This window comes from Streptomyces sp. NPDC088812 (assembly GCF_044750285.1).
Taxonomy (GTDB): domain Bacteria; phylum Actinomycetota; class Actinomycetes; order Streptomycetales; family Streptomycetaceae; genus Streptomyces.
This window is the reverse complement of sequence record NZ_JBIVJP010000011.1, coordinates 229,468-285,365: the sequence shown is the minus strand read 5'-3', so window position 1 is coordinate 285,365 and position 55,898 is coordinate 229,468. Positions and strand designations below refer to the sequence as shown.

Sequence of the window (55,898 nt, the reverse complement as noted above, 5' to 3'; positions counted from 1 at the left end):
ATCGGCGTCGCGCGGGCCATCGCCCTCCAGCCCCAGCTGATCGTCGCCGACGAGCCGGTCTCGGCCCTCGACGTGTCGATCCAGGCCCAGGTCGTGAACCTGCTCCAGGAAGTGCAGCGGGAGATGGGCATCGCGTTCGTCTTCATCGCCCACGACCTGGCGATCGTGCGGCACTTCTCGCAGCGCGTCGCGGTGATGTACCTCGGGAAGATCGTCGAGATCGCGGACCGCGCCTCGATCTACACCCGGCCCCGCCACCCCTACACGCATGCGCTGCTGTCCGCCGTGCCGGACGCCGACATCGACGCGGAGAAGCGGGAGCGCATCCGGCTGGAGGGCGACGTCCCCTCGCCGATCTCCCCGCCGTCCGGCTGCCGCTTCCGCACCCGCTGCTGGAAGGCGCAGGACAAGTGCGCGACCGAGGAGCCCCCGCTGGTCCGGCTCGACGGGAACAAGGCGGGCCACCTGACGGCCTGCCACTTCCCCGAGGCGCCCAGCACCAAGGCGCGCGCCGAGGACGTGGTGATGGACCCGGGCCTGAAGGCCCTGGAGGAGCACGGCACCGCGGGCGTCGAGAAGAGCTGATCCGGCGGACCGGCCCGTACGGGCCGCGCACCACGCCGAGCCACCCGGGACCGGGGGCGGGAGCGAGCGCTCCCGCCCCCGGTCCCGTTGTGTGCCGGGCGTTCCCCCGTACGCTCCTGTGGAGCAACCCCGTACCCATACGGACCGGACGAACGTGCGCCGCCCGGCACCACCTCGGAAGCTGACCCAGCAAGGGATCGGCGGACGAGGAGGCACTCCATGCGCGGAGCGACGCACGCCAGATGGGCCGCGGGCGCGGCGGCGGCAGCCCTCGTGGCGGCGGGCTGCGGGGGCGGGGCGGACAGCGGCGGCGACACCGCCGCGGTGCTCAGCTCCTCCTGGGGGGACCCGCAGAACCCGCTGGAGCCCGCCAACACCAACGAGGTGCAGGGCGGCAAGGTCCTCGACATGATCTTCCGCAACCTGAAGCGGTACGACCCGGGGACCGGCGAGGCCGAGGACATGCTCGCCGAGAAGATCGAGACCTCCGACTCGCGGAACTTCACGATCACCGTCAAGGACGGCTGGACGTTCAGCAACGGGGAGAAGGTGACCGCGCGGTCCTTCGTGGACGCCTGGAACTACGGCGCGAGCCTGAAGAACAAGCAGCGGAACGCGTACTTCTTCGAGTACGTCGAGGGCTACGACCGGGTCCACCCGAACGACGGCGGCGAGCAGAGCGCCGACACCCTCTCCGGTCTGGAGGTCGTCGACGACCGTACGTTCACGGTGCGGCTGACGCAGAAGTTCTCGACCTTCCCCGACACCCTCGGCTATCCCGCCTTCGCGCCGCTGCCGCGGGCCTTCTTCACCGACCACGAGGCCTGGCTGGCCAAGCCCGTCGGCAACGGCCCGTACGCGATCCAGTCCTACACCAAGGGCTCCCAGATGGAACTGCGCACGTGGGAGGGGTACCCGGGGCCGGACAAGGCGCGTAACGGCGGGGTGACCCTGAAGGTGTACACCGACAACAACACCGCCTACACCGACCTGATGGCCGGCAACCTCGACCTCGTCGACGACGTGCCCGCCGCCCAGCTCAAGAACGTGAGGAACGATCTGGGCGCCCGCTACCTCAACACCCCCGCCGGCATCATCCAGACGCTCGCCTTCCCCTACTACGACCCCGACTGGAACAAGCCCGGCTCCGCCAAGGTCCGCACCGGCCTGTCCCGGGCGATCGACCGCGAGCAGATCACCCGGACGATCTTCCAGAACACCCGCACCCCCGCCACCGACTGGACCTCCCCGGTGCTCGGCGAGGACGGCGGCTACCAGAAGGGCCTGTGCGGGGACGCCTGCGCCTACGACCCCGAGGCGGCCAAGAAGCTCATCAAGGAGGGCGGCGGCCTCCCCGGCGGCCAGGTGAAGATCACGTACAACGCGGACAGCGGCTCCCACAAGCAGTGGGTCGACGCGGTCTGCAACTCCATCAACAACGCTCTGGACAACGACCGGGCCTGTGTCGCCGACCCGGTCGGCACCTTCGCCGACTACCGCGGCCGGATCACCGGGAAGAAGCTGGCGGGCCCCTTCCGGGCCGGCTGGCAGATGGACTACCCCCTCATCCAGAACTTCCTCCAGCCGCTCTACTACACCAACGCCTCCTCCAACGACGGCAAGTGGTCCGACGAGGAGTTCGACCGGCTCGTCGACCAGGCCAACGCCGAGACCGACACCGCCGCGGCCGTGGCGAAGTTCCAGCAGGCCGAGGAGGTGGTCCGGGACAGCATGGCCGCCATCCCGCTCTGGTACCAGAACGGCAGCGCCGGCTACTCGCAGCGGCTGTCCGGCGTACGGCTCAACCCGTTCTCCGTCCCCGTCTACGACGAGATCAAGGTCAGCTGACCCGCCATGGGGCGGTATGTGATCCGGCGCCTGCTCCAGATGGTCCCGGTGTTCGTCGGCGCCACCCTGCTGATCTTCCTGATGGTGCACGTGATGGGCGACCCCATCGCGGGACTCTGCGGCGAGCGCGAGTGCGACCCGGCCACCGCCGCCCAGCTCAGGAAGGAGTTCGGCCTCGACCAGCCGGTGTGGCGGCAGTACCTGACCTACATGGGGAACGTCTTCACCGGCGACTTCGGTACGGCGTTCAACGGCCAGCCGGTCACCGAGCTGATGGCGACGGCGTTCCCGGTCACCGTCCGGCTGACGATCGTCGCGATCCTCTTCGAGATCGTCGTCGGCATCACCCTGGGCGTCGTCACGGGCCTGCGCCGGGGCAGGCCCGTGGACACCGGCGTCCTCCTCGGCACCCTCGTCGTCATCTCCGTCCCCACCTTCGTCACCGGCCTGCTGCTGCAACTGCTGCTCGGCGTGGAGTGGGGGTGGATCGCACCGTCGGTGTCCCCGGCGGCGACCTTCGACGAGCTGATCGTCCCGGGCCTGGTGCTGGCCTCGGTCTCCCTGGCCTACGTCACCCGCCTGACCCGCACCTCCATCGCGGAGAACAGACGCTCCGACTACGTCCGTACCGCCGTCGCCAAGGGGCTGCCCCGGCACCGGGTCGTCACCCGGCACCTGCTGCGCAACTCCCTGATCCCCGTGGTCACCTTCATCGGCACCGACATCGGCGCCCTGATGGGCGGCGCCATCGTCACCGAGCGCATCTTCAACATCCACGGCGTCGGCTTCCAGCTCTACCAGGGCATCCTCCGCCAGAGCACCCAGACCGTGGTCGGCTTCGTGACCGTCCTGGTGCTGGTCTTCCTGGTGGCCAACCTGCTGGTCGACCTCCTGTACGCCGTACTCGACCCGAGGATCCGCTATGTCTGAGCAGCCGTACGCCATGTCCGAGCAGCCGTACGCGATGCCGGAGGAGCCGTACGCGCCCGGGGGCGCCGTCGCCGGGACCGGCATGGGCGGCACGATGGACCTCGCGACGAGCGAGGGCGCGTCGCTGGAGGCGGCGCCGCGGGGCCCGGACGACGCCGGACCCGCCGCCAAGCCGCGCTCCCTGTGGTCCGACGCCTGGCGGGACCTGCGCCGCAACCCGGTCTTCCTCCTCTCCTCCCTGGTCATCCTCTTCCTGGTCTTCATCTCCCTGTGGCCCGCGGCGATCGCCTCCGGCTCCCCCCTGACGTGCGACCTCGCCAAGGCCCAGGAGGGCTCCCAGCCGGGCGCTCCCTTCGGCTACGACGGACAGGGCTGCAACGTCTACACCAGGACCGTCTACGGCGCCCGTACGTCCGTCACGGTCGGTGTCCTGGCCACGCTGGGCGTCGCCGTCCTCGGCAGCGTGCTCGGCGGGCTCGCCGGGTTCTTCGGCGGGGCGGGGGACGCGGTCCTGTCCCGGATCACCGACGTCTTCTTCGCGATCCCGGTCGTCCTCGGCGGTCTGGTCCTGCTGTCCGTGGTGACCGGCAACACGGTCTGGCCGGTCATCGGGTTCATGGTGCTGCTCGGCTGGCCGCAGATCTCCCGGATCGCCCGCGGCTCGGTCATCACCGCCCGGCAGCACGACTACGTCCAGGCCGCCCGCGCCCTGGGCGCCTCCCCCGCCCGGACGCTGCTGCGGCACATCGCGCCCAACGCCGTCGCCCCGGTGATCGTCGTGGCGACCATCGCGCTCGGCACGTACATCGCGCTGGAGGCGACCCTGTCCTACCTCGGCGTCGGCCTGAAGCCGCCGACCGTCTCCTGGGGCATCGACATCTCCGCCGCCTCCCCCTACATCCGCAACGCCCCGCACGCCCTGCTGTGGCCCTCCGGCGCGCTGGCGGTCACCGTCCTCGCGTTCATCATGCTCGGCGACGCGGTGCGCGACGCCCTCGACCCGAAGTTGAGGTGACGGCGTCATGCTGCTCGACGTACGCGACCTGCACATCGAGTTCCGCACCCGCGACGGCGTCGCGAAGGCCGTCAACGGCGTCTCCTACGGCGTCGACGCGGGCGAAACCCTCGCCGTGCTCGGCGAGTCCGGCTCCGGCAAGTCCGTCACCGCCCAGGCGGTCATGGGCATCCTCGACACCCCGCCCGGACGGATCACCGGCGGCGAGGTCCTCTTCCGGGGCCGGGACCTGCTGAAGCTGAAGGAGGAGGAGCGCCGCGCGGTGCGCGGCGCGCAACTGGCGATGATCTTCCAGGACGCACTGTCGTCCCTCAACCCCGTGCTCACGGTGGGCGACCAGCTCGGCGAGATGTTCGTCGTCCACCGGGGCCTGTCGCGCAAGGACGCGCGGGCCCGCGCCGTGGAGCTGATGGACCGGGTGCGCATCCCGGCGGCGAAGGAGCGGGTCAGGGACTACCCGCACCAGTTCTCCGGCGGTATGCGCCAGCGCATCATGATCGCGATGGCGATGGCCCTGGAACCGGCGCTCATCATCGCCGACGAGCCGACCACCGCCCTCGACGTCACCGTGCAGGCCCAGGTCATGGACCTGCTCGCCGAGTTGCGGCGCGAGTACCGCATGGGCCTGATCCTCATCACCCACGACCTGGGCGTGGTCGCCGACGTCGCCGACCGCATCGCCGTGATGTACGCGGGCCGGATCGTGGAGTCGGCCCCGGTGCACGACCTCTACAAGGCACCGGCCCACCCGTACACCCGGGGGCTGCTGGACTCCGTCCCGCGCCTGGACCGGAAGGGCCGGGAACTGTACGCCGTCAAGGGCCTGCCGCCGAACCTCATGGACATCCCGCCCGGCTGCCCCTTCCACCCGCGCTGCCCGCTGGCCCGGGACGTGTGCCGGACCGACGTGCCGCCGCTGTACGGGGTGGACGAGGACCGGGGCAGCGCCTGCCACTTCTGGAGGGAGTGCCTGCATGGCACCGACGGCTGAGCCGATCCTGGAGGTGAGCGGGCTCGTCAAGCACTACCCGCTCACCCGGGGCGTCCTCTTCAAGAAGCAGGTCGGCGCCGTGAAGGCGGTCGACGGCGTCGACTTCGCGCTCGGCCGGGGCGAGACCCTGGGCATCGTGGGGGAGTCGGGCTGCGGCAAGTCCACGGTCGCCAAGATGCTGGTCCACCTGGAGAGACCGACGGCGGGCCGCATCCGGTACCGGGGCGAGGACATCACCCGGCTGTCGGGCCGGGCCCTCAAGGCCGTCCGCCGCAACATCCAGATGGTCTTCCAGGACCCCTACACCTCCCTCAACCCGAGGATGACGGTCGGGGACATCGTCGGGGAGCCGTACGAGATCCACCCCGAGGCGGCCCCCAAGGGCGACCGGCGGCGGCGGGTGCGGGAGCTGCTGGACGTCGTGGGCCTCAACCCCGAGTACGTCAACCGCTATCCGCACCAGTTCTCCGGCGGCCAGCGCCAGCGCATCGGCATCGCGCGCGGGCTCGCCCTGCGCCCCGAGGTGATCGTCGCCGACGAGCCGGTCTCCGCGCTGGACGTGTCGGTCCAGGCCCAGGTGGTCAACCTCCTCGACCGGCTCCAGAGCGAGTTCGCGCTGTCGTACCTCTTCATCGCGCACGACCTGTCCGTGGTGCGGCACATCTCGGACCGGGTCGCGGTGATGTACCTCGGGCGGATCGTGGAGACCGGCAGCGACACCGCGATCTACGACCACCCCACCCACCCCTACACCCAGGCCCTGCTGTCGGCGGTGCCGGTGCCCGACCCCGACGCGCGGGAACGCCGGGAGCGCATCATCCTCTCGGGTGACGTGCCGTCCCCGACGAACATCCCCTCCGGCTGCCGCTTCCGCACCCGCTGCTGGAAGGCGCGGGAGCGGTGCGCGGTGGAGGTGCCGGCGCTCGCGGTCCCGGCGTGGTTCCGCGCCGTGGGCGGCCCCGCGGCCCACGACTCCGCCTGCCACTTCGCGGAGGAGAAGAAGGTCGTCCCACCGGAGCGGTCGCGCGAAGATCATGCCCAGGGAGACGCATAACAGCACATTTGTGCGGTAACCGCGTTAACACGCAGGCAACTTGGCCGACCCGGTTCCGATATACGGACGCGTCAGGCTGAACAGCGTACGGCCGTGCGGGTGCCGTGAACGGGCCGGGAGCGCCATGCCTCCCGGCCCGTTGCCGTGTCTCAGCCGCCGGGGCGCCCGCCGGCGCCGCCCGTGAGGCCCAGGGACCGCTTGAGGAAGTCCACCTGGAGCAGCAGCAGGTTCTCCGCGACCTGTTCCTGCGGGGTGATGTGCGTGACCCCGGACAGCGGCAGCACCTCGTGCGGGCGGCCGGCGGCCAGCAGGGCGGAGGACAGGCGCAGGGCGTGGGCGACGACCACGTTGTCGTCGGCGAGACCGTGCACGATCATCAGCGGTCGGTGCGGGCCGGCCGGCGCGGAGAGCCCCTCGTCGGTGACGAGCGAGTTGTGCGCGTACGTCCCGGCGGCCGTGGCCGGGTCGCCGAGGTACCGCTCGGTGTAGTGGGTGTCGTAGAGCCGCCAGTCGGTCACCGGGGCGCCCGCGACGGCCGCGTGGAAGACGTCCGGGCGGCGCAGCACCGCCAGGGCCGCCAGCCAGCCGCCGAAGGACCAGCCGCGGATCGCCACCCGGGACAGGTCCAGGGGGTGGCTCCGGGCCAGGTCCTGGAGCGCCTCGATCTGGTCGTCGAGGGCGACCGTGAAGTCCTGGTGGATCGCCTTCTCCCAGCCGGGGGAGCGGCCGGGCGTGCCCCGGCCGTCCGCGACGACCACCGCGAAGCCCTGGTCGGCGAACCACTGGGAGGTCAGGTGCGCGTTGTGCGCGGCGAGCACCCGTGGCCCGTGCGGCCCGCCGTAGGGGTCGAGGAGCACCGGCAGTGAGGTGTCACCGGGGTAGTCCGTAGGCATAAGCACGGCGCACGGGATTCTCCGTGCGCCCCCCTCGGTGAAGCGCACGCGGGGGGACAGACCAGGATCTTCCGCATACGACCGGACAGTCGCCACGGTCTTCCCGTCCCGCTGGACCAGCGCCCTGCTCCCCGGCCGGCCGGGCACCGCCGACACCAGCACGGTCACGTCCCCCGAGCGCACCGCCGAGTGCACGCCCGGCTCCCGCGAGAGGCGCTCGACGCCGAGTCCGCCGACGCGGTAGACGTGCACCTCGCCGGTCTCCCGCGCCGCCGCGTCCTCCCCGGCCGACGCCGAGACCAGCACGTCGTCGGCCGTCACGTCCAGCACCGCCCGCACGTGCAGCTGGGCTCCCGTCAGCGGCCGTTCGCCGACCGTGAGGACCCGCGCACCGCCCTCGTCAGTGATGCGGACGAGTTGTCCCGACGGGCTCCAGCACGGCACTCCAGGGAAAAGATCAAGCCAATCTCGATCTTCGTCGGCGTGCACCATCCGGGTCGCCCCGGAGTCGGCGTCCACTGTCAGGAACAGCTGAGCGCGCTGGTCACGCGCCTGCACGAGCAGTAGCGGCGCACCCCCCGCTGACCAGTGCACTCGCGCCAGATACGGGTAGCGCGCACGGTCCCAGACGACCTCCGTGCGCACCCCGTCGAGGCCGAACACGAACAGCCGGACCTCCGCGTTGGCCGTCCCGGCAGCTGGATACGGCACGTGTTTTGGGTCACGTTTCGGATGCGCCGGATCGGAAATCCACCACCGCTCCACCGGCGTGTCGTCCACGCGCGCCACGAGCAGCCGGTCGGACTCCGGGGACCACCAGAACCCCCGCGAACGCCCCATCTCCTCCGCCGCGATGAACTCGGCCAATCCATAGGAAACCGGCTCCGACTCCGGCTCGGCGACCACCCGGTCGCCCTCCCCTTCGGCCCCCACCACCCGCAGCGCACCTCCGGCGACGTACGCCACCAGCCGCCCGTCGGGGGAGGGACGGGGGTCGACCACCGGCCCCGCGACGGGGAGTTCGCGCGCCGTGCCGGCCCGCAGCTCCGCCGTGAAAAGCCGCCCTGACAAGGCAAAAGACGCCAACTCGACGGTCTCGTCGGTGGCGTAGCCGACGATGCCGGCGCCGCCCTCACGGCTACGCTCACGGCGTGCCCGCTCCTCGGGCGGGAGGTCCTCCGCGGCGCCACCCAGGAGGGCGCGCGGGTCGGCCGCCACGCGCTCCCGGCCGTCCGCCGGATCGAGCACCCACAGTGCGTTCGCCCGGTCCGTGCCGGAGGGCGAGCGGAGGAACGCGACACGGGAGCCGTCGGGGGCCACCGTGAACGAACGCGGCGCGCCGAGCGTGAAACGCTGGGTGCGGGCGAGCCGCCGGGGGAAGGAGTCCGACTCGGTCGTCATCCCCCGACCATATTGGCCATGCGCCCCCTTGTGCGGCTGTGCGCCACTCGATGCGCACGCACTCATAGTTATGATCACTAGCGCTGTGTGGGTATGAACCTGCTGGCAGTTGTACGGTTTTACGCGTTCCCCCGCTCTGTACTTTCCCCCACGTTCCCGGGTTCTTGGAGGTGAGCCGCCGTGGCACTCTCGATTTCGGCGGTGGTGCTGCTGGCGATCATCGTCTTCTTGCTGATCAAGAAGTCAGGGCTGAAGGGCGGTCACGCAGCCGTCTGCATGCTGCTGGGCTTCTACCTCGCCTCCTCGACCATGGCGGGGACGATCAGTGATCTGACGACGAGCGTGGCAAGCATGATCGGCAGCATCAAGTTCTGACGCGCGTCGGCCCGTGGCTCCGGTGAGCGGTCGACCGGAGCCCGGCTCCGGTCGCCCTGTTCTGCGCCTTCCCCGGATCGGGGTCCGTAAGCCACCCGGCTCCGGGCGTTCTCCCCGGGGCCCGGGGCGAGCGGACCGTCAGCCCTCGGACGCGTACGGCACGAAGGCGGCCCAGGCCCCCGGCGAGAGCTGGAGGCGTGGTCCTTCGGTGTGCTTGGAGTCGCGGACGTGGATGGTGTCGGGGGTGGTGGCGATCTCGACGCAGGACTCGCCGTTGGTGCCACCGCTGTAACTGCTCTTGAACCACGCCGGTCCGGAGGCGCCCCCGGCGGAGGTGTTGCGGATCATGTTTCTCCCAGCAGTTGCTCGATGAAGGCCAGTGACTCCCGTGGCGGCAGTGCTTGAGCCCGGACGGTGCTGAACCACAGGTCGAGGACTCGGAGTTGCTTCGCATCCGACACCGGCCTCCCGCTGAACACCCCGTCGGCGCGCCCCACAGCCGTACCGTCCGCGAACTTCAGCACCTCGATCCTGCCGTCCAGCCCGGGATGGGGATCGCTCTTCGTCCGCATCACCTGCAGCGTGACGTGACGCAATCGTCCCACCTCCAGCAGGCGTTCGAGCTGCCGCCTCCACGCCATTGTGCCTCCGACCTCCCGATGCAGAGGTGCCTCTTCCACCACGAAGTTGATCGACGGTGACGGATCGCGGTCGAAGACCGTCTGCCGGGCAAGGCGAGCGGCCACCATGCGTTCCACGTCGTCCGGCGAATACGGCGGCTGCGCGGCCTCGATCAGTGCTCGGGCGTGTACCGGCGTCTGCAAGAGCCCGGGGACGATGGTGCACTCGTACACACCGATCTCGATCGCCCTTTGTTCCATCGCCGCCAGGTCCCGGACCTTCTTCGGGTAACTGACCTTCTTCACGTCCTCCTTCATCGCCGCCAGCAGTCCACCCGCCCCCAGCAGTTCGTCCGCCCTGTCCAGGAACTCCGGCCGGGAATCCGCTTCCCGCCCTCGATCTTGTAGATCAGATCCTCGCCGTACCCGAGGGCCTCCGCGAACTGGCCGGCGCGCATCCCCGCCGCCTCGCGCCGCAGCCTGATCTGCCGCCCCACCGTGGTGACGACCGCGATGCCCCACTCGTCGTCGGGCTCCACCTCCCAGCCCGGCTCGTCCGCCTCGGCCGTGGGCCGGTCCAAGACCCGGCCGTCCACCTGCTGCATCCCGCACCCCTCCGTCGTCCGAACGTGGCGCGACGCCCCTACCCGCACGGCGGCCCTCGACGGCCTCGACACGACCGGACAACCTCCGGACGGTCACCTTCCGCAACGGCGTCGTCACTCGTCACGGTAAGGGGGTGAGGCCGCTCCGGGTGACGTGATGGGGGGGACCGCCCCCTCCGCATCCACGTTCCCGCCGGAACCCGCGCCCTCGCGTTCCGGTGCCACGGGCGATCTTTTCCAAGGACCACCATGGAGAAATCACCCCACCAAGCCCCACCCCTCCCGCCCACGGCGCACCTTCACTCGCGGGAGTGAATATCACTAATTGGGTTGAATTTGCGGGGTGTTGCCTGCCCTACTCTCGGCGCAACGCAACACCACACCGCAGACATGAGACGGCCCCCGCTGGGACCTGCAATCCCAAGGCGAGGGCCTGACCACCGAGAAGGAAAGCCCCTTCCTGATGGATACGCAGAACCCTAGCGTGCGCCCACACGCCCAGTCCCGTCCTACCGCCGACAAACCCCCGAAACGGCGGCACTTCGGCGGTCTCGTTCACGACAACGCCCGCCACACCACCCGCTTCGCGGTGATCGGCAACCATCTCGCCCAGCACAAGGAGCTGTCCCTCCTGGCCATCGGGCTCGCCGTGTACATCCAGTCGCTGCCCAAGGGCGCCCGCGTCGACATCAAGTCCCTGACGGCCCGTTTCCCCGAAGGCGCGACCCGTATCGCCGCCGCCCTGCGCGAACTGGAGACCCACGGGTACCTCCGCCGCGAGCGCGAGCGCATTGCCGACGGCCGCATCGTCACCCGTACGGTCTCCTGCAACCAGCCCGGCCACCACCGCCGTACGGCTGCGGTCGCCACCGAGCGCACCCCGAGGACGGTCCCCGCCGGGCCGACGTCGTCCGCGCCCCGCAAGGCCCTCCCCGCCGTCCCGCGCCCCTCGCACCCCTACCCCAAGCTCCTCGAAGCGGCGACCGACCTCCTCGCCGGTCTCCGCCGCCACGACTCCCGCCTCCTCCTCTCCGCCTGCGACACGGCCCACCTGGCCCCCGGCGTCGCCGCCTGGCTGGAGCGGGACGTCAGCCCCACCGCCGTACGCCAGGCCCTGGCCGCCGACTTGCCGCCCGAGGGCCTCCGCCGCCCCGCCGCCTTCCTGGCCCACCGGCTCACGGCCCTGATGCCGCCCCCGCCCCCGCTCGGGGCCCCCGCCACCCGGCCACCGGCCGTCCTGCACCCCCTGCGGAACTGCGACGGCTGCGACCGAGGCTTCCGCGGGCCCGAGCCAGGCCTCTGCCGCGACTGCCGAGCGCGGTCGGCAGCGGCCCACTGAATACCCACCCAAGAGAAGGAAACCGCATGGTCAACTCGTCCCACGAGGCGATGCACCGCATCTTCCAGGAGTATCCCGGCCTGTTCACGGGCGTCTCGAAGGTGCTGGGGCTTCCCGTCGTGCAGCCCACGTCCGTGACAGTCCTGCCCACCGATGTCACCGAGACTCAGCCCGTCGAACGTCGTGTCGACACACTGCTGCGTCTCGAGGGCGACGCACCGCTTCTGCTGGCTGTCGAAGCTCAGAGGGCGAAGGATCCGGACAAGCCCGCCAGCTGGGCCTACTACCTGTCCTTCCTCTACACCAAGTACAAGACCCCGCCCCTGCTGCTGGTGGTCTGCCAGGATCGGGCCACGGCGGAGTGGGCCGCCCGACCCGTGTCCATCGGACCCGAATGGTGGGCCGCGCTGACATTGCGCCCGCTCGTGGCCGGTCCGCACAACATGCCCTTCATCACCGACCCGGAGGAGGCCGGCGCCGACCTCGCACTGGCCACCCTGTGCGCCATCACGCACGCGAAGGATCGCGACGTGAATGGGATACTGAAGGCCCTGTCCACCGCTCTGCAGGACGTGCCCGAGACCGTCGCCGACCCCATTATCGAACTCACCACACGAGGCCTGGACAGCGTGCGCCGGGCCGCGGAAATCTGGAGGACCCTGGTGGCCGTGGACCTTTCCTTCTACAAGTCGTCCATCTCCGAAGAGATCCGCGACGAGGGGCGCGCCCAGGGGCGTGCGGAGGACATCCTGCTCGTCCTGGAGGCGCGGGGCCTGAACGTCCCCGAGGAGACCCGCGAGCGCGTCACCGGCTGCGACGACCCCGACCTCCTGCGCCAGTGGCTCACCCGCGCCGTCACCGTCTCGTCCGCCGAGGACATCTTCAGGGAGCCGGACGGCGCCGCCTGATCCTCCCGGGAGCCGTCGTTCCCGCACCGGCGGGGCGCGACGGCTCCCGAGGCAGCCGTGAGCCACGCCATCGACCGGATCGGGCGTAACGCGCTCGCCGTCGCCCACGTATGCGACGGCTGGGCGTGAGCCGGCCGGGTGGGCGGCCGGGAGCGGGCGGGAGCCTCGTAGGGTTGGCCCCATGACGGAACTGCCCGCTCGACGTCTGCTGCTGGTGCACGCGCACCCGGACGACGAGTCGATCAACAACGGCGCGACCATGGCCGGGTACGCGGCCGAGGGCGCGCACGTGGCCCTGGTCACCTGCACCCTCGGTGAGCGCGGCGAGGTCATCCCGCCGGAGCTGCGGCACCTGACGGGCGCCGCCCTCGGTGAGTACCGCCTGCGCGAGCTGCGGGCCGCCACGGCGGAGCTCGGCGTGCGCGACGTCCGGCTGCTCGGCGGCGCCGGCCGCTTCGCCGACTCCGGGATGATGGGCATCCCCGACAACGACGACCCCGGCTGCTTCTGGCAGGCCGACGTCGACGGCGCCGCCGCCCTGCTCGCCGAGGTGATCCTGGAGCTGCGCCCCCAGGTGCTCGTCGCCTACGACGACGACGGCGGCTACGGCCACCCCGACCACATCCAGGCCCACCGCGTCGCCATGCGCGCCGTGGAGCGGGCCGCCGACGCCGGCTGGAGCGTCCCCAAGGTCTACTGGAACCGCGTCCCGCGCTCCGTCGCCGAGGCCGCCTTCGACCGGCTCCGGGACGAGCTGCCCGGCCTGCCCTTCACCGAGAGCGCGACGGTCGCGGACGTCCCCGGCGTCGTCGACGACGAGCGGATCACCACCGAGATCGACGGCACCGCCCACGCCGCCGCCAAGGCCGCCGCGATGCGCGCGCACGCCACCCAGATCGAGGTCGCCCCCGACGGGCGCTCCTTCGCGCTCTCCAACGACCTCGCGCAACCCCTGTTCACCACCGAGTACTACGAACTGGTGCGCGGCGGTCCGGTGGCGGGCCCCGGCCGGGAGACCGACCTGTTCGCCGGAGTCGGGGAGGAGGCCTGATGTCCGGTCACGGCTCCCCGCTCGCCCAGCCGCTGCGTCCGCCCTCCGCCGGACGGGCCGCCGCCTACCTGGGCCTGCTGCTGCTCGGCGCGGTCACCGGCGCCGCCGGGGCGCTCGTGCAGTCCGGCTGGTTCCCGGGCGGACTGCTGCTCGCGCTGGCGGGCGCCGCCGGCCTCTTCCTCGGCGGGGCGCGCGCCCTCCGCGGCCGGGGCGGGGCCGTCGCTCCCGCCGCGGGCTGGATGATCGCCGTCGTCCTGCTCACCACGGCCCGCCCCGAAGGCGACTTCATGTTCGGCGCGGGAGGCGGCTCCTACCTCTTCCTGCTCGGCGGGATGGCACTGGCTGTGATCTGCGCCACCCTCGCTCCGGGACGGCAACCCGTCGGCGACGACGTCCGACTTGAGAAGTGACGTACCGCTTCGCCGTACCGGGACCGTGCGGGTCCGGTGCGGGTTTCGGCGGCGGTCGTGGGATAAGCGCCAGAAGTGGCCAGTATGGTGGTGCGCGCCGCCGGGCCGCCTCTGAGGTCGTGGCGGGCGGCGGAGCCAACCTGGAGAACCTGCCTTGAGTCGTGAAACTGACAGTCCGTCCTCCGGGCCCCACGGGCGCGGCGGAGCCGCATACCCCTCGGGCACCCCGCCCTACGGCACACCGATGGTGGCCGACGGCGGTGCGGACGCGGGCCGTTCGGCCGCGCAGCCGGAGGAACGCAAGACCGAGACCACGCTGACGACCCGGATCCGGATCAACATCCCCGGGTCGCGGCCCATTCCGCCGGTCGTCGTGCGCAAGCCCGTGGCGGACGCCGAGGGCGCGGGCGACGGCGGTGCCGACGCCCCGACGCAGGGCTCCCCCGCGGAAGCGGGCGCCCCGGCGGCGTCCGCGGCCGCCGGGAGCGGCAGTTCCGCGTCCGCCGCGAGCACCCCCGAACCGCCCGCCGCGCAGGCGCCGACGGCCGGGGAGAAGACCAGCGACTGGTTCGCGCCGCGCAAGTCCGCGCCGGCCAAGGCCGGTCAGGGCGGCGGCCCGGCCAACGGGGCCGCGGCCGCGGGCGGTTCCCCCACGGGTGCCAACGGCGCCGCGGGCGGTGCCCCGCGTCCGGCCGGACCCGGTGCCGGCGCGCCCGGCGGCGGTGCCCCCGGCGGCACGCGTCCGGGCTCCGGGCGGCCCGGTGGCGTCGGCGGCCCGATGAGCGCGCCGGGCGCCCCCCGCTCCGGCGGTGCGAACGGCGCCGGGCTGCCCGGCGGCGCCACCGGCGGTCCGGTGGCTCCGGGGCACGGCGGCGGCACCGGCTCCTTCGACGTGACCGAGGCGCTCGCCGCGGGCCCGCTGGCGGGCGGTGCGCGTCCGGGGCAGGGCGGCGGCACCGAGCCGCGCCGCGACGACCTGCCGTACGTCCCGGACGACGGCGGCGGCCGGAACGGCTACGCCCCGGCGAACGGCCGGGGCGGCGTCCCCGGCCTTCCGGGCGCTTCCGGTGCTCCGGGTGTCCCCGGCGCGCCGGGCGTTCCGGGTGCGCCCGGCGGGCCGAACGGCTTCACCGGCGCGGACGCCCCCGGCGGGCCGAGGGACTTCACCGGTCCGGACGGCGCCGGCCGCGGCGGCAGGAGCCGCCCGCAGGGTCCCGCCGGCCCGACCGGCGGCCCGGTCACCGGCGACGGCCCGATGGTCCCGCCGATGAACGGCACGGCGCCCGGCGCCGCCACCGGCACGGTGGGCGCCCCCCGCGCTCCCCAGGCACCCGGCGGCCCCGGCGCGCACGCCGGTCCGGGCGCTCCGGGCGGTCCGGGCGCTCCGGGCGGTCCGGGTGCGCAGGGCGGTCCCGGCACCGGGCAGCACCTCCCCGGTGGCGGACTCAGCGACGACACCGCGATCCTCACCCCGCAGAAGCCGGCCCCCGAGCCGGGCCCGGGCGGCGGCTACGGCCGTCACGACAACGTCTCCGGCCAGACCGTCACCAGCGGCATCCCGGTCGTGCCCCCGGGCGGCCAGGGCGCCGGTCCCGGCGGGCCGTTCGCGCCCGGCGCGCACCCCGACGGACCGCTGCCGCACACCCCGCCGCAGCAGACCGAGCCGGCCGGGCAGAGCACGCCCGCCGCCGACTCGAAGAAGAAAAAGAAGAAGAGCCGCAGCAAGCTGGTCCTGCTCGGTGGCCTGGTCGTGGTCGGCGCCGCCGGCGCCTACGGGGCCGGCCTGCTGATGAACCACTCCGACGTGCCCAAGGGCACCACCGTGCTCGGTGTGGACATCGGCGGCGGCACCCGTGACGACGCCGTCAAGAAGCTGGACAGCGCCTTCGACAGCCGGGTGAACCAGGCGCTGAAGCTGTCCGTGGACGGCGGCACCGTCACCCTGAAGCCGGACCAGGCGGGCCTCCAGTTCGACATGCAGTCCACGGTCGACGAGGCGGCCCACAGCGACTACAACCCGGTCTCGGTCATCGGCTCGCTGTTCGGGCAGCAGCGCGTGGTCGAGCCGGTCATGCCGGTCGACGAGGAGAAGCTCCGGGCCGCCCTGGAGAGCGCCGCGGGCGGCTCCGGCTCGGCCACCGACGGCTCGATCACGTTCAAGGCGGGCAAGGCCGTCGCCGTCTACGGCAAGGCCGGCAAGGGCATCGACGCGACACAGGCCGAGACGGCCGTCGTGGCCGCCTACCGGGCCCTGGTGGAGAACGGCACCACCACGGCGGTGAAGGTCCCGACGACCACCAAGCAGCCGACGGTCACCGACGCCGAGGTCGACCGGATGATGAAGGAGTTCGCCGAACCGGCGATGTCCGGCACCGTCACGGTGCAGACCGACGCCGCGCACAGCGTCGCCTTCAGCCCCGAGAACTCCCTCTGGAAGTTCCTCAAGGTCAAGGCCGTCGACGGCAAGCTCGTCGACAGCTACGACGAGGCGGCCCTGAAGGAGCTGTACGGCGGCACCTTCGACGGCGTCAAGATCACCCGCGCCACCGGCCAGAAGACCGACGTCACCGTCCAGGACGTCATCGGAGCCCTGCGCCCGGCGCTGAAGAGCACCACCGACCGGACCGGGGTCATCGAGACCGACCCGAGCTGACGCACCACATCCGCGAAGGGCACCCGGCACCACCACCGCGCCGGGTGCCCCTCGCGCGTCCCGGCCCGCAACGGCCCCCTCCGAGCCCGCCGGGAACCCCCGGCCAGGGCTGCGGCACGAGACCTGCGTGAAGTCCCGCATGACATCTGTCATACGGCACTCCGGACGGCCGACACTGCCGCCCGCCCGGCCCCCGGCGCGACGATCGACCCATGACGACGACAACACCGGTGGTCGAGTTCGACCAGGTCGGCAAGGACTTCGGGGACGTACGGGCGGTGGACGGCCTCAGCCTCACCCTGCACCCGGGGCAGACCGTGGCCCTGCTCGGGCCCAACGGGGCCGGCAAGTCCACCACCCTGGACCTCCTCCTCGGCCTGAAGAACGCCGACCGCGGCACCGTCCGCGTCCTCGGCAGCAGCCCGCGCGAGGCGATCGTCGCCGGACGCGTCGGCGCGATGCTCCAGAGCGGCGGCCTGATGGACGGGGTCACCGTCGCCGAACTGGTCGCCCTCGCCTGCCGGCTGCACCCCCGGCCGTACCGGCCCGCCGACGTGATGGCCCGCGCGGGCCTGACCCGGATCGCCGACCGCAAGGCCGACAAGCTCTCCGGCGGCCAGGCCCAGCGCGTCCGCTTCGCCCTCGCCACCGCAGGGGACAGCGACCTGACCGTCCTGGACGAGCCCACCACCGGCATGGACGTCACCGCCCGGCGCGCGTTCTGGGCCACCATGCGGGAACAGGCCGAGCAGGGACGCACTGTCCTCTTCGCCACCCACTACCTCGAAGAGGCCGACGCGATCGCCGACCGCGTCCTGGTCCTGCACCGCGGCCGCCTGCTCGCCGACGGCACGGCCGCCGAGATCAAGGCGAAGGCCGGCGGCCGGCGGATCTCCTTCGACCTCCCCGACGGCCCGGTCGACGAGTCCGCCCTGCGCGCCCTGCCCCGCCTCACCGCCCTCACCGTCTCCGGCCGGACCGTCCGCATCGTGTCCGCCGACGCCGACACCACCGTCCACGCCCTCTACGGCCTCGGCCTGCACCCCCGCAACCTGGAGGTCACCGGGCTCGGCCTGGAACAGGCCTTCGTCACCCTCACCGCCGCCGAGGAGGCACGCACCGCATGAACGGCCTGATCACGCTGGAGCTCACCCGCGCCCTGCGCAACCGCAAGTTCCTGTTCTTCTCGGTGATCTACCCGTCGGTCCTGTTCCTGCTCGTCGCGGGCAACGCCGACAGCACCACCGAGGTCGACGGCACCGGCCTGACCCTGCCGACCTACATGATGGTCTCCATGGCCTCCTTCGGCGCCCTGACGGCCGTCCTGATGGGCAACAGCGAACGCATCGCCAAAGAGCGCGAGAGCGGCTGGGTACGGCAGCTGCGGCTGACGCCGCTGCCCGGCCGCGGCTACGTCCTCGCCAAGACCGCGAGCGCCGCCGTCGTCAGCCTGCCGTCCATCGTCGTCGTCCTCGCCGTCGCCGCCGCCGTGAAGGACGTCCGCCTGGACGCCTGGCAGTGGTGCGCGCTCACCGGCGCCATCTGGGCCGGCAGCCTCGTCTTCGCGGCCCTCGGCGTCGCCCTCGGCTACCTCGCCACCGGCGACTCGGTCCGCCCGATCACGATGATCACCTACTTCGGCCTCTCCCTCCTCGGCGGCCTGTGGATGCCGACGACCAGCTTCCCGGCCTGGCTGCAGGAGATCGCGAAGTGGGTGCCCACCCACGCGTACGCCGCCCTGGGGCAGGCCATCGAGCAGAGCCGGGCCCCTCGTGCCCAGGACATCGCGATCCTCGCCGTGTCCTTCGTCCTGTTCACCGGCGGAGCGGCCTGGCTGTACCGGAAGGACACGCTGAAGGCGTGAGCGGCATCGGTATCGGACCGGGCGGCGTCCTGGAGACGGGCGGCACCAGGCACGGCTTCCGCCTGGTCGCCCGCGTCCCGGCGGACTCCCCGCCGAGCGTAGGATCCGGCGCATGAGCCGCACGATCAAGGTCCTCCTGGCGGAGGACCAGTCGATGGTCCGCGAGGCGCTCGCCGCCCTGCTCGGCCTCGAGGACGACATCGAGGTGGTCGTCCAGGTGGCACGCGGCGACGAGGTCGTCGAGGCCGCCCGCCGGCACGACGTCGACGTGGCCCTCCTCGGCATCGAGATGCCGGGGGCGACCGGCATCGATGCGGCGGCCCGGCTGCACGCGGAGTTCCCCGGGATGAAGCTGGTCGTCCTCACCACCTTCGGCCGCCCCGGCTACCTGCGCAGCGCCATGGAGTCCGGCGCCGACGCCTTCCTCGTCAAGGACGCCCCCGCCGCCCGGCTCGCCGACGCCATCCGCACGGTCCTGACCGGCGAACGCGTCATCGACCCCACCCTCGCGGCGGCGGCCCTCGCCGACGGCGCGAACCCGCTGACGGACCGCGAGCGGGAGGTCCTGCGCGCGGCGGCCGACGGCTCGACCAACGCCGAACTGGCGGCGGCCCTGCACCAGTCCCAGGGCACGGTCCGCAACTACCTGTCGACGGCCATCCAGAAGCTGGCGGTCCGCAACCGCGCGGAGGCGGTACGGACGGCACGGGAGAAGGGCCGGCCGTGACGGGGGTCGCCCGGCAGAGGGGCTGGCTGTGACGGGGGCTCGGCCGGGGTCGGGGCCGGCTGTGACGGGGGGCGCCCGGCAAAGGGTCTGGCTGTGATGGCGGCTCGGCCGGGTCGGGGCTGGCCGCGACGGGGGGCGTCCGGGGTCGGGGCTGGCTGTGACGGGGGTCGCCCGGCAGAGGGGCCGGCCCCGACGGCGGACCGGCCGGGAGAGGGGCCGGCCGTGACGGGGGACGGCCCGGGAGAGGGGCCGGCCGTGACGGCGGACCGGCCGGGGCGGGCGGGCCCGGCGGCGCCGGGTCAGTTCATCGCGGCCCGCGCGGCCTGGGCCTCCTGCCGCACGCGCGCGGCGGTGGCCTCGTCCACCACCTCCACCAGCCCCGCGTACTCCTCCAGCTCCGCCGCCCCGCCGAGGAAGTCCCCGCGCCGCACCAGCACCTGCCCCCGCTCGTAGCGCAACCGCGCCGGATGGGACGGCACCAGCAGCGACAGCTCCACCGCCCACAGCGACACGTCGGACCGCTCGGGCCGGGCCGCCGCCCACGACCGGATGTTGTTCAGGATGCGCATCACCACCTCCAGCGGCTCGGCCGGCGTCAGCATCGACGGCTCCAGCCGGGCCCCCGTCGCCCCGCTCACCAGCCGGTCCGCGTCACCGGCCGTGAGTACCCGGCCCCCGTCGAAGGGATCGACGAGCACCTGCCGCTCCAGGTCGCCGGGCGGCCCGAACCCCACCGCGAAGTGCCCGGGCAGGGCCACCCCGTACACCGGGGCCCCCGCCCTGCGCGCCACCTCCAGCCACACCACGGACAGCAGGATCGGCAGCCCGCGCCGGCGCCGCAGCACCTTGTGCAGCAGCGAGGACTCCAGCCGCTGGTAGTCCGCCGGGGAACCGCGGAACCCGTACCGCGCACCCAGCAGCTCCCGCAGCGCCTCCGCCCACGCCCGCGGACCGCCCGGCCGGAACGGCACCTGCCCGGCCAGGGTGTCCAGCTCGACCTGGGCGGCGTCCAGACCGGCTTCGTCCAGCGCGGGGTCCGCCTCCGCCCCCATCAGCAGGCACAGCACGGACAGGTCGGGCCGCTCGGCCCGCGCCTCCTCGCCGAACCGCCGCCGCGGTTCCCCGGGCTCCCACGCGTTCACGGCGCACCAGCCCCCGGCTCCCGGTAGTGGTGGTACGCGTGATGCGGCGCGAAGCCCAGCGCCTCGTACAGGGCGCGCGCCCCCGCGTTGTCGGTCTCCACCTGGAGCCAGGCGGCCGAGGCCCCCTCCTGGAGCGCCCGCCCGGCCAGCGCGGCCATCACCACGGTGGCCAGCCCCCGCCGACGCTGCCCCGGGTCCACCTCGACGGCGGCGAAGCCGGCCCACCGCCCGTCCACGACACACCGTCCGATGGCGGCCGGAGCCGCCCCCTCGTCGCCCGGCACGGACGCGAACCACACCGACGGCCCCCCGCCCAGCACCTTCAGGGCCACCTCGCTCACCCCCTTGCGCTGGTACCGGGCGAGCCAGGCCTCGTCGGCCTCCCGGGAGAGCGCCACGCCCGCCACGTCCTCGGCCGCCACCCGGTCGGCGACCGGCGCCAGGGCCCCGATCCACAGCTCGGCGGTCACCTCACGCACCCAGCCGCGCCGCTCCAGCTCCGCGCCCAGCAGTTCCTGGGTTCCCTCGGCGCCGGTCGCGGTCTGTACGTAGGCGGGCAGGCCCCGCTCGCCGTACCAGCGGCGCACGGCGTCCAGCGCCGCGTCGAGCGGCAGGCCCGGGTCGCCGAGCGGCAGCACCGAGTTGGCGCGGCGGGTGAACCCGGAGGCGGCCCGCAGCTCCCACTGCCCGAGCCGCTCGCTCTCCACCGGCCGCCAGGCCCGGGAGGAGACCCGGGCGAGCTCCTCGTACGAGGCGGCCGGCCCCCGGCGCCGCGCCGGAGCGGCCGGCACGACCTTCCCGGCGACCAGGGAGGTCTCGTCAATGCGGACGCTCTCCCCGCTCTTCCGTGTGATCACCAGCACACCGGCGTCCCATGATGTGAGAACACCCAGCGTGTCAGTGAATTTCCCCTCCGTCACACCGGGCTCGCTCAAACGCCGCACGGAGACGCGTTTTCCCACGTCAGCGGCGGTGATGCGGACCTCGAGGCGTCCGGCGGCCGAGAATTCCACAGGTCGGTCCACCCCTCCTGTTCGGATCATGCCCAAGAACGGAGATACTAGGGGCGGGCATCGACGACGCCGCGCTCCCGCGCGCCAGGCGGCGGAGCCTGTGGGAGGCCCGCCAGCGCCCTATCGAGGAGGAACGACAGCGTGACCTACGTCATCGCGCAGCCTTGTGTCGACGTCAAGGACAAGGCGTGCATCGAGGAGTGCCCGGTCGACTGCATCTACGAGGGCTCCCGGTCCTTGTACATCCACCCGGACGAATGCGTCGACTGTGGTGCCTGTGAGCCGGTCTGCCCGGTCGAGGCGATCTTCTACGAGGACGACGTCCCGGACGAGTGGAAGGACTACTACAAGGCGAACGTCGAGTTCTTCGACGAGCTCGGTTCGCCCGGCGGCGCCAGCAAGCTGGGTCTGATCGAACGCGACCACCCCTTCGTCGCCGCGCTGCCGCCGCAGGCCGAGTAATACGCGAGCGGCCCGCACACCGTGCCGCCTCGGTCCCCGTACGGCCCGATCGTCCGCGATCGCCGTACGGGGCCGAGGCGTTTGCCGTGACCGTGCCGTGCGGGTCGCACCGAGGAAAGTGAGCCAGTAACCGTGTCCGCAGTATCCGACCGCCTTCCGGTCTTCCCCTGGGACAAGCTGGAGCCGTACAAGAAGACGGCCGCCGCCCATCCGGACGGCATCGTCGACCTCTCCGTCGGCACCCCGGTCGACCCGGTTCCCGAGCTGATCCAGAAAGCACTGATCGACGCGGCGGACTCCCCGGGCTACCCGACGGTCTGGGGCACCCCGGCCCTGCGCGACGCGATCACCGGCTGGCTGGAGCGCCGGCTGGGCGCCCGCGACGTCACCCACCGCCACGTCCTGCCGATCGTCGGCTCCAAGGAACTGGTCGCCTGGCTCCCCACCCAGCTGGGCCTCGGCCCCGGCGACCGGGTCGCGTACCCGCGTCTGGCCTACCCCACGTACGAGGTGGGCGCCCGTCTCGCCCGCGCGGAGTACGAGGTCTACGACGACCCGACGGAGCTCGACCCGGCCGGCCTGAAGCTGCTCTGGCTGAACTCACCGTCCAACCCCACGGGCAAGGTCCTGCCGAAGGACGAGCTGACCCGGATCGTGTCCTGGGCCCGTGACCACGGCGTCCTGGTCGTCTCCGACGAGTGCTACCTGGAGCTGGGCTGGGAGGCCGACCCGGTCTCGGTCCTCCACCCGGACGTCAACGGCGGCTCGTACGAGGGCGTCGTCGCGGTCCACTCCCTGTCGAAGCGGTCGAACCTGGCCGGCTACCGCGCGGCTTTCCTGGCGGGCGACCCGGCCGTCCTCGGCCCCCTGCTGGAGATCCGCAAGCACGGCGGCATGATGACGTCGGCGCCCACCCAGGCGGCGGTGGTGGCGGCCCTGGGCGACGACGAGCACGTCCGCGTCCAGCGCGAGCGCTACGCGTCCCGCCGCGCCCTCCTGCGCGACGCCCTCCTCGGCCACGGCTTCCGCATCGAGCACAGTGAGGCCAGCCTCTACCTGTGGGCCACCCGGGGCGAGTCCTGCTGGGCCACGGTCGCCCACCTGGCCGACCTGGGCATCCTGGTGGCACCGGGCGACTTCTACGGCCCCGCGGGCGGCACGTTCGTACGGGTGGCGCTGACGGCGACGGACGAGCGGGTGCGGGCCGCGGTGGACCGCCTGGCGTGACCCGGCGGCACACATCGCACACCACACCGTGAAGGGGTCCGGGGAAACTCCCCGGACCCCTTCACGTCATCGGTCGATCCGAGGGCGGCCTCAGCCGACGGGCAGGTCCTTCACCGGCAGCGTCTCCGCGCCCGGAAGACCGCCCTGGGTCAGGGACTCCGTCGGCAGGCCGCCCTTGGTGGCCGTCGACGCGGTGTCCCCGAGGATGCCCCCGGCCGAGCCGGCCGCCTCGCCGGCCGCCTTCTGGGCCGCCGGCGTCGCCTTCTTCACGGCCTTGCCGCCGGTCTTGCCCGCGGCCGGAACCGCCTGCTTGACCGCCTTGCCGCCGGTGTCGCCCGCGGACTTGGTGACCTTCTGCGCCGCGCTGTCGACCGTGTTGCCGACGTTCGCCCCGTCCAGGGCGGTCAGGCCGCCGAGGTTCGGGGTGGCGGGCAGCTCGGGGGCCGCACTGGCGGAGCCGGCCGCACCGACCCCGGCAGCCGCTCCGGCAGCGACGAGCAGCGCGGCACGGGCGATCCTGCGGGTCAGGGGGAGGGACATGATGCTCCTTCGACGGAGGAAACGAGAAACGGTGATGACGGCTGAAGGTCCGCCCCGGCCCGGCGGCCGACCGACTGGCTGACGGCCGCCGCCCGGGTTCGGACGCAGTGACTACCGCTCGAGGCCCGCGAAGGTTGCGGACGGCCGACGTAAAGAGTTGGCAATGCGTCGCATTATCGGCTGCGGATGAAAACGGGCAAAAAGCCCCCGGTGTGAAAGTCCGCCGAACCCCTGGAGCCCTTTGCCCTCAAGGGCTTTCGGGGACGGGGGAGTGAGGGGCCGAAAACCTGGCCACCCGGCGTCCGTGACCGCCGCACACAACCCGTGCGGGTGAGGGGCCGTACTACTGCGCGGTGACGATCCGTACGGCGCCGGTGCCGGCCCCGGCCGCCGAGCCCGCGGCCCCGGCCGCCTCCGTCCCGCCGTTCCTGGTGGCCCGCCACCGGGTGTCGGTGGTCCCGGCGGTCCACTCCCGGCCGGCGTACGTGACGCGCTCGATGTGCAGGGCCGAGGCGTTGGCCACCGCCCAGTGCGCGAGCTGCCAGCCGCGCTCGGAGACCCCGCGGCCCGCGGCGGCGCCGTCGGTGACGGGCAGCGTGACGGTCCGCCCGCTGGTCCGGGCCGCGGGCACGTCCGCCGTCTCCACGGCGGCGGACGCCTCCTCCGTGCCGCCCTCGACGTCGTCCTGCGCGTCGTCCTGCGCGTCCGCCTCCTGCAGCGCGTCCGCCCCGAAGTCCCGCAGCAGCGCCGCGCGCACCGCCTCCGGACCCGTGGCCGTCGCGGTCTGCGGGCGGCCCTCGCAGGTCAGCGTGGCCGCGGAGGTGCCGGTGAGCGCGGCGGCCAGCGCGGTGGCGTCCGCCTCGTGCTTGGCGTACGCCTCCGGGTAGCCGCTGCGCTGCACGCGCTGCGCGGCGACGGTCAGCGCCAGCTCGGTGTAGTCGGGCACCTCGGCGAGGTGCTCGTAGAAGACGGCGGCCGCGTACGAGGGGTCGGTGACCTCCGCCGCGGTCCCCCAGCCCTGCGAGGGCCGCTGCTGGAACAGGCCGAGCGAGTCCCGGTCCCCGTGGGCGAGGTTGAGCAGCGCCGACTCCTGGAGCGCGGTCGCGAGCGCGATGGCCACGGCCCGCTCCGGCATGCCCCGGTTGGTCCCGACGGCCGCGATCGTGGCCGCGTTCACCGCCTGCTCCGGCGTGAACTCGTACGTCGTCCCGGGGTCCTCCGCGGAAACGACTCTGCACCCCGGGTCCCCCGCGCCACCGGTGACGTACTGGACCACGACGTAGCCCGCGACGGCGGACAGGACCACACAGGCCGCCCCGAACCGGAGGAGGCGGCCGCGGCGCTTGGGGGAAGGCGACGGCTCTGGCACGCGTACAAGGTACTGGAGAGTACTGAGACGGGGGAGACCTGCGGGACGGCCGGGGTCGGCGGGACGCGCACCCGGCGGGTTAGGGTCGACGCCATGGCCGAGACCCCGCTTGACCTCACCCTGGACGCCGCACTGCTCACCGCGCAGCTCGTCGACTTCCCGTCGGAGAGCGGCACCGAGAAGCCGCTCGCGGACGCGATCGAGACCGCCCTGCGCGCGCTGCCCCACCTGACCGTGGACCGCTACGGCAACAACGTGGTCGCCCGCACCGACCTGGGCCGACCGGAACGGGTGATCCTCGCCGGCCACATCGACACGGTCCCGATCGCCGGCAACGTCCCGTCCCGGCTGGACGCGGACGGTGTGCTCTGGGGCTGCGGGACCTGCGACATGAAGGCGGGCGTCGCGGTCCAGCTGCGCATCGCGGCGACGGTCCCGTCCCCCAACCGCGACCTGACCTTCGTCTTCTACGACAACGAGGAGGTCGCCGCCGAGCTGAACGGCCTGGGGCACGTCGCCGAGGCCCGGCCGGAGTGGCTGCGGGGCGACTTCGCGGTGCTGCTGGAGCCGTCCGACGGCCAGGTCGAGGGCGGCTGCCAGGGCACCCTGCGGGTCCTGCTCAGGACCAAGGGTGAGCGGGCCCACTCGGCACGCGGCTGGATGGGCTCGAACGCGATCCACGCGGCGGCCCCGATCCTCGCCCGCCTGGCCGCGTACGAGCCGCGCCGGCCGGTGATCGACGGCCTGGAGTACCGCGAGGGCCTCAACGCGGTCGGCATCGTCGGCGGGGTGGCCGGCAACGTCATCCCCGACGAGTGCGTCGTCACCGTCAACTTCCGCTACGCGCCCGACCGCACGCCGGAGGAGGCCGTCGCCCACGTCCGCGAGGTGTTCGCCGACTGCGGGGTGGAGGAGTTCGTCGTCGACGACCACAGCGGCGCCGCCCTGCCCGGCCTCTCCCACCCGGCCGCCGCGGCCTTCATCGAGGCGGTGGGCGGCACCCCCCAGCCCAAGTTCGGCTGGACGGACGTCTCCCGCTTCTCGGCGCTGGGCGTCCCCGCGGTCAACTACGGCCCCGGCAACCCGCACCTGGCGCACAAGCGGGACGAGCGCGTGGAGACGGCGAAGGTCCTGGCGGGCGAGGAACGGCTGCGCGCCTGGCTCACCAGCTGACCCACGGGACACCCGTGTGGCCCCGGCCGTGGTTTGCGGCGCTTCACGGCGGACATGCTGAGGTCCCCCGTACGTAACCCGCGTAGATCTACGCTGAGGTGGAACCACTGCAAGCGGAGGGAGCTCTTATGGCCACTGGCAACCCGGAGGGCAAGAAGCAGCCACCGGAGGAACAGCGCCTGGGACCGGTCCTCCGGAGGCGGGACCAGGTCCAGGCGAGCACCACGGACCAGCGGCTGCTGGACGAGCGCGCCCCCTCCGACTGGGTGCACACCGACCCCTGGCGGGTCCTGCGCATCCAGTCGGAGTTCATCGAGGGCTTCGGCACCCTCGCCGAACTGCCGCCCGCGATCAGCGTCTTCGGCTCCGCCCGGACCCCGGTGGACTCGCCCGAGTACGAGTCGGGTGTACGGCTGGGACGCGCCCTGGTCAACGCCGGCTGGGCGGTCATCACCGGCGGCGGACCCGGCGCCATGGAGGCGGCCAACAAGGGCGCCTGCGAGGGGGGCGGCACCTCGGTCGGCCTCGGCATCGAACTGCCCTTCGAGCAGGGCCTGAACCCCTACGTCGACATCGGCCTCAACTTCCGGTACTTCTTCGTCCGCAAGATGATGTTCGTGAAGTACGCACAGGGCTTCGTCGTCCTGCCCGGCGGCCTCGGCACCCTCGACGAACTCTTCGAGGCCCTCACCCTGGTCCAGACCCAGAAGGTCACCCGCTTCCCCATCGTCCTCTTCGGCACGGAGTACTGGGGCGGCCTGGTCGACTGGCTGGAGAACACCCTGGTCGCCCAGGGCAAGGCCTCCGCGAAGGACCTGCTGCTCTTCCACGTCACGGACGACGTGGAGGAAGCGGTGGCGCTGGTGTCGAAGGAGGCGGGCCGGTAGTACTTTCCAGCCCGTCTGGGGGTACCCCCTCTGGGGGAGTTCGAGGACGAGGCCCGCTCAGGGCCGAACGGGGGTCCGGGGGCGGAGCCCCCGGGGACGGGACGGGAAGGGGCGGCGGGGGCGAAAACACCCCGCCGGCCCCGGCCTCGTCGGGAAAGCCACCGCCGGAGACCTACGCCAGCCCCCTCCGCGCCACCGCCGGCGCCCGATGCCCCGCGATGGACGCCACCATGTCCAGCACCTGCCGCGTCTCGCCGACCTCGTGCACCCGGTACACCTGCGCGCCGAGCCACGCCGACACCGCCGTCGTCGCCAGCGTGCCCAGCACCCGCTCCTTCACCGGCCGGTCCAGGCTCTCCCCGACGAAGTCCTTGTTGGACAGGGAGACCAGCACCGGCCACCCCGTCTCCACCATCTCGCCGAGCCGCCGCGTCGCCTCCAGGCTGTGCCGCGTGTTCTTGCCGAAGTCGTGCCCCGGATCGATCATGATCGACTCCCTCGGCACGCCCAGCCCGGCCGCCCGCTCCGCCAGCCCCACGGTCACCCGCAGGATGTCGGCCATGACGTCGTCGTACGTCACCCGGTGCGGGCGGGTCCGGGGTTCCGCGCCCCCGGCGTGCGTGCACACCAGCCCCACCCCGTACCGCGCCGCGACCTCCGCCAGCCGGGGGTCGACGCCGCCCCACGCGTCGTTCAGCAGGTCCGCGCCCGCCTCGCAGACGGCCTCGCCGACCTCGGCCCGCCAGGTGTCGACGCTGATGACGACGTCCGGGAAACGCCGCCGCACCTCGGCCACGAAGCCGACCGTGCGCCGCGCCTCCTCCTCGGCGGTCACCTCCTCGCCGGGCCCGGCCTTCACCCCGCCGATGTCGATGATCGCGGCGCCCTCCGCGACCGCCTGCTCGACCCGGGCCAGCGCCGGCTCGTCGCGGAACGTCGCCCCCTGGTCGTAGAAGGAGTCCGGGGTCCGGTTCACGATCGCCATGATCACCGGCTCGTGCGTGCCGAACTCATGCCTGCCCAGCCTGAGCATCCCCTGTGACCTCTCCCAGTACCTCGTGGACATCCGCCGCCTGCGACCCTAACCGTCCCGCCCGCATGGCACGATCGGAGCCTGACACATCCGACACCGAGCACTGCGAGCATGGGGACCCACCGATGGTTATGTTCTTCTTCCTGGTCGTCGCGCTCGCCGTCGTGGTCGCCGCGGTGACACTCGCCGTGGTGGGCGGCGGCGAGGGCACGGGCCCCCTGCCGGAGGCCGTTCCGCAGCGGCTGCACGACCCGCTGCCCCCGGACCGCCCGCTCGACCGGTCCGACGTCGACCGCGTCCGCTTCCCGCTCGCCGCCCGCGGCTACCGCATGGCCGACGTCGACGACGCGCTCAACCGCCTCGGCGCCGAACTCGCCGAACGGGACGAACGCATCGCCGAACTGGAGTCCGCCCTGGCCGGTGCCCGGCGGCCCGAGCCGCACGTCTCCATGGAGAAGCCCGAGCAGCAGGAGGAGCAGCGGTGAGCGACGGCACCGCCCTCGTCGGCCCGGACGGCGCCCCGCGCTGCCCCTGGGCCCTGTCCACGCCGGACTACGTGACCTACCACGACGAGGAGTGGGGCCGCCCGGTCCACGGCGACGACGCCCTCTACGAACGCCTCAGCCTGGAGGCCTTCCAGTCCGGCCTGTCCTGGATCACGATCCTGCGCCGCCGGGCCGGCTTCCGTACCGCCTTCGCCGGCTTCAAGATCGCCTCGGTGGCGGCCTTCACCGACGAGGACCGCGCGCGCCTCCTCGCCGACCCCGGCATCATCCGCAACCGTGCCAAGATCGACGCCACACTCGCCAACGCGCGCGTGCTCGCCGACTGGGCACCGGGTGACCTGGACGAACTGATCTGGTCCCACGCCCCCGACCCGGCCGCCCGCCAGGTCCCCAAGACCCTCGCCGACGTCCCCGCGGTCACCACGGAGTCGACGGCCCTGTCCAAGGCGCTGAAGAAGCGGGGCCTGCGGTTCGTCGGACCGACGACGGCGTACGCGCTGATGCAGGCGTGCGGGCTGGTCGACGACCACCTGGAGACGTGCGTGGCGAGGCGGGGCTGAGCCCCGCCCGCCGGCTCACCGCCCCAGATACTTCGGCCTCTCCTTGTTGACGAACGCCTGCACCGCGATCGCGTGGTCCTCCGACCGCCCCGCCCGCGTCTGGAGCTCGTCCTCCTTCTCCAGGGTCTGCGCCAGCGAGTGGGCGGACCCGTACGCCACCGCCTCCTTCAGTGCCGCGTACGCCACCGTCGGCCCCTCGGCGAGCGCCCGCGCCACGCCCTCGGCCTCCGCGCGCAGCGCGTCCGCCGGCACGACCCGGTTGGCGATGCCCAGCTCGTACGCCTCCTGGGCCTTGATGCTGCGCGGGAAGAGCAGCAGGTCCGTGGCCCGGCCCGGGCCCACCACCCGCGGCAGCGTCCAGGAGACGCCGGAGTCGGCGGTCAGCGCCACCCCGGCGAACGAGGTGTTGAAGGCCGCCGTGTCCGCCACGATCCGGTAGTCCGCCGCGAGCGCGAAGCCGAAGCCCGCCCCGGCCGCCACCCCGTTCACGGCGGCGACCACCGGCTTCGGTGCCTCCGTCAGCGCCCGCACGATCGGGTTGTAGTGCTCCTTGACCGTGCTCATGGTCCGGGTCGAGCCGGTCTCCCGGTCCTCCACCAGCAGCCCGATGTGCTCCTTGAGGTCCTGGCCGACGCAGAAGGCCCGGTCACCGGCGGCGGTCAGCAGCACCGCGCGGACGGCCGAGTCCTCCGCGGCCGTGCGCACGGCCTCCCGCAGGGCGACCTTGGTCGCGGTGTTCAGCGCGTTCATCGCCTCCGGGCGGTTCAGTGTGATCGTCGCGAGCCCGTCGCTCACCTCGTACAGCACGGTGTCGGCCATGGCGTGTCCCCTCCGGTGTCACGGCTGCGGCGTACCCACCGGTACGCCCCTCTCGAAGGACAGCATGCGGGAAGGGCTCCGCGCAGTACGTGTGACCTGCGTCAAAGAAAACGGCGCGATATCCGGCCGGGGGACGTCCGTGCGGATGCGAAGTATCGCAGGCACATCGCCGAATTGAGTGGTTTTGCTCGCGCGCGTTGCCCAAGCGATGCCGACCGATGTTGGTCATCGGGTCCTGAGATGCGGGATAATGGCTTGGAAGCAATGTGTTCGATGCCGGTGTCGCGTGTCCCACGCTGGATTGCGCGTGCCCTTCACGGGCCGTCGGCTTTGACGGTGAGCTGGTTTGAGGAAGGGGAACGAGCATGGCGGCCATGAAGCCGCGGACGGGCGATGGCCCGCTCGAGGTGACCAAGGAGGGGCGGGGCATCGTCATGCGCGTTCCGCTCGAAGGCGGCGGTCGGCTCGTCGTCGAGCTGACCCCTGACGAGGCCGACGCGCTCGGCGACGCCCTCAAGAAGGTCGTCGGCTGACGCGGAAGCGACCATACCCTTTCAGCTGCCCCGGCATCCTCATGGGTGCCGGGGCGGCTCGTTTCCCGGGATGTCCTCGGTACTGTTTCCCCGAGTGAGCGCTCAGGGTTCCGTCCACGGCGGTGTTCTCGACGGCGGCAGCCCTGCGGACCGCGCCGGCCTTCCTGGCCGCGTCAGCGTTTGACGGCGCACAGCAGCCCGTCCCCGACGGGCAGCAGCGACGGCACCAGCTCCTGGCTCTCGCGTACGGTGCGCAGCAGCTCGCGGATCTTTATGACCTCCGTGGGCTGTGGACCGGAGTCGATCGTGCGTCCGTTGGCGAAGCAGCCCTCGAACACCACCAGGCCCCCGGGGCGCAGCAGACGCAACGATTCGGCGAGGTAGTCCATGACCTCCAGGCGGTCGCCGTCGCAGAAGACGAGGTCGTAGCCGGAGTCCGCGAGGCGGGGCAGCACGTCGAGCGCGCGGCCGGGGATGAAGCGGGCCCGGTTGCTGGCGAAGCCGCAGGCACGGAAGGCCGCCCGGGCGAACTGCTGGTGCTCCGGCTCCGGGTCGACGGTGGTCAGCACGCCGTCCGGGCGCATCCCGTGCAGCAGGTGGATCCCGGAGACGCCGGTGCCGGTACCGATCTCCGCGACCGCCTTGGCGTCCACGGTGGCGGCGAGCAACCGCAGCGCGGCGCCCGCGCTGGGCGACACCGAGCGCAGCCCTGCCTCACGGGCCCGGTCGCGGGCCCAGAGCAGCGCTTCGTCCTCGGCGACATAGGCCTCGGCGAACGCCCAGCTCGTCTGCCGGTTGCCGGTAATGACCCTCTCCCTACCCCATGGTTGCCTCGGCGTGACTGTATCCGCTGCCGCCGGGAACCCGCAGATGGGACCGGGCGTTTGAAGGGGTGGGAAGAACGACGGGGGGACACAGTTGGATCACGACGAGGGACGAGACGCAGAGCAAGTGCTGACGCAGCCGTATGAGCCGTATCAGCCCAGATCAAATTCTCGTAAAACCGCTTATCCGGAGCTAACGGGCGAGGTGGCTATGGTAGGGGCTCCGCTGGACACCACCAGAGCCGACAGGGGAGGTGCGGCTGCGCCTGTGGATCGGGGAGGAGTGCTGCGGCGCTTCCTCGGATCGGCGGGCAGGCCGAAATCCGTGAACGACACCGCTGCTGACCACAGCCACGCCGCCGGCCTCGCCGTCGGCCCCGCCCAGACCGCGACCTTCTCCACCGACGCGGACGGGCAGGCGTGGACTCCGCCCACGTGGGAGGAGATCGTCAGCATGCACAGCGGCCGGGTCTACCGGCTCGCCTACCGCCTCACCGGCAACCAGCACGACGCCGAGGACCTCACCCAGGAGGTCTTCGTCCGCGTCTTCCGCTCGCTGTCGACGTACACGCCGGGCACCTTCGAGGGCTGGCTGCACCGCATCACCACCAACCTCTTCCTGGACATGGTCCGCCGCAAGCAGCGCATCCGCTTCGACGCGCTCGGCGAGGACGCCGCCGAGCGGCTGGCCAGCAAGGAGCCCACCCCGCAGCAGGTCTTCAACGACGCCCACTTCGACGCGGACGTCCAGCAGGCCCTCGACACCCTCGCCCCGGAGTTCCGGGCCGCGGTCGTCCTGTGCGACATCGAAGGACTGTCGTACGAGGAGATCGCCGCGACCCTCGGCGTCAAGCTCGGCACGGTCCGTTCGCGGATCCACCGCGGCCGTTCCCAGCTGCGCAAGGCGCTCGCGCACCGCTCGCCCCAGGCGCGCGCGGAGCGACGCTCCTTCATGGCCCGCGTGCCCGCTCTGGGAGGAGGGGGCGCGACCGCGTGAGTGGCACCCGTCCTACCCCTGCCGAGCAGCATCTCGGTGACCGGCTCTCCGCCCTCGTGGACGGCGAGCTCGGACATGACACCCGGGAGCGTGTCCTGGCGCACCTCGCCACCTGCCCCAAGTGCAAGGCGGAGGTCGACGCGCAGCGCCGGCTGAAGAACGTCTTCGCGGAAGTGGCCCCACCCGCCCCCTCCGAGAGCTTCCTGGCCCGTCTCCAGGGGCTCCCCGGGGGAGGTGACACGGACGGCGGCGGTATGCCGCTCGGGGGAGGATTCGAAGACCGCTTCGGCTCCCGTCCCGCGGCGTCCGGCATCTTCGGAGTGACGGCGGCGGACGAGCCGTTCGGCTTCGGCTACGTGCCCGCCCGTGAGCACGGCGCCGTGCTCGCGCCCCCCTCGGAGCGCGGCTTCCGGATCCATCCGGTCGGCCGTGGCGACACCGAGCGCTCCCGCAGCATGCGGTTCGCCTTCGTCGCCGCCGGAGCGGTGTCGCTGGCCGCGATCGCCCTGGGCGGCGTGAACACCGGCGTCCCGCCGACCGACACGGAGGCCCGGGGCGGTTCCGGCAGCAACGTCACCCCGGCCCGCACCCCCGGCACCGGCTCCCCGACGGCCCCCGACGGCCAGCGCCGCCGCGGCACCGGACCGCTGCTCGCGCAGGGCGGCCAGTTGCTCGCCGGGAACCCGGTCGCTCCCACCCAGATCTCGGCTCCGCTGCTGCCCGGAGCGCCGGCCCCGGCCCCGCCCCCTGCCGACCAGGCCTTCCGGCACGGGCTCACCACGCCCGTGGTGGCCGGCGCCGCCGCCATGTCCCCACTGATACGTCCGCTCGGCGCCACCCCGCCGATCGCCCTGACCGCGTGGACCACCGCGCCCGAGGTCTCGGCGCCCGGCCTGCTCTCCGCGCCCGTCCCCGACACCACCGTCACCCCCAGCACCTCCCCCTCCGCGCAGAACACCCGCTGACCCGGCTCCGGCGCCGGTGCACCGCGAACCTGGTTGAATCCTCGGAGGACCGCGCACGTGCCCGGCGGCGGGCACGCAGGCGGCGTTCGACATGCGGGGAGAGCATGGACGAGGGGAAGTCCCCGAAGGGGAAATGGTGGAGCCGGCCCCGACCGCAGAACCCTGCCGGGCAGGAGAGCGGCCGTGAGAACACCGAGGACGACTTCGAACTGGCGCGACCCGCGGGGGTGGCGGACGCGCCGGCGAACTCCGGGGCACCGGTCGGCCGGTCCGACGGCGGTACGTCCGACGGTGACTTGTCCGACGGGGGCCCTGCCGATGCCGCTCCGTCCGACGGTGGCTCGTCCGACGGTGGCCCGTTCGACGGTGGCTCGTCCGTTGGTGGCCCTGCCGATGTCGCTCCGTTCGACGGTGGCTCGTCCGACGGTGGCCCGTTCGACGGTGGCTCGTCCGACGGGGGCTCTGCGGATGTCGCTCCGTACGACGGTGGCCCGTCCGACGGCGTCCCGGCCGACGTCGCTTCACACGACGGTGCCTCGGACGACGGCGACTACGAACTGAGCCGGCCGTTGGGCGCGGGCGCTCCTCGTGCCTCGGAGCACGACGACTCGGGCCGGCCCGTCCCTGACGAGGGGCCCGAGGACCGGGGCGGTGACGCGCCCGAGACCCGGGTCGGTGACTCGCCCGGTGACCGGGGCGGTGACTTGCCCGGTGACCGGGGCGGTGACTTGCCCGTCGAGCGGCCCGAGCACCGGATCGGCGACTCGTCCGGCGACCGGCCCGGGGCGGAGGACGCACAGGTCGGGGCCGTCGTCCTGCCGTCGGTCACGAGCGACCGTCCCAAGCCCTTGCACGACCCGGACCCCTACAGCACCCCGCCCTATGGCGAGCCGGGCCCCTGGGCCCCCGCACCGCCCGTGCAGCACCCGGCGCTGTCCATGCCGGCCCAGGGCGCGATGCCGGCCGGCCCGCCTCCCGGCGTGCCCGGCGCCGTTCACGACGTGGTCACGCCAGGCTCGCCCGCACCCGGCGCGACGCCCCTCCCGCCCGCGGCTTCCCGTCCCTCGGACGCCCCCGGCGCGATGGCCCCTGCCGTTCCACCGACTTCCCCGCCTGCGACGGCCTCCACGCCCGCGACGGCCCCTGCTGTCCTGTCAGGCTCCCCGCCTGCGACGGCCCCTGCTGTCCCGTCAAGCCCCGGGCCCGCGACGGTCTCCGCGCCTGCGACGGCCCCTGCTGCCCCGTCAGGCCCCGCGCCCGCGACGGTCTCCGCGCCCGCGACGGTCCCTGCTGTCCCGTCAGGCACCGCGCCCGCGATGGTCTCCACGCCCGCGACGGCCCCTGCTGCTCCGTCAGGTTCCGCGTCCGCGACCGCCCCTGCCGACCCGTCGGCCTCCGCGCCTCCGGCCCCGACGGCCCCTGTGGCCCCCGCAGCCGCCACGTCCCAGACTGCGCCCGCCGACCCCTGGCACCGCTACGACCCCTGGTCCGGGACCCCGCTCCGGTCGGTTTCCGGCGGGCCCCTCCAGCAGACCGGAGCCGCCGTGCTCACGGAGCCGCAGTGGCGCAAGCGGGCGCGGCGGGTGCTGGTCGGCGGGGCGCTGGGGCTCGCGCTCGTGTCCGGGCTGGTCGGAGGTCTCGTGGGGGCGTACCTGGAGCGCAACGGCGGACTCGACGGGGTCCAGCTGCCGCAGGCCTCCGCGGAGCCCACCGGGCGCGCCGCGGACAGCGTGGCCGGGATCGCCGCGCGTGCCCTGCCCAGCGTCGTCACGCTGCACGTCAGCGGCAGCGAGACGTCCGGCACCGGCACCGGCTTCGTGCTGGACACGCTCGGTCACATCCTCACCAACAACCACGTCGTCGAGCCCGCCGGTTCCGACGGCCGGATAACCGTCGTCTTCAACGGCGGCCAGACGGCCGAGGCCGAGGTCGTCGGCGGCGACGGCGGCTACGACCTCGCCGTCGTGAAGGTGACCGGCGTGGAGGGCCTGAAGCCCCTGTACCTCGGCAACTCCGACAACGTCCGGGTGGGCGACCCGGTCGTCGCCATCGGCGCCCCCTTCGACCTGGAGGGCACCGTCACCTCCGGCATCATCAGCGCCAAGGAACGGCCGATCACGGCCGGCGGCGAGAGCGGCGACGGCAGCGACGTGTCGTACGTCGACGCGTTGCAGACCGACGCGCCCATCAACCCCGGCAACTCCGGGGGCCCGCTCCTCGACGCTCAGGGGCATGTCATCGGCATCAACTCGGCCATCCGTTCGGCCGCCGACGGAACCGGCTCCGACAGCGGCCAGGCCGGCTCCATCGGGCTGGGCTTCGCCATCCCCGTCAACCAGGGCAAGCGTGTCGCCGAGGAGCTGATCAACACCGGCCGGGCGACCCACCCGGTCATCGGCGTCACCCTCGACATGGACTACACCGGCGACGGCGCCCGCGTCGGCGGCCAGGGCGCCGACGGCGGCTCACCGGTCACCCCCGGCGGCCCCGGTGACCGGGCCGGCATCCGGGCCGGCGACGTCATCACCGAGATGGACGGCCTGCCCGTCCACTCGGGTGAGGAGTTGATCGTCAAGACCCGCGCCCACCGCCCCGGCGACCGTCTGGAGCTCACCGTCGAACGCGGCGGGACGGAACGCACCCTCTCGCTGGTCCTCGGCTCCTCGAATTGACAGGAACCTCACAGATCGGACCCCGGAACGCCGTCCCACAAGGCAAACAAGGCGGAAAACAGGTCGCCCGTACGCACTCGGACACCTCGGGACGGTACCGGCCGGACAGGTCCGACAGGTACCGTGGTCCCGGCCCGGACCACGGAAGACCCGAACTGACCACCGAGGGCCGAGGACCGCGGACATCGCAAGGAGCTTCAGGTGTTCAATGACATAGGTGCGCTCGAGCTGGTGACGATCGTCGTCCTGGCCGTGCTCGTCTTCGGTCCGGACAAGCTCCCGAAGGTCATCCAGGACGTGATGCGCACGGTCCGGAAGATCCGTGAGTTCTCGGAGAGCGCCAAACAGGACATCCGTCAGGAGCTCGGCCCGGAGTTCAAGGACTTCGAGTTCGAGGACCTCAACCCCAAGACGTTCATCCGCAAGCAGTTGGACAACGAGGACCTGGGGCTGAAGGAGATCCGCAACGGCTTCGACCTGAAGAAGGAGATGGCCGAGGTCACGGACGCGGTCCACGGGCGCGACAGCGACTCCGCGGCGTCGGCTTCCTCGGCGTCGGCCTCCTCGTCGGGTCCGTCCGGCGGCCGCGTCGACATGGTGAAGAAGCCCGAGGAGCCGGCCAAGGACGACCGCCCGCCCTTCGACGCGGACGCCACCTGAGCCCCACGCGCCCCCCGGTGTGAGGGGGCGCACGCCTCACGCGCCGGGCGGCTTCCCGACAGTCAGCAGCGGGGTGGCTATGCTGCCTGGTTGTTGTGCGGACCGGACCCCCCAGGGGGAAACGCCGCCCGAAGGGGGGCGGGCCGGGTCGGTCCGCCGAGATCGAGGAGGCGTCCGGGCACATGGAGACGACGAGTCGGGCAGTCGCTGAGGCGCCGGCCGCGGAGGATGGACAGCAGGTCCGCTCCGCCCGGCGCACGGTCGACGGCTACCTGGAGGCGCCCTTCCCGTGGTACGGCCTCGACGAGGCCTTCACAGGACCGCGCTGGCTCATGCAGGTCGGCACGGCCGCCGACGGGGCCGTCGAGCACGGTTCCACCGGGCACGGTGACGAGCCCTCCGTGCGGCACGAGACGGCGGGCGAGGACCGCGGGAAGTTCGCGGTCGTGGTGACCGTCGCCGCGAGCCCGTCGCGCAGGAGCGCCGACGGCACGGGGCTGCTGGAGGCCACGTCGGTGTCCTCCGCGGCCTGGCTCGCCGGGGTGGGGCTACTGTCCTTCACCTGGCCCGGCCAGATGGACCACAGCCTGCGCGACGACTGGCTGGAGCAGCAGACCGAGACCGCGTGGGTCCTGGCCGACGACCTCTCCGGCCCGGACTGGTCCACGCTGTCCCTCCCGGTCGACGGAGTGCCGACCCCGTTCCACTACCGCGAGTCCGAGTTCGGCTGGGTCCTGGCCGGCTCGACGGAGGAAGGGGTGCACGTGGGGGCGTACGGGAGAGGGATGAGCGCATACGGGCTCGGCTTCGCCGTCATCAAGGACATCACCACCTACGCCTGACCCCGCGCGCGACGACGGGGCACTGTCCGCGCGCGACAACGGGGGCACTGTCCGCGCACGACGCGCACGACAACGGGGGCGCCGTCCGCACAGGACGGCGCCCCCGTTGTCGTAGGGGTCCTAGAACTTGTTCCTCGGGGTGATCCCCAGGGACAGCCCCGACAGTCCGCGCTGTCGTCCCCCCAGCTTCCCCGCGATCGCCCGCAGGGCCGAGCCCGCCGGGGAGCCCGGGTCGGTCAGCACGACCGGCCTGCCTTCGTCGCCGCCCTCGCGCAGGCGGACGTCGATGGGGATGCTGCCGAGGACGGGGACGGAGGCGCCCGTCGTGCGGGTCAGGCCGTCGGCGACGAGCTGGCCGCCGCCCGTGCCGAACACGTCGACCATCTCGCCGCAGTGCGGGCAGGGCAGGCCGGACATGTTCTCGACCACGCCGACGATCTTCTGATGGGTCTGTACGGCGATGGAACCGGCCCGCTCGGCCACCTCGGCGGCGGCCTGCTGAGGGGTCGTCACGACCAGGATCTCGGCGTTCGGGACCAGCTGGGCCACCGAGATGGCGATGTCGCCGGTGCCGGGCGGCAGGTCCAGCAGGAGGACGTCCAGGTCACCCCAGTACACGTCGGCCAGGAACTGCTGGAGCGCCCGGTGGAGCATCGGACCGCGCCACACCACGGGGGCGTTGCCCGGGGTGAACATGCCGATGGAGATGACCTTCACGCCGTTCGCGGACGGCGGCATGATCATGTTCTCGACCTGGGTGGGACGGCCGTCGGCGCCCAGCATGCGCGGCACGCTGTGGCCGTAGATGTCGGCGTCGACCACACCGACCTTCAGGCCGTCGGCCGCCATCGCCGCCGCCAGGTTCACCGTCACCGACGACTTGCCGACACCGCCCTTGCCGGAGGCGACCGCGTACACGCGCGTCAGCGAGCCGGGCTTGGCGAAGGGGACCTCGCGCTCGGTCTGGCCGCCGCGCAGGGCGGTGGCGAGCTCCTTGCGCTGCTCGTCGCTCATCACGTCGAGCGAGACGTCGACCCGGGTGACGCCCTCGACCCGGGAGACCGCCTCGGTGACGCGCTGCGTGATCGTGTCGCGCATCGGGCAGCCGGAGACCGTCAGGTAGACGGTGACCGCGACCGCTCCGTCCGCGCCGATCTCCACCGACTTGACCATCCCCAGTTCGGTGATGGGGCGGTTGATCTCGGGGTCGTTCACCGTCGCCAGTGCTTCGCGCACCGCGTCTTCCGTAGCCATAGAGACGATGGTACGGCGCGCCGCGGGCGCCCCGGGATGCCTGTCAGCGGTCGTCTACGTCACGTCCGTGCGACCGTTCTGCCGCGACTGCCGGGAATACGCCGTGGCCGTCCCTGCGGTCCTCCAGCTCCTTGAGCACGTCCTGGAGCTCGGAGCGGATCCAGTCCCGGGTGGCGACCTCGCCGAGCCCGATGCGCAGGGCGGCGATCTCCCGGGTGAGGTACTCGGTGTCCGCGATCGACCGCTCGTTCTGTTTGCGGTCCTGCTCCAGGTTGACCCGGTCGCGGTCGTCCTGCCGGTTCTGCGCGAGCAGGATCAGCGGGGCCGCGTAGGACGCCTGGAGGGACAGCATCAGGGTCAGGAAGATGAACGGGTACTCGTCGAAGCGCAGGTCGCCCGGGGCGGAGACGTTCCACACCACCCACAGGATGATGACGATCGTCATCCAGACGATGAACCGTCCGGTGCCCAGGAACCGGGCGATGCGCTCCGACAGCCGCCCGAAGGCCTCCGGGTCCCACTCGGGCACGATGCGCCGCCGGGGCGGGCGCGGCTGGTCCAGCCGGGCCCGGGGGCGGCCGGTCGCGGTGGCACCCGTCGCCGCCGCCCGGCCCGTGGCGGTGGCACCGGCCGGGGTGCGCTCGACGCGGCCGCCCTCACGCTCGGGGACCATCGGTCACCTCCCCGTCGCCCAGGTGGAACTCCGTCTCCCGCCAGTCCTCCGGCAGCAGGTGGTCCAGCACGTCGTCCACGGTCACCGCGCCCAGCAACGACCCCGCCTCGTCCACGACGGGCGCCGCGACCATGTCGTACGTCGCGAAGAACCCGGCGACCACGGGCAGCGCCGCGTCCGGCTCCAGCGGCTGGAGGTCGTCGTCGAGGAGGGAGCTGACCAGGGTGTAGGGCGGGTCGCGCAGCAGGCGCTGGAAGTGGACCGTGCCGAGGTACTTGCCGGTGGGGGTCTCGTCGGGCGGGCGGCAGACGTAGACCTGGGCGGCGAGGGCGGGGGAGAGGTCCCGGTTGCGGACCCTCGCCAGGGCGTCGGCGACGGTGGCGTCGGGCCGCAGCACGATCGGCTCGGTCGTCATCAGACCGCCCGCCGTGTGCTCCTCGTACGACATCAGGCGCCGCATGTCGGCCGCGTCGTCGGGCTTCATCAAGCTCAGCAGCCGCTCCTTGTCCGCCTCCGGCAGCTCGGCGAGCAGGTCGGCGGCGTCGTCGGGGTCCATGGCCTCCAGGACGTCCGCGGCCCGCTCCTCCTGGAGCTTGCCGAGGATCTCGATCTGGTCGTCCTCCGGGAGTTCCTCCAGGACGTCGGCGAGACGGTCGTCGTCGAGGGCGGCGGCGACCTCCGCGCGGCGCTTGGCGGAGAGGTGGTGCAGCACGTTGGCGAGGTCGGCGGGGCGCAGCTGCTCGAAGGTGGCGAGGAGGCTCTCCGCGCCCTGCCCGTGCTCCTCCAGGGAGAAACCCGAGACCGCCGACCACTCCACGGTCAGCTTCTCGCCCCTGCCGCGCCGGAAGGCGCCCGACCTCTTCCCCTTCTGCACGAAGACCCGGTCGATCTCCCAGTCCCGGCGGGCGGGCAGCTGCTGCACGGACAGGTCGAGGACGGTGACCTCCTCGCCGGTCTCGGCCAGCGTGACGCGCCGGTCGAGCAGTTCCCCGAAGACGAGGCGCTCGGTGGGCCGCTGCTCGAAGCGGCGGACGTTGAGCACTCCGGTGGTGATGACCTGGCCGGACTCGATGCTGGTCACCCGGGTCATGGGCAGGAAGATGCGGCGGCGGGTGGGCAGTTCGACGACCAGCCCGAGCAGTCTCGGCGGCCGGCGCCGGACGCGCAGCATCACGACCAGGTCGCGTACGCGGCCGACCTGGTCGCCGTTGGGGTCGAAGACGGCGACAGCGGAGAGGTGCGAGACGAAGATCCGGGGGACGCCCGCGGCCATGGCCGCACCTCCTTCGTTACCCGTGGTTGTTACCTGTGGTGCTCTTTTCGCAAATGCCCGCTCGTGCGGGCTTCAGGCTAGCCCGTCCCGATCGGGTACGCCCTGGTGAGCGGTCCGGACGGACTGGCTCCGCTGCCGCCGGGCAGCCCCGGTACGCTGCGGTACGCCGCTCAGGACTCCCCCGCAGAAAGGCTGTTGTCTCTGTGACCGCGATGCCCCAGGGCCGTACCCACCGCCGGACACTGGTGAGCGCGATGTGCGCACTGGTCGTGACGGGCCTGGGCGTGACGGGGTGCAGCGAGGACCCGGACGCGGGCACGAACGGCGTCGGCAAGCTGTCGGCGGACCGTATCCAGAAGAAGACGAAGGCGGCCGCGACCGCGGTCGACACGGTGCGGCTGTCCGGGACCGTGGTCGCCGGCGGGAAGTCGTACAAGCTCGACATGCGTCTGAAGTCGGACGGCGGCACGGGTTCGGTCACCGCCGCGGGGGCGTCCTTCCACCTGCTGCGGGTCGGGGAGCAGCTGTACCTGAAGGCGGACGCGGCGTTCTGGAAGAACGAGGACGGCGAAACCGGCAGCGACTCCGACACGGCGGCCGCGGACAAGCTCGACGGCAAGTACGTGAAGGTGCCGTCCGGGGACCCCTCGTACAAGAAGTTCAGCGGCTTCACGGACAAGGACCTGCTCCTCGGCGACCTGCTGACGCTGCACGGCTCGCTGGGCAAGGACGGCTACCACGAGCAGTCCGGCAAGCGCACGGTCCGCATCACCGGGGGCGGCGGCTCCGGCGGCACGCTGGACGTCTCCCTGGAGGGCAAGCCGTACCCGCTGCGCCTGGTGCGCGCGGGCGACGCCGGCACGCTGAGCTTCTCGGCGTGGGGCGAGGACTTCGCCCTGAAGGAACCGGCGAAGGGCGAGACGGTGGACTACGGCAAGGAACTGCCCACGTCGTGACCGGCACGGCCGACCGCGCGAGCGGCCCCCGCCGCCGCCGACCGGCTACCGCGCGGTCGGCCTGGTCCGGCCTGGTCCGGCCTGGTCCGGTCCGGCCTGGCCTGGTTCGTTCCGGCCTGATCCGGCCCGACTCGGCCCGGCTAGGGGGCCCGGTCCGGGCGCGGGCGGTCCGGTCCGGCTCGCGCGTGGGGGCGGCCGCGGGGGCGGCTCCGCTCGGGCCACCGCGCGGGGGCGGCTGCGATGACCGGGCCCGCTCGGGCACACCGGGCCGGGGCAGCCGCGAGGGCTGGATCCGCGGGGGCGGCTGCGATGACCGGGCCCGCTCGGGCACACCGGGCCGGGACAGCCGCGAGGGCTGAATCCGCGGGCGCGAGCGCAGGAGCGGCTGTGCGACGGTCGCGGGCCGCTCTCGGGCCGCCGTGAGGGGGCTGTCGCGGCGGGCTGGGTCCTCCGGGGACCGCCGGGCCGGGGCGGCCCGCGACGGCCGGGGCCGCTCGGGTCGCTACGCCGGGGCGGCTGCCACAGTGGGGTCCCCTCGGGCCACCGTGCCGGGGCGGCGGTGAGGCGGGGGCAGGTGCGGCCCGCACCGTGCCGGGCCGGCACCCGGACGCCGGGTGCCCGGCTGAACGGCGGCTACTTCCTCTTGCGCTTCTTCTTCAGCAGCAGCCGCGGCAGGCCGGCGGGGATCTCCCGCCGGGTCGTGGCCGGCGACGGCCGCGGGGCCTCCGCCAGGGAGCCCTCGGGCAGCGGCACCGTCCCCCCGGTCGGCTCCAGGCGGACCACCCTGCACTCGGCCGCCCACCGCTCCGTCATCGCCTCCCCGTCGGGCGCGTTCAGCCGCTTGCCCTTGAGGTCGGCGACGGCCGCCCCGTACGCCTCGGTGCCGGGGGCGAGCTGGACGACCCGGGCGGTCCAGGAGACCAGCCGGCCGCCCTTGTCCTTGCTGCGCACGGTCACCTCGGCCGACGCGCCGTCGGCCAGGCCGGGCAGCGGCTGCTCGCCCGGTCCGTCACCGACCAGGCAGGCCGCGCCCTCGTGCCAGACGTGCCACAGCGCCCGCGCGGCCGGCTCACCGGCCGCCTTGACCCAGATGAGGCCGGACTTCTTGGTGGCCTCCTCGACGAGGGCCTGGTCGAGCAGCTCGCGTGTCATGGCCTCACCCTATCCAGGCGCGGTCACAGCCAGCCGTTGCGCTTCAGCGTGCGGTGGATGCCCAGGCAGAGGACGACCGTGACCGACATGATCACGGGGTAGCCGTACTTCCAGTGGGTCTCCGGCATGTAGTCGAAGTTCATGCCGTACACCCCGCAGACCATGGTCGGTACGGCGATGATGGCCGCCCAGGACGTGATCTTGCGCATGTCCTCGTTCTGGGCGACGGACGCCTGCGCGAGGTTGGCCTGGAGGATGGAGTTGAGCAGCTCGTCGAAGCCGATGACCTGCTCCTGGACGCGGGCGAGGTGGTCGGCGACGTCCCGGAAGTACTTCTGGATGTCGGGGTCGACCAGCCGCATGGGCCGCTCGCTCAGCAGCTGCATCGGCCGCAGCAGCGGCGAGACCGCGCGCTTGAACTCCAGCACCTCGCGCTTGAGTTGGTAGATCCGTCCGGCGTCGGTGCCGCGCGGGGCGCCCTTGCGGCCGGGCGAGAAGACCTCGGTCTCGACCTCGTCGATGTCGTCCTGGACGGCGTCGGCGACCGCGATGTAGCCGTCGACGACATGGTCGGCGATGGCGTGCAGCACGGCCGAGGGGCCCTTGGCGAGCAGCTCGGGGTCGTCCTGGAGGCGGCGGCGCAGTCCGCGCAGCGATCCCTGGCCGCCGTGCCGGACGGTGATGAAGAAGTCCTTGCCGGTGAAGCACATGACCTCGCCGGTCTCGACGACCTCGCTGTTGGCGTCGAGCTGGTCGTGCTCGACGTAGTGGATGGTCTTGAACACCGTGAACAGGGAGTCGTCGTACCGCTCCAGCTTGGGCCGCTGGTGGGCCTGGACGGCGTCCTCCACGGCCAGCGGGTGCAGCCCGAACTCGCCGGCGATCCCCGCGAACTCGGCCTCGGTGGGCTCGTGGAGCCCGATCCACACGAACCCGCCGTCGCGCCGCACCTGGCGCATCGCCTCCTGCGGGGTGAGCGGCGCGGGGGTGTGGACGCGGGCGCCGTCGCGGTAGACGGCGCAGTCGACGACGGCCGAGGGCGTGGCGGGGTCGCGGGTGGTGTCGTACGCGTGGCCGTCCTTGCGCGGGGAGGGACGGGACGGGCGGACCACGGCACGCAGGTCGCGGATCATCGACATGGCGGGCTCCTTCGCGACGGGCAACGAAAGGCGCCGACGACGGGTGGAACTACCCGGAATGGGGACGTCCTGACTCCAGATGTTTGGCACGTCCACAAAGCGGGGAGCACCGCACCGTCGCGGTGGCGGGTTTCGCTACTGATTCAGCTACTGCTTCAGATCAGAAGGACCAGCACGATCGGGCCCTGAGGACCGGTCGGACGGATCCGGTACAACGAAACGAAGTGCTCTTCCGTGTGAAGACGCGAGCGCGAACGCGAGAGGCGGCGATCGGCCGGAGCCACAGAGCTACATCAGCGGCGGGAAGAGCGAGTGGTACTGCACGGTCGACTTCGATCCATGACAGCCCCACCTCCTCCAGCCGGTCCCCCGTAGGGGAGTACCTTCGGCGTCGGGGCTTGATCGCGACGCTTCTGCGTGCTGCCCCGAACCACCGGGCAAGAGTATCAGCCGACGGAAGTGTCAAGGCGCTGCTTTGCCCGGTACTGACGAGTTCTATTCTCGCGGCATGACGGATGTTCTCCCTTTGGTCGAGGCCCGGTTGCGTACCGCGCTGGGTGAGCCGGACGCCCGTGCCGCGGTCACCTTCCTCGGTACGGACCGCGTCGAGGTGCTGCGCTTCCAGGAGGGTGACATCGTGCGCTACGCCACACTCGGCATGTCCGCGCAGCCGATGGGCGACCCCACCGCGATGGTCGCCGACCCGGTCCGGGGGCCGCGCGCCGAGTTGGTCCTGTCCGTGCGGAGCGGTCTCGCCGACACCGACAAGGTGCTCCGCCCGCTCGCCGTGCTCGCCGCGTCCCCGCAGGTCGAGGGTGTGGTCGTGACCCCCGGCGCCTCCCTCGACGTCGGTGAACCCCTGTGGCCCGGCGCGCCGTTCACCTCGGTGCTGGTCGCCGAGCCGGGCGGTCTGGTCGAGGACCTGGACCTCGACGAGCCCCTCGACCCGGTCCGCTTCCTGCCGCTGCTGCCGATGACGCCGAACGAGGCCGCCTGGAAGCGCGTGCACGGCGCCCAGGCACTCCAGGAGCGCTGGCTCACGCACGGGACGGACCTGCGGGATCCGTCCCGCAGGTCCGTCCCGCTGGACTGACGGCACGTGAGCAAGGTCACCGACATGCACCTGGGGCCCGCCGTTTGACCGTACGCCGACTCGGCCGGCGAAGACGGTGACGCCCTTCTCCGACTCGGCCGGCGAAGACGGTGACGCCCTTCTCCGACTCGGCCGGCGAAGACGGTGGCGACGGTGACGCCTTTCGCCGGTTCAGTCGGCGAAGACGGTGACGCCGTCCTCCGTGGCGTGCCGGGGCGCGAGTTCTTCCGCGTCGTGCTCCAGCGCCCCGCGCCGTACGACGACCACCAGCGCGCCGGCGGCCGCGGTGAGCGCCGCCACGACGAACGGGACGTGGACGTCGGTCCACTCCTCGATCTTGGGCGCGAAGTAGGGAGCGGCCGCCGCCGCGAACCACCGCACGAAGTTGTAGCCCGCGCTCGCCACCGGGCGCGGTGCGTCCGACACGCCCAGGGCGAGCTCCGTGTACACGGTGTTGTTCACGCCGATGGAGGCGCCGGACAGGATCGTGCAGACGACGGCCGCGGTGTGGCCGCCGTAGCCGAGGACCAGCACGTCGGCGGCGAGCAGCACCAGGGAGCCGCCGAGCACCTTCAGCGAGCCGAACCGCTTCTGCAGGCGTGGTGCCACGACGACGGAGAAGACGGCGAGCAGCACACCCCAGGCGAAGAACACCGCCCCCGACCTGTACGGCGTCATGTTCAGCACGAACGGGGTGAAGGCCAGCACGGTGAAGAACGTGTAGTTGTAGAAGAAGGCCGACGCGGCCGCCGAGGCGAGGCCGCCGTGACCGAGGGCCCGGATCGGGTCGAGGAGGGAGGTCCTGCGGGCCGGCCGCGGCTGCTCCTTCAGGAACGCCGTGATGCACAGGAAGCCGATCGCCATCAGGACCGCGGTGCCGAAGAAGGGGTAGCGCCAGCTCGCGTCGCCGAGCAGCGCGCCCAGCAGCGGCCCGCACGCCATGCCGAGGCCCAGGGCGGACTCGTACAGCAGGATCGCGGCCGCGCTGCCGCCCGCCGCCGCGCCGACGATGACGGCGAGGGCGGTGGAGACGAACAGGGCGTTGCCCAGGCCCCAGCCGGCGCGGTAGCCGACGAGCTGGCCGACCGTGTCCGAGGTGCCGGACAGGCCCGCGAAGACCACGACCAGGGCGAGGCCGAGCAGCAGGGTCTTGCGGCCGCCGATGCGGCTGGAGACGAAGCCGGTCAGCAGCATCGCGAAGGCGGTGATGAGGAAGTAGGACGTGAAGAGGAGGGAGACCTGGCCGGTCGTGGCGTCCAGACCCTGGGCGATGGACGGCAGGATCGGGTCGACCAGTCCGATGCCCATGAAGGCGACGACGGACGCGCCGGCGGTCGCCCACACCGCCTTGGGCTGCCGCAGTATGCCGCCGGCTCCGGTGCCGGCCGCGGTGCCGGCGGCGGAGCCCGTGTCGAAGGGGTCCATGCCTGCTCCGATCCCGGGGGGATGGTTGGTGTATACACATAGTAAGTTAGTCGCTCTAATTAATGCAACTTACATCTATATCGGGAGGTGGGGGGTGCCGCCACCCGTGCCCCGGCAGCCGTCCGGACGGGTGATCGTCCTTGACGTGGAGGGAACGGGGTAGGACCGTGGGGCTCTATGAGGGGCGAACCCAGTTGCCCGAAGTGTGGTGGCCGGGTCAGGGCTCCCGGTCTCTTCGCCGATTCCTGGCAGTGCGAAGTGCACGGGACGGTGCATCCGCTGCAGCCCGTGATCCCGCCCAGCGTCGAGGCCCTCAGTGTCGTCGTCCACCGCACCCAGGTGCCGGTGTGGATGCCGTGGCCGCTGCCGGTCGGCTGGCTGTTCACGGGGGTGGCGTACGCCGGTGACGACCGCAGTGGCGGCCGGGCCTCCGCCGTGGCCTGCTCCGGTCCCGGCCCGCTCGGAGGGGTGGGCGAGCTGATCCTCGTCGCCGAGGAGCTCGGTGTCGGTCTCGGTGCGCGATACGCCGGCATCGACGGGCCGGACCCCGGCCCGTACCTGGACGTCGAGAAGCCGCCCCAGGCCAAGGTGCTCGCCGCCGGCCGCCCGACCCCGCTCTGGCACGTCTCCGGCTCCCCCGACGACCGGGCGGTCTTCGCGGGCGAGGCGCGCGGGCTGTGGCTGTGGGCGGTGGCGTGGCCCGAGCAGTCCGGGCTCCTCATGTACGACGAGCTGGTGCTGACGGACCTGCGGGACGCGGGTGCGGAGATAGAGCTGGTGCCGTGCGGCGCGCTGTCGCCACGGCTGTTGAAACCCTAGGAGCCGACTGTAGGGGGTGCCTCCGGGGTGCGGGTGTGACAGGGGTCTGCGAGGTGCGGTTATGCTGGAGCGTCCCCTCCCGCCCCGTCACCGCCTGGAGCCCGCGTCGTGCGTATCGACCTGCACTGCCACTCCACGGCCTCCGACGGCACGGACACCCCGGCCGAGCTGGTGCGCAACGCCGCCGTGGCCGGCTTGGACGTCGTCGCCCTCACCGATCACGACACCACGCGCGGGTACGCCGAGGCGGTCGCCGCGCTGCCGGAGGGGCTCACCCTCGTCACCGGCGCCGAACTGTCCTGCCGTGTCGACGGCGTCAGCATGCACATGCTGGCCTACCTGTTCGACCCGGAGGAGCCCGGGCTGCTCGCCGAGCGGGAGCTCGTTCGCGACGACCGGGTGCCGCGCGCCCGGGGCATGATCGCCAAGCTGAACGAGCTGGGCGTGCCCGTCACCTGGGAGCAGGTCGCGCGCATCGCCGGAGACGGGTCCGTCGGGCGGCCGCACGTCGCCACGGCGCTGGTGGAGCTCGGCGTCGTCCCGACCGTGGGTGACGCGTTCACGCAGGACTGGCTGGCCGACGGTGGCCGGGCCTTCGTCGAGAAGCACGAGACCGACCCCTTCGAGGCGATCCGCCTGGTCAAGGCCGCGGGCGGGGTGACGGTCTTCGCGCACCCGGGTGCGAGCAAGCGAGGCCGTACGGTGCCGGAGTCCGCGATAGCCGACATGGCCGCCGCCGGCCTCGACGGCATCGAGGTCGACCACATGGACCACGACGCGGACACCCGCGCGCGGCTGCGGGGGCTCGCCGGCGAACTGGGTCTGCTGGTGACCGGCTCCAGCGACTACCACGGCAGCCGGAAGACCTGTGTGCTCGGCGAGTACACGACCGACCCCGAGGTCTACGGGGAGATCACCCGGCGCGCCACGGGGGCGTTCCCGGTGCCGGGGACCGGCGGGGCCTGAGGCCCAGGCCCGGCTCCGTCCGTTCGGCGTCCGGCGTCCGCTGTCCGGCGTCCGGCGTCCGCCGTCCCGCGTTCGCCGCACCGTCCTGGTCGTTCACACCGCCCTGGACTGGCTCATGGCGTCCGGACTCGCTCACCCTCCACGGTCCAGCGACCGGCCTCCGTCGCCGTCCTCCCGGCGGCCCCACCCCTTTTCCGTACGTTCGCGCCTGGGCGCGTAGTTTCCGCAAGGCCTTGTATCGATGTTCGACCTCGCCGTCTTCGGCTCCCTCTTCCTCACCCTGTTCGTCATCATGGATCCCCCCGGGATCACCCCAGTCTTCCTCGCACTGACCGCCGGGCGCCCGGCCGCCGTCCAGAAGCGGATGGCCTTCCAGGCCGTCTGCGTGGCCGGCGGGGTGATCGCCGTGTTCGGCCTCCTCGGGCACCAGATCCTCGACTACCTGCATGTGTCCGTGCCCGCGCTGATGATCGCGGGCGGGCTGCTGCTCCTGCTGATCGCACTGGACCTGCTGACCGGCAAGACCGACGAGCCGAAGCAGACCAAGGACGTCAACGTCGCGCTCGTCCCGCTGGGCATGCCGCTGCTCGCCGGTCCGGGCGCGATCGTGTCGGTGATCCTGGCCGTGCAGAAGGCCGACAGCGCCGCCATGCAGCTGTCGGTGTGGACGGCGATCCTCGCCATCCACGGGGTGCTGTGGCTGGTGATGCGCCATTCGCTGCTGATCATCCGGGTCATCAAGGACGGCGGTGTGGTGCTGGTGACACGGCTCGCGGGCATGATGCTCTCCGCGATCGCCGTGCAGCAGATCATCAACGGGGTCACGCAGGTGATCCGGGCGAACTGAGCAGTCCCGGGTCGGGCCGGCCCGACCCGGGAAAACGTACGGAGCCCCGTACGGCATTCGAGTGACTGCCGTACGGGGCTCCGAAATGCGTGAAGGGGGATCCGCGGGTTACGAGGCCGAGGTGTCGGCCGGGCGGATCCACAGCCGCTGCCCTATGGCGGCGGCCTGCTGAACGATCCGGTTGACGGAGGCGGCGTCCACGACGGTGCTGTCCACGGGCGTGCCGTCGACGTCGTCGAGTCGCATGATTTCGAAGCGCATGGCTTCTCCCTTCGTCTGGTCATCCTCCTGAGGAGAACTACTGATGAGTGACCCATGGGACGACGGTGCCCCCTGGTCCGTTCGTATTCAACGCGGTGCGTGTTACAAACATTCCCTACGCTAAAGAAATTTTTCGAACGACTAATTACTAACGAGTAAGAGAGCTTCGTGGACCGAACGGGACCGGTTGTGTTCGCAGCGTGACCGCCGGGAGAATGGAGGTGATGAACGACGACCTCCCGGCCCTCGCCGCCCGCATCGACCGCACGAACGAGCTGCTGAACCGCATGCTCGCCGAGGTGGCGAAGACACCCTCGACCCACGCGATCTTCGTCGACGCGGGGTACCTGTACGCGGCCGCGGGCCGGCTCATCGCGGGGACCGAGGACCGCCGGGCCTTCGACCTGGACGCCGAGGGCCTGATCGAGGCGCTCATCGACCGGGCGCGGACCATCTTCGCGGACAGCCGGCTGCTGAGGGTCTACTGGTACGACGGCGCCCGGCGCCGCATCCACACCGCCGAACAGCAGACCATCGCCGAACTCCCGGACGTCAAGGTCCGCCTGGGCAACCTCAACGCCAACAACCAGCAGAAGGGCGTCGATTCCCTGATCCGCACCGACCTGGAGTCCCTCGCCCGGCACCGCGCCATCAGCGACGCGGCCCTCCTCGGCGGCGACGAGGACCTGGTGTCGGCGGTGGAGGCGGCCCAGGGCTACGGCGCCCGCGTCCACCTCTGGGGCATCGAGGCCCCGGAGGGCCGCAACCAGGCGGAGCCCCTGCTCTGGGAGGTCGACAGCCAGCGCACCCTCGACCTCGACTTCTTCAAGCCGTACGTCTCACGGCGCACCACCCCCGCCTACGAGCCGGCCGGCGCGGCCCGGCCCACCCGTGAGGACGTCCGCTTCGTCGGCGCCCAGATCGCCGCGAAGTGGCTGGCGGCGCGGGGCAGGGAGTCCCTCGGGGAACTGCTGCCCGGCCACCCCTACCTGCCCGGCTCCGTCGACCAGGACCTCCTGGTCGAGGCGGAGGGGCTCCTGCAGTACTCCCTGCGCGGCCAGGCGGACCTGCGGCGCGCGCTGCGGGACGGATTCTGGGAGCACCTTCAGACGCAGTACTAGCGGTACGGGCGGTGCTTGGTGGTACGCGCGGTGCTTGGTGGTACCGGTAGTACTTGGTGGTACTGGCAGTGCTGCGGTGACTGGCGGTGCTGGCGGGGCCACTGGTGCTTGCGCTACCAGTGGCCCGGCCCGGCCCAGGGCCGGTGGTGCCGCAGGACGGTCGGCTAGAGGTCGCCCCGGTCCTGGCGGACCTTGTCCCAGAAATCTGCGAGGCCGTGGGCCGTCGGCAGGGGTTGGTCCATGTTCGGCGAGTGCTCCGCGTCCGGGACGACCGTCCGGTGCGCACCCAGCCGTACGCCCATGCCGTCGAGGACCGTCACCGGCCAGGTGTCGTCGCGGGCCCCCGACAGGACGTGGAACGGCAGCGGAACGGCGGCGAGTTCGTCGACGCGGTCCGGCTCGACGGTCAACTGGCGGCCGGTGGCGAGGAGTTGCGCGGGCTTGTGGTTCAGCCAGCGCTGCCGCAGACGGGCGAGGCCACCGAGGCCGCGGGCCGGCCCACCGACCTCTTCCGGCGGGCCCATCGCCAGGATGGCCTCCCACACCTCGGACATCGTCAGCACCGCGAGCGCCTCGTGCAGCAGCCGCACGCGTTGCTGCTGGGCCGGGGAGATCCTGCCTGGGCCCGAGGAGAGCAGGGTGAACGAGACGAAGGGGGAGTGGTCCAGGAGGACGGCGGCCCGGGCGATCTGTCCGCCCAGGGAGTGCCCGACGAGGTGGACGGGCGTGTCGAGGGCGGCCGCCTGGGCGAGCACGTCCCGCGCCAACTCCTGCTGTGCGTAGGGCGCTTCGTCGTGCGCGGGACCGTCCGACTCGTTCTGTCCGCGCCCGTCGACGGCTACGGTGCGGTACCCGCGCGCCGCGAGGGGCTCGTGCAGGAGGTGGAAGTCCTCCTTGCTGCCGGTGAACCCGGGCACCAGCAGCGCGACCCCCCGGGGCTCGACCCCGGCGGCCACGGGTGCGTCGACGACGGCGAACTCACCGCGCGCGGTGTGCAGGCGGTGGGCGCGGGCGCCGGGAGGGGGCGTGAAGCTGATCGGCGTGGTCACGGGGCGAGGTTATCGGGCGGGTGGGCCGGGGCGGTGTCCGGTGCCCGGTGTCGTGTGGAACGCCGACGGCCCGGCGCCTCCGGGCGGGAGGAACCGGGCCGTCGGGCCGTTCTGCCTTGCCTTGCCTTGCCTTGCCTTGCCGGGCCGTTCCGGCCGGCGATCAGCCGTCCGCGGGCTCCGCGGGGACCGTCGCCTTGCGGGTGGTGCGGCGTGCCCTCGGCTTCGCTTCGGCCGTATCGGCTGCCGTGCCCGGGGTGGTGTCGACCGTCGTCGTGGTGGCGGCGGTCTTGCGGGTGCGGCGGGGCTTGGGCTCCGGTTCCGCGGTGGCCTGGGCCGGGATGGCGGCGGTGGTGGCCGGTTCCGGCTGGGTGGCCTTGCGGGTGGTGCGGCGGCGGGGCTTGGCCTCGGTGCCTTCGGCGGTGTCGACGGCCGCGACGGCGTCGGCAGCCTCGGCGGGTGCCTCGGTCGGTGCATCGGCCGGAGCGGTGGCCGCGGTCTTGCGGGTGCGGCGCGGCTTGGCCACGGGGGCCGCCTCCGCGGCGTCAGCCGGGGTCTCGGCCTTCACCGCCGTCTTCCGCGTGCGACGGGGCTTGGCCTCGGGGGCCGCCTCCGCGGCGTCAGCCGGGGTCTCGGCCTTCACCGCCGTCTTCCGCGTGCGACGGGGCTTGGCCTCGGTGGCCTCGGCCGTACCGGCCGTGGTCTCGGCCGTACCGGCCGTGGTCTCGGCCTTCGCCGTCGTCTTGCGGGTGCGGCGGGGCTTGGCCTCGACGGCTTCGGCCGTGTCGACCGCCGCTTCGGCCGCGTCGGTCGCAGTGGCCGCAGCGGTCGCCTTGCGCGTACGGCGCGGCTTGGCCTCGGCCGCGTCCGGGGCGACCTCCGGAGCGTCGACGCTCGCGGCGGCGGCCTTCCGGGTGCGGCGCGGCTTGGCCACCGTCGCCTCGGCCGTGTCGACGGCGGCTTCCGCCGTCGTCGTCGCCTTACGGGTGCGGCGGGGCTTCGCCACCACGGGATCCGCCGGTGCCGGCGTTTCCTCGGCGGCCGTCGCGGGTGCCGTCGTCGCGCTGTCCGTCGCCGCGCTGTCCGTCGTCGTGGTGGCGGCGGTCTTGCGGGTGCGGCGGGGCTTGGGCTCCGGTTCCGCGGTGGCCTGGGCCGGGATGGCGGCGGTGGTGGCCGGTTCCGGCTGGGTGGCCTTGCGGGTGGTGCGGCGGCGGGGCTTGGCCTCGGTGCCTTCGGCGGTGTCGACGGCCGTGACGGCGTCGGCAGCCTCGGCGGGTGCCTCGGTCGGTGCATCGGCCGGAGCGGTGGCCGCGGTCTTGCGGGTGCGGCGCGGCTTGGCCTCGGGGGCCGCCTCCGCGGCCTCGACCGTGTCGACCGTCGCGACGGCGGTCTCGGCCGGGGCCGCGGCCGCGGTCTTACGGGTGCGGCGGCGCGGCTTGGCCTCCACGGCCTCCACGGCCTCCGCCGAGTCGACGGCGGCTTCGGCGGCGGTGGCCACCGCGGCCTGCGCGACCGTGTCCGCCGTGGGCTCGACGACCGTCGCCGCCGGCGTCTCGACGGCCGTCTCGGCCGGGGCGTCCGCCCCGCGACGGGTGCGGCGGCGCCTCGGCTTCGTCGGCGTCTCCGGGGTGTCCAGAGCCGGGCTCTCCGCCGTCGTCACGGCCGTTTCCGCGGCCTCGGGTGCGAGGGCGGGGGCAGTGACGGTGTCGGTCGCGGCCGGTGCGGCGTTGACGGCCTCCTGCGCGGCACCGCCGCGCGTACGGCGGCGACGGCGCGGAGTGCGCGAGGGAGCCGCGTCCTCAGCCACCGGGGTCGGCTCCACGACGGGAGCGGAAGCGGATGCGGCGGTGGGAGCGGCAGCCGGCGTCGCGTCGAGCGAGGACCCGCCCCGGGTACGGCGTCGGCGGCGCGGCGTCCGCGCGGAGCGCTCGTGGTCGGCGGAGCGGGACTCGTCCCGGCCGCCGCCGCGGCGGTCACCGCGACCGCGTCCACCACGGCCGCCCGGCTCGCCCAGGTCCTCCAGCTCCTCCGCGTCGAGCCCGGCGCGGGTGCGCTCCGAACGGGGCAGGACGCCCTTGGTGCCGGCGGGGATGCCCAGGTCCTCGAAGAGGTGCGGGGACGTGGAGTACGTCTCCGGCGGATCGGCGAAGTCGAGCTCCAGCGCCTTGTTGATCAGCTGCCAGCGGGGGATGTCGTCCCAGTCGACGAGCGTGATCGCCGTGCCCTTCGCACCCGCGCGGCCCGTACGGCCGACGCGGTGCAGGTACGTCTTCTCTTCCTCGGGGGACTGGTAGTTGACGACGTGGGTGACGCCCTCGACGTCGATGCCGCGGGCGGCGACGTCGGTGCAGACGAGCACGTCGACCTTGCCGTTGCGGAAGGCGCGCAGCGCCTGTTCGCGGGCGCCCTGGCCGAGGTCGCCGTGGACCGCGCCGGAGGCGAAGCCGCGGCGCTGGAGCTGCTCGGCGATGTCGGCGGCCGTCCGCTTCGTGCGGCAGAAGATCATCGCGAGTCCGCGGCCGTCGGCCTGGAGCATGCGGGCGACCATCTCCGGCTTGTCCATGGAGTGCGCGCGGTAGACGAACTGCTTGATGTTCGCCACCGTCGCGCCCTCGTCGTCCGGAGCGGTGGCGCGGATGTGCGTGGGCTGCGACATGTAGCGGCGCGCGAGGCCGATGACCGCGCCCGGCATGGTCGCCGAGAACAGCATGGTCTGCCGCTTCGGCGGCAGCATGTCGATGATCTTCTCGACGTCGGGCAGGAAGCCCAGGTCGAGCATCTCGTCGGCCTCGTCGAGGACGAGGGACTTGATGTGCTTCAGGTTCAGCTTCTTCTGGCCCGCGAGGTCCAGCAGGCGGCCCGGGGTGCCGACGACCACGTCGACGCCCTTCTTCAGGGCCTCGACCTGCGGCTCGTACGCACGGCCGCCGTAGATCGCGAGGACGCGCACGTTGCGGACCTTGCCCGCGGTCAGCAGGTCGTTGGTGACCTGGGTGCACAGCTCGCGCGTGGGGACGACGACGAGCGCCTGCGGGGCGTCGGTGAGGTCCTCGGGACGGGCGCGGCCCGCCTCGACGTCCGCGGGGACGGTGACCCGCTCGAGAAGGGGGAGGCCGAAGCCGAGCGTCTTGCCCGTGCCGGTCTTGGCCTGGCCGATGACGTCCGTGCCCGACAGGGCCACGGGGAGCGTCATCTCCTGGATGGGGAAGGGGGTGATGATGCCGACGGCCTCGAGGGCTTCGGCGGTCTCGGGGAGGATTCCGAGCTGTCGGAACGTAGTAGTCAGGGTGCTGCCTCTTCTGTGTGCGCGGTGCGAGGCGAGCGCGGGGGGTCTTTGACGGACCGTGCCGGGGACGTCGGCTGCCTTACGGGCAAACCGCTGGGGCAAGCCGTATGGCACGGGACCACTGCCGACGCTCTAGCGCTCGTACCGCTGAGGGGTTCCCTCCGGTCGCCGTACGCGATGTGCCGTACGAGCCGGTAGGGCTGTCGGGTCGGAGCCGATCGGGCCACCGACCGGGCATCCTCATACGTGCGGCCCGTCGAGATACGTCAACGTACTCAGCAGGCGCATTACCACCATACCCTGGATTCGCGCACATGCGATGGCCGATTCGGTCACGTTGTGGTTGTCACACCGACGGGCCCGGTCCTCGGAGCGTCGTGGCGGCACTGTTCGACCAGGGCCTTCCCGCGCGCGGCGGGCGAGCTATTGTGCGCTTCATGACGACCTCTGACAAGCCCGAGCACGCCGCCACCGGTATCGCAGCCCAGGACTGGGCGAGCGCCTCCACGGATCCCCAGTACCGCGCCGCGGTCGTGGACCTGCTCGGCGCGCTCGCGTACGGCGAGCTGGCGGCGTTCGAACGGCTCGCCGAGGACGCCAAGCTGGCGCCCTCGCTGGAGGACAAGGCGGAGCTGGCGAAGATGGCGTCGGCCGAGTTCCACCACTTCGAGCGGCTGCGCGACCGGCTCACGGAGATCGGTCAGGAGCCGACGGGTGCGATGGAGCCGTTCGTCGCCGCGCTCGACGGCTTCCACCGGCAGACGGCTCCCTCGGACTGGCTCGAGGGTCTCGTCAAGGCCTACGTCGGCGACTCGATCGCCAGCGACTTCTACCGGGAGGTCGCCGCGCGCCTGGACTCCGACACCCGCGCGCTGGTGCTGGCCGTGCTCGACGACACCGGGCACGCGGGATTCGCCGTGGACCGGGTACGTGCGGCGATCGACGCCGACCCGCGCGTGGGCGGACGTCTCGCCCTGTGGGCGCGGCGGCTGATGGGCGAGGCACTGTCGCAGTCCCAGCGGGTGGTCGCGGACCGCGACGCGCTGTCGACGATGCTGGTGGGCGGTGTCGCGGACGGCTTCGACCTCGCGGAG

Annotated in this window: 52 protein-coding genes and 1 pseudogene (2 of these 53 only partly in view); 34 read left to right on the top strand and 19 right to left on the bottom strand. The window is 72.7% G+C overall.

Going from position 1 to position 55,898, the window contains the following annotated elements:
- The 6 genes from ACIP67_RS21395 to ACIP67_RS21370 all read left to right on the top strand — a co-directional run.
- Positions 1–585 carry the 3' portion of an ABC transporter ATP-binding protein gene (locus ACIP67_RS21395; protein ID WP_401693589.1) on the top strand. It extends 555 nt beyond the left edge of the window, so the window shows 585 of its 1,140 coding nt (coding positions 556–1,140); the start codon falls outside the window, past its left edge; it ends in the stop codon at positions 583–585.
- Between the two features lie 219 nt (positions 586–804).
- On the top strand, positions 805–2,433 hold the full coding sequence (locus ACIP67_RS21390) for an ABC transporter substrate-binding protein (RefSeq protein WP_401693587.1): 1,629 nt from the start codon (positions 805–807) through the stop codon (positions 2,431–2,433).
- A gap of 6 nt (positions 2,434–2,439) precedes the next feature.
- The gene (locus tag ACIP67_RS21385; RefSeq protein ID WP_401693585.1) at positions 2,440–3,363 is read left to right on the top strand and encodes an ABC transporter permease; all 924 of its coding nucleotides are present in this window, start codon (positions 2,440–2,442) and stop codon (positions 3,361–3,363) included.
- Positions 3,364–3,397: 34 nt separating this feature from the next.
- A complete protein-coding gene (locus ACIP67_RS21380; RefSeq protein ID WP_401693644.1) occupies positions 3,398–4,378 on the top strand; it encodes an ABC transporter permease in 981 nt (326 codons plus the stop codon).
- A 7-nt stretch (positions 4,379–4,385) separates the two neighbouring features.
- Positions 4,386–5,369 carry an ABC transporter ATP-binding protein gene (locus tag ACIP67_RS21375; protein ID WP_401693583.1) on the top strand — a complete coding sequence of 328 codons (984 nt, stop codon included), beginning with the start codon at positions 4,386–4,388 and terminating at the stop codon, positions 5,367–5,369.
- Positions 5,353–6,423 carry an ABC transporter ATP-binding protein gene (locus tag ACIP67_RS21370; RefSeq protein WP_401693581.1) on the top strand — a complete coding sequence of 357 codons (1,071 nt, stop codon included), beginning with the start codon at positions 5,353–5,355 and terminating at the stop codon, positions 6,421–6,423. Before ACIP67_RS21375 ends, ACIP67_RS21370 begins: the two co-directional genes overlap by 17 nt.
- A 149-nt stretch (positions 6,424–6,572) precedes the next feature.
- On the opposite strand, the gene ACIP67_RS21365 is transcribed toward ACIP67_RS21370, so the two are convergent.
- Entirely contained in the window at positions 6,573–8,717 is a 2,145-nt protein-coding gene (locus ACIP67_RS21365) for a prolyl oligopeptidase family serine peptidase (protein ID WP_401693579.1), read from the bottom strand.
- A gap of 180 nt (positions 8,718–8,897) precedes the next feature.
- On the opposite strand from ACIP67_RS21365, the gene ACIP67_RS21360 reads away from it, so the two are divergent.
- Positions 8,898–9,092 (top strand): hypothetical protein, encoded by a 195-nt coding sequence (locus tag ACIP67_RS21360; protein ID WP_401693577.1) that lies wholly within the window; start codon positions 8,898–8,900, stop codon positions 9,090–9,092.
- 138 nt (positions 9,093–9,230) lie between these two features.
- On the opposite strand, the gene ACIP67_RS21355 is transcribed toward ACIP67_RS21360, so the two are convergent.
- Entirely contained in the window at positions 9,231–9,440 is a 210-nt protein-coding gene (locus ACIP67_RS21355; RefSeq protein ID WP_401693575.1) for a DUF397 domain-containing protein, read from the bottom strand.
- Positions 9,437–10,317: pseudogene (locus ACIP67_RS21350) on the bottom strand (helix-turn-helix domain-containing protein). Before ACIP67_RS21350 ends, ACIP67_RS21355 begins: the two are co-directional and overlap by 4 nt.
- A gap of 463 nt (positions 10,318–10,780) precedes the next feature.
- On the opposite strand from ACIP67_RS21350, the gene ACIP67_RS21345 reads away from it, so the two are divergent.
- The 8 genes from ACIP67_RS21345 (at position 10,781) to ACIP67_RS21310 (ending at position 19,269) form a co-directional block, all read left to right on the top strand.
- Positions 10,781–11,656: a helix-turn-helix domain-containing protein gene (locus ACIP67_RS21345; RefSeq protein WP_401693573.1), complete on the top strand. Its 876-nt coding sequence runs from the start codon at positions 10,781–10,783 to the stop codon at positions 11,654–11,656.
- Positions 11,657–11,682: 26 nt separating this feature from the next.
- Positions 11,683–12,564 (top strand): hypothetical protein, encoded by an 882-nt coding sequence (locus ACIP67_RS21340; RefSeq protein ID WP_401693571.1) that lies wholly within the window; start codon positions 11,683–11,685, stop codon positions 12,562–12,564.
- A gap of 181 nt (positions 12,565–12,745) precedes the next feature.
- Positions 12,746–13,615, top strand: coding sequence for an N-acetyl-1-D-myo-inositol-2-amino-2-deoxy-alpha-D-glucopyranoside deacetylase (mshB, locus tag ACIP67_RS21335; protein ID WP_401693569.1), 870 nt, complete (start codon positions 12,746–12,748; stop codon positions 13,613–13,615).
- The gene (locus tag ACIP67_RS21330) at positions 13,615–14,025 is read left to right on the top strand and encodes a DUF6113 family protein (protein ID WP_389513940.1); all 411 of its coding nucleotides are present in this window, start codon (positions 13,615–13,617) and stop codon (positions 14,023–14,025) included. The genes mshB and ACIP67_RS21330 overlap by 1 nt, the downstream gene beginning before the upstream one ends.
- 154 nt (positions 14,026–14,179) lie before the next feature.
- Complete coding sequence (locus ACIP67_RS21325; protein WP_401693567.1) at positions 14,180–16,678, top strand: hypothetical protein; 2,499 nt, start codon at positions 14,180–14,182, stop codon at positions 16,676–16,678.
- Positions 16,679–16,890: 212 nt separating this feature from the next.
- Positions 16,891–17,805, top strand: a complete 915-nt coding sequence (locus tag ACIP67_RS21320) for an ABC transporter ATP-binding protein (protein ID WP_401693565.1) — start codon at positions 16,891–16,893, stop codon at positions 17,803–17,805.
- Positions 17,802–18,542, top strand: a complete 741-nt coding sequence (locus tag ACIP67_RS21315; protein WP_401693563.1) for an ABC transporter permease — start codon at positions 17,802–17,804, stop codon at positions 18,540–18,542. Before ACIP67_RS21320 ends, ACIP67_RS21315 begins: the two co-directional genes overlap by 4 nt.
- A 112-nt stretch (positions 18,543–18,654) precedes the next feature.
- The gene (locus ACIP67_RS21310; RefSeq protein ID WP_401693561.1) at positions 18,655–19,269 is read left to right on the top strand and encodes a DNA-binding response regulator; all 615 of its coding nucleotides are present in this window, start codon (positions 18,655–18,657) and stop codon (positions 19,267–19,269) included.
- A gap of 299 nt (positions 19,270–19,568) precedes the next feature.
- Here the strand turns inward: ACIP67_RS21310 and ACIP67_RS21305 are convergent, their stop codons facing one another.
- Complete coding sequence (locus tag ACIP67_RS21305; RefSeq protein WP_401693559.1) at positions 19,569–20,411, bottom strand: tetratricopeptide repeat protein; 843 nt, start codon at positions 20,409–20,411, stop codon at positions 19,569–19,571.
- Positions 20,408–21,424: a GNAT family N-acetyltransferase gene (locus ACIP67_RS21300; RefSeq protein WP_401693641.1), complete on the bottom strand. Its 1,017-nt coding sequence runs from the start codon at positions 21,422–21,424 to the stop codon at positions 20,408–20,410. The genes ACIP67_RS21305 and ACIP67_RS21300 overlap by 4 nt, the downstream gene beginning before the upstream one ends.
- A 141-nt stretch (positions 21,425–21,565) precedes the next feature.
- Here ACIP67_RS21300 and fdxA point away from each other — a divergent pair, with 141 nt between their 5' ends.
- Both fdxA and ACIP67_RS21290 read left to right on the top strand, forming a co-directional pair.
- On the top strand, positions 21,566–21,886 hold the full coding sequence (gene fdxA, locus ACIP67_RS21295; protein ID WP_385078888.1) for a ferredoxin: 321 nt from the start codon (positions 21,566–21,568) through the stop codon (positions 21,884–21,886).
- 132 nt (positions 21,887–22,018) lie between these two features.
- Positions 22,019–23,113 (top strand): bifunctional succinyldiaminopimelate transaminase/glutamate-prephenate aminotransferase, encoded by a 1,095-nt coding sequence (locus tag ACIP67_RS21290; protein WP_401693556.1) that lies wholly within the window; start codon positions 22,019–22,021, stop codon positions 23,111–23,113.
- Between the two features lie 90 nt (positions 23,114–23,203).
- Here the strand turns inward: ACIP67_RS21290 and ACIP67_RS21285 are convergent, their stop codons facing one another.
- Together ACIP67_RS21285 and ACIP67_RS21280 are read right to left on the bottom strand one after the other, a co-directional pair.
- Complete coding sequence (locus ACIP67_RS21285) at positions 23,204–23,653, bottom strand: ATP-binding protein (RefSeq protein WP_401693554.1); 450 nt, start codon at positions 23,651–23,653, stop codon at positions 23,204–23,206.
- Positions 23,654–23,996: 343 nt separating this feature from the next.
- Positions 23,997–25,022, bottom strand: a complete 1,026-nt coding sequence (locus ACIP67_RS21280) for a heavy metal transporter (protein ID WP_401693551.1) — start codon at positions 25,020–25,022, stop codon at positions 23,997–23,999.
- Positions 25,023–25,115: 93 nt separating this feature from the next.
- On the opposite strand from ACIP67_RS21280, the gene dapE reads away from it, so the two are divergent.
- Both dapE and ACIP67_RS21270 read left to right on the top strand, forming a co-directional pair.
- On the top strand, positions 25,116–26,195 hold the full coding sequence (gene dapE, locus ACIP67_RS21275; RefSeq protein ID WP_401693549.1) for a succinyl-diaminopimelate desuccinylase: 1,080 nt from the start codon (positions 25,116–25,118) through the stop codon (positions 26,193–26,195).
- Between the two features lie 128 nt (positions 26,196–26,323).
- Positions 26,324–27,082 (top strand): TIGR00730 family Rossman fold protein, encoded by a 759-nt coding sequence (locus tag ACIP67_RS21270; RefSeq protein WP_401693547.1) that lies wholly within the window; start codon positions 26,324–26,326, stop codon positions 27,080–27,082.
- Between the two features lie 172 nt (positions 27,083–27,254).
- Here ACIP67_RS21270 and folP read toward each other — a convergent pair whose 3' ends face one another.
- Entirely contained in the window at positions 27,255–28,115 is an 861-nt protein-coding gene (gene folP, locus ACIP67_RS21265; RefSeq protein ID WP_401693640.1) for a dihydropteroate synthase, read from the bottom strand.
- Between the two features lie 125 nt (positions 28,116–28,240).
- On the opposite strand from folP, the gene ACIP67_RS21260 reads away from it, so the two are divergent.
- A complete protein-coding gene (locus ACIP67_RS21260) occupies positions 28,241–28,600 on the top strand; it encodes a DivIVA domain-containing protein (protein WP_401693545.1) in 360 nt (119 codons plus the stop codon).
- Positions 28,597–29,181 carry a DNA-3-methyladenine glycosylase I gene (locus ACIP67_RS21255; RefSeq protein WP_401693544.1) on the top strand — a complete coding sequence of 195 codons (585 nt, stop codon included), beginning with the start codon at positions 28,597–28,599 and terminating at the stop codon, positions 29,179–29,181. Before ACIP67_RS21260 ends, ACIP67_RS21255 begins: the two co-directional genes overlap by 4 nt.
- Before the next feature lie 15 nt (positions 29,182–29,196).
- Here ACIP67_RS21255 and ACIP67_RS21250 read toward each other — a convergent pair whose 3' ends face one another.
- Entirely contained in the window at positions 29,197–30,000 is an 804-nt protein-coding gene (locus tag ACIP67_RS21250; RefSeq protein ID WP_401693542.1) for an enoyl-CoA hydratase/isomerase family protein, read from the bottom strand.
- A gap of 365 nt (positions 30,001–30,365) precedes the next feature.
- Here ACIP67_RS21250 and ACIP67_RS21245 point away from each other — a divergent pair, with 365 nt between their 5' ends.
- Positions 30,366–30,533 (top strand): DUF3117 domain-containing protein, encoded by a 168-nt coding sequence (locus ACIP67_RS21245; RefSeq protein WP_003966491.1) that lies wholly within the window; start codon positions 30,366–30,368, stop codon positions 30,531–30,533.
- A gap of 173 nt (positions 30,534–30,706) precedes the next feature.
- Here ACIP67_RS21245 and ACIP67_RS21240 read toward each other — a convergent pair whose 3' ends face one another.
- Complete coding sequence (locus ACIP67_RS21240; RefSeq protein ID WP_401693638.1) at positions 30,707–31,405, bottom strand: O-methyltransferase; 699 nt, start codon at positions 31,403–31,405, stop codon at positions 30,707–30,709.
- A 163-nt stretch (positions 31,406–31,568) separates the two neighbouring features.
- Between ACIP67_RS21240 and sigE the strand changes: the two genes are divergently transcribed.
- From sigE to ACIP67_RS21215, 5 genes are all read left to right on the top strand, one after another.
- Positions 31,569–32,354 (top strand): RNA polymerase sigma factor SigE, encoded by a 786-nt coding sequence (sigE, locus tag ACIP67_RS21235; protein ID WP_401693541.1) that lies wholly within the window; start codon positions 31,569–31,571, stop codon positions 32,352–32,354.
- Positions 32,351–33,319, top strand: coding sequence for an anti-sigma factor family protein (locus tag ACIP67_RS21230; protein WP_401693539.1), 969 nt, complete (start codon positions 32,351–32,353; stop codon positions 33,317–33,319). The genes sigE and ACIP67_RS21230 overlap by 4 nt, the downstream gene beginning before the upstream one ends.
- A gap of 938 nt (positions 33,320–34,257) precedes the next feature.
- Positions 34,258–35,991: a trypsin-like peptidase domain-containing protein gene (locus ACIP67_RS21225; protein WP_401693636.1), complete on the top strand. Its 1,734-nt coding sequence runs from the start codon at positions 34,258–34,260 to the stop codon at positions 35,989–35,991.
- Between the two features lie 201 nt (positions 35,992–36,192).
- Positions 36,193–36,651: a sec-independent translocase gene (locus tag ACIP67_RS21220; RefSeq protein ID WP_401693538.1), complete on the top strand. Its 459-nt coding sequence runs from the start codon at positions 36,193–36,195 to the stop codon at positions 36,649–36,651.
- Between the two features lie 182 nt (positions 36,652–36,833).
- Positions 36,834–37,493, top strand: a complete 660-nt coding sequence (locus ACIP67_RS21215; protein WP_389513963.1) for a hypothetical protein — start codon at positions 36,834–36,836, stop codon at positions 37,491–37,493.
- 120 nt (positions 37,494–37,613) lie between these two features.
- On the opposite strand, the gene ACIP67_RS21210 is transcribed toward ACIP67_RS21215, so the two are convergent.
- Genes ACIP67_RS21210 through ACIP67_RS21200 form a run of 3 tightly spaced genes read right to left on the bottom strand, consistent with a single transcriptional unit; the run spans position 37,614 to position 40,693 of the window.
- Positions 37,614–38,747 (bottom strand): Mrp/NBP35 family ATP-binding protein, encoded by a 1,134-nt coding sequence (locus ACIP67_RS21210; protein WP_401693537.1) that lies wholly within the window; start codon positions 38,745–38,747, stop codon positions 37,614–37,616.
- Between the two features lie 43 nt (positions 38,748–38,790).
- Positions 38,791–39,420, bottom strand: a complete 630-nt coding sequence (locus ACIP67_RS21205) for a DUF1003 domain-containing protein (protein WP_401693535.1) — start codon at positions 39,418–39,420, stop codon at positions 38,791–38,793.
- Positions 39,404–40,693, bottom strand: a complete 1,290-nt coding sequence (locus ACIP67_RS21200; RefSeq protein ID WP_401693534.1) for a magnesium transporter MgtE N-terminal domain-containing protein — start codon at positions 40,691–40,693, stop codon at positions 39,404–39,406. Before ACIP67_RS21200 ends, ACIP67_RS21205 begins: the two co-directional genes overlap by 17 nt.
- A 212-nt stretch (positions 40,694–40,905) precedes the next feature.
- Here ACIP67_RS21200 and ACIP67_RS21195 point away from each other — a divergent pair, with 212 nt between their 5' ends.
- Positions 40,906–41,649 (top strand): hypothetical protein, encoded by a 744-nt coding sequence (locus ACIP67_RS21195; protein ID WP_401693633.1) that lies wholly within the window; start codon positions 40,906–40,908, stop codon positions 41,647–41,649.
- 633 nt (positions 41,650–42,282) lie between these two features.
- On the opposite strand, the gene ACIP67_RS21190 is transcribed toward ACIP67_RS21195, so the two are convergent.
- On the bottom strand, positions 42,283–42,801 hold the full coding sequence (locus ACIP67_RS21190) for a hypothetical protein (RefSeq protein ID WP_401693532.1): 519 nt from the start codon (positions 42,799–42,801) through the stop codon (positions 42,283–42,285).
- Positions 42,802–42,824: 23 nt separating this feature from the next.
- Positions 42,825–43,940, bottom strand: a complete 1,116-nt coding sequence (locus ACIP67_RS21185) for a magnesium and cobalt transport protein CorA (RefSeq protein WP_401693531.1) — start codon at positions 43,938–43,940, stop codon at positions 42,825–42,827.
- Between the two features lie 508 nt (positions 43,941–44,448).
- On the opposite strand from ACIP67_RS21185, the gene ACIP67_RS21180 reads away from it, so the two are divergent.
- A complete protein-coding gene (locus ACIP67_RS21180) occupies positions 44,449–45,033 on the top strand; it encodes a suppressor of fused domain protein (protein WP_401693529.1) in 585 nt (194 codons plus the stop codon).
- Positions 45,034–45,204: 171 nt separating this feature from the next.
- Here the strand turns inward: ACIP67_RS21180 and ACIP67_RS21175 are convergent, their stop codons facing one another.
- Positions 45,205–46,458 carry an MFS transporter gene (locus ACIP67_RS21175; protein WP_401693527.1) on the bottom strand — a complete coding sequence of 418 codons (1,254 nt, stop codon included), beginning with the start codon at positions 46,456–46,458 and terminating at the stop codon, positions 45,205–45,207.
- A 177-nt stretch (positions 46,459–46,635) separates the two neighbouring features.
- Here ACIP67_RS21175 and ACIP67_RS21170 point away from each other — a divergent pair, with 177 nt between their 5' ends.
- The 3 genes from ACIP67_RS21170 (at position 46,636) to ACIP67_RS21160 (ending at position 49,090) form a co-directional block, all read left to right on the top strand.
- A complete protein-coding gene (locus ACIP67_RS21170; RefSeq protein ID WP_401693526.1) occupies positions 46,636–47,277 on the top strand; it encodes a DUF6758 family protein in 642 nt (213 codons plus the stop codon).
- Between the two features lie 108 nt (positions 47,278–47,385).
- A complete protein-coding gene (locus tag ACIP67_RS21165) occupies positions 47,386–48,243 on the top strand; it encodes a PHP domain-containing protein (RefSeq protein ID WP_401693525.1) in 858 nt (285 codons plus the stop codon).
- Positions 48,244–48,484: 241 nt separating this feature from the next.
- The gene (locus ACIP67_RS21160; protein ID WP_401693524.1) at positions 48,485–49,090 is read left to right on the top strand and encodes a MarC family protein; all 606 of its coding nucleotides are present in this window, start codon (positions 48,485–48,487) and stop codon (positions 49,088–49,090) included.
- A 108-nt stretch (positions 49,091–49,198) separates the two neighbouring features.
- Here ACIP67_RS21160 and ACIP67_RS21155 read toward each other — a convergent pair whose 3' ends face one another.
- Positions 49,199–49,351 carry a hypothetical protein gene (locus ACIP67_RS21155; protein WP_007384531.1) on the bottom strand — a complete coding sequence of 51 codons (153 nt, stop codon included), beginning with the start codon at positions 49,349–49,351 and terminating at the stop codon, positions 49,199–49,201.
- A gap of 215 nt (positions 49,352–49,566) precedes the next feature.
- On the opposite strand from ACIP67_RS21155, the gene ACIP67_RS21150 reads away from it, so the two are divergent.
- On the top strand, positions 49,567–50,472 hold the full coding sequence (locus ACIP67_RS21150) for an NYN domain-containing protein (RefSeq protein WP_401693631.1): 906 nt from the start codon (positions 49,567–49,569) through the stop codon (positions 50,470–50,472).
- A gap of 164 nt (positions 50,473–50,636) precedes the next feature.
- Here the strand turns inward: ACIP67_RS21150 and ACIP67_RS21145 are convergent, their stop codons facing one another.
- Both ACIP67_RS21145 and ACIP67_RS21140 read right to left on the bottom strand, forming a co-directional pair.
- The gene (locus ACIP67_RS21145; protein ID WP_401693522.1) at positions 50,637–51,521 is read right to left on the bottom strand and encodes an alpha/beta fold hydrolase; all 885 of its coding nucleotides are present in this window, start codon (positions 51,519–51,521) and stop codon (positions 50,637–50,639) included.
- A 160-nt stretch (positions 51,522–51,681) separates the two neighbouring features.
- The gene (locus ACIP67_RS21140; protein ID WP_401693520.1) at positions 51,682–54,711 is read right to left on the bottom strand and encodes a DEAD/DEAH box helicase; all 3,030 of its coding nucleotides are present in this window, start codon (positions 54,709–54,711) and stop codon (positions 51,682–51,684) included.
- A 521-nt stretch (positions 54,712–55,232) separates the two neighbouring features.
- Here ACIP67_RS21140 and ACIP67_RS21135 point away from each other — a divergent pair.
- A protein-coding gene (locus tag ACIP67_RS21135; protein ID WP_401693519.1) for a ferritin-like fold-containing protein crosses the window boundary here: on the top strand, positions 55,233–55,898 show its 5' portion. 72 nt of this gene lie beyond the right edge of the window; the window shows 666 of its 738 coding nt (coding positions 1–666); it begins with the start codon at positions 55,233–55,235; its stop codon lies off the right edge, out of view.

What these genes read in the sequence shown, in the direction of transcription:
- ACIP67_RS21390 (WP_401693587.1), top strand. Translation starts at nt 805, where the DNA reads ATGCGCGGAGCGACGCACGCCAGATGGGCCGCGGGCGCGGCGGCGGCA.
- ACIP67_RS21385 (WP_401693585.1), top strand. Translation starts at nt 2,440, where the DNA reads ATGGGGCGGTATGTGATCCGGCGCCTGCTCCAGATGGTCCCGGTGTTC.
- ACIP67_RS21380 (WP_401693644.1), top strand. Translation starts at nt 3,398, where the DNA reads ATGCCGGAGGAGCCGTACGCGCCCGGGGGCGCCGTCGCCGGGACCGGC.
- ACIP67_RS21375 (WP_401693583.1), top strand. Translation starts at nt 4,386, where the DNA reads ATGCTGCTCGACGTACGCGACCTGCACATCGAGTTCCGCACCCGCGAC.
- ACIP67_RS21370 (WP_401693581.1), top strand. Translation starts at nt 5,353, where the DNA reads ATGGCACCGACGGCTGAGCCGATCCTGGAGGTGAGCGGGCTCGTCAAG.
- ACIP67_RS21365 (WP_401693579.1), bottom strand. Translation starts at nt 8,717, where the DNA reads ATGACGACCGAGTCGGACTCCTTCCCCCGGCGGCTCGCCCGCACCCAG.
- ACIP67_RS21355 (WP_401693575.1), bottom strand. Translation starts at nt 9,440, where the DNA reads ATGATCCGCAACACCTCCGCCGGGGGCGCCTCCGGACCGGCGTGGTTC.
- ACIP67_RS21345 (WP_401693573.1), top strand. Translation starts at nt 10,781, where the DNA reads ATGGATACGCAGAACCCTAGCGTGCGCCCACACGCCCAGTCCCGTCCT.
- ACIP67_RS21340 (WP_401693571.1), top strand. Translation starts at nt 11,683, where the DNA reads ATGGTCAACTCGTCCCACGAGGCGATGCACCGCATCTTCCAGGAGTAT.
- mshB (WP_401693569.1), top strand. Translation starts at nt 12,746, where the DNA reads ATGACGGAACTGCCCGCTCGACGTCTGCTGCTGGTGCACGCGCACCCG.
- ACIP67_RS21330 (WP_389513940.1), top strand. Translation starts at nt 13,615, where the DNA reads ATGTCCGGTCACGGCTCCCCGCTCGCCCAGCCGCTGCGTCCGCCCTCC.
- ACIP67_RS21320 (WP_401693565.1), top strand. Translation starts at nt 16,891, where the DNA reads ATGACGACGACAACACCGGTGGTCGAGTTCGACCAGGTCGGCAAGGAC.
- ACIP67_RS21315 (WP_401693563.1), top strand. Translation starts at nt 17,802, where the DNA reads ATGAACGGCCTGATCACGCTGGAGCTCACCCGCGCCCTGCGCAACCGC.
- ACIP67_RS21310 (WP_401693561.1), top strand. Translation starts at nt 18,655, where the DNA reads ATGAGCCGCACGATCAAGGTCCTCCTGGCGGAGGACCAGTCGATGGTC.
- ACIP67_RS21285 (WP_401693554.1), bottom strand. Translation starts at nt 23,653, where the DNA reads ATGTCCCTCCCCCTGACCCGCAGGATCGCCCGTGCCGCGCTGCTCGTC.
- dapE (WP_401693549.1), top strand. Translation starts at nt 25,116, where the DNA reads ATGGCCGAGACCCCGCTTGACCTCACCCTGGACGCCGCACTGCTCACC.
- ACIP67_RS21270 (WP_401693547.1), top strand. Translation starts at nt 26,324, where the DNA reads ATGGCCACTGGCAACCCGGAGGGCAAGAAGCAGCCACCGGAGGAACAG.
- folP (WP_401693640.1), bottom strand. Translation starts at nt 28,115, where the DNA reads ATGCTCAGGCTGGGCAGGCATGAGTTCGGCACGCACGAGCCGGTGATC.
- ACIP67_RS21260 (WP_401693545.1), top strand. Translation starts at nt 28,241, where the DNA reads ATGGTTATGTTCTTCTTCCTGGTCGTCGCGCTCGCCGTCGTGGTCGCC.
- ACIP67_RS21250 (WP_401693542.1), bottom strand. Translation starts at nt 30,000, where the DNA reads ATGGCCGACACCGTGCTGTACGAGGTGAGCGACGGGCTCGCGACGATC.
- ACIP67_RS21245 (WP_003966491.1), top strand. Translation starts at nt 30,366, where the DNA reads ATGGCGGCCATGAAGCCGCGGACGGGCGATGGCCCGCTCGAGGTGACC.
- sigE (WP_401693541.1), top strand. Translation starts at nt 31,569, where the DNA reads ATGGTAGGGGCTCCGCTGGACACCACCAGAGCCGACAGGGGAGGTGCG.
- ACIP67_RS21225 (WP_401693636.1), top strand. Translation starts at nt 34,258, where the DNA reads ATGCCGGCCCAGGGCGCGATGCCGGCCGGCCCGCCTCCCGGCGTGCCC.
- ACIP67_RS21215 (WP_389513963.1), top strand. Translation starts at nt 36,834, where the DNA reads ATGGAGACGACGAGTCGGGCAGTCGCTGAGGCGCCGGCCGCGGAGGAT.
- ACIP67_RS21210 (WP_401693537.1), bottom strand. Translation starts at nt 38,747, where the DNA reads ATGGCTACGGAAGACGCGGTGCGCGAAGCACTGGCGACGGTGAACGAC.
- ACIP67_RS21205 (WP_401693535.1), bottom strand. Translation starts at nt 39,420, where the DNA reads ATGGTCCCCGAGCGTGAGGGCGGCCGCGTCGAGCGCACCCCGGCCGGT.
- ACIP67_RS21200 (WP_401693534.1), bottom strand. Translation starts at nt 40,693, where the DNA reads ATGGCCGCGGGCGTCCCCCGGATCTTCGTCTCGCACCTCTCCGCTGTC.
- ACIP67_RS21195 (WP_401693633.1), top strand. Translation starts at nt 40,906, where the DNA reads ATGCCCCAGGGCCGTACCCACCGCCGGACACTGGTGAGCGCGATGTGC.
- ACIP67_RS21190 (WP_401693532.1), bottom strand. Translation starts at nt 42,801, where the DNA reads ATGACACGCGAGCTGCTCGACCAGGCCCTCGTCGAGGAGGCCACCAAG.
- ACIP67_RS21185 (WP_401693531.1), bottom strand. Translation starts at nt 43,940, where the DNA reads ATGTCGATGATCCGCGACCTGCGTGCCGTGGTCCGCCCGTCCCGTCCC.
- ACIP67_RS21180 (WP_401693529.1), top strand. Translation starts at nt 44,449, where the DNA reads ATGACGGATGTTCTCCCTTTGGTCGAGGCCCGGTTGCGTACCGCGCTG.
- ACIP67_RS21175 (WP_401693527.1), bottom strand. Translation starts at nt 46,458, where the DNA reads ATGGACCCCTTCGACACGGGCTCCGCCGCCGGCACCGCGGCCGGCACC.
- ACIP67_RS21170 (WP_401693526.1), top strand. Translation starts at nt 46,636, where the DNA reads ATGAGGGGCGAACCCAGTTGCCCGAAGTGTGGTGGCCGGGTCAGGGCT.
- ACIP67_RS21160 (WP_401693524.1), top strand. Translation starts at nt 48,485, where the DNA reads ATGTTCGACCTCGCCGTCTTCGGCTCCCTCTTCCTCACCCTGTTCGTC.
- ACIP67_RS21155 (WP_007384531.1), bottom strand. Translation starts at nt 49,351, where the DNA reads ATGCGCTTCGAAATCATGCGACTCGACGACGTCGACGGCACGCCCGTG.
- ACIP67_RS21150 (WP_401693631.1), top strand. Translation starts at nt 49,567, where the DNA reads ATGGAGGTGATGAACGACGACCTCCCGGCCCTCGCCGCCCGCATCGAC.
- ACIP67_RS21140 (WP_401693520.1), bottom strand. Translation starts at nt 54,711, where the DNA reads ATGACGCTCCCCGTGGCCCTGTCGGGCACGGACGTCATCGGCCAGGCC.